The 40,759-nt window shown below is 63.8% G+C and carries 35 protein-coding genes and 2 tRNA genes (1 of these 37 running past the window's edge); 15 read left to right on the top strand and 22 right to left on the bottom strand.

All coding sequences use genetic code 11. From position 1 onward, the window contains the following. From ACTNAU_RS07050 to ACTNAU_RS07065, 4 genes are all read right to left on the bottom strand, one after another. On the bottom strand, nucleotides 1-1,457 hold the 5' portion of the coding sequence (locus ACTNAU_RS07050; RefSeq protein ID WP_441097982.1) for a YgiQ family radical SAM protein. The gene continues 490 nt to the left of window position 1, outside the view; only the first 1,457 of its 1,947 coding nucleotides appear in the window; the start codon lies at nucleotides 1,455-1,457; the stop codon falls past the left edge of the window. An 82-nt stretch (nucleotides 1,458-1,539) separates the two neighbouring features. Further along, nucleotides 1,540-4,005 carry a DNA translocase FtsK gene (locus tag ACTNAU_RS07055; RefSeq protein WP_441097983.1) on the bottom strand — a complete coding sequence of 822 codons (2,466 nt, stop codon included), beginning with the start codon at nucleotides 4,003-4,005 and terminating at the stop codon, nucleotides 1,540-1,542. A 179-nt stretch (nucleotides 4,006-4,184) separates the two neighbouring features. Next, nucleotides 4,185-4,382: a YlzJ-like family protein gene (locus ACTNAU_RS07060; protein ID WP_256135605.1), complete on the bottom strand. Its 198-nt coding sequence runs from the start codon at nucleotides 4,380-4,382 to the stop codon at nucleotides 4,185-4,187. Continuing rightward, the gene (locus tag ACTNAU_RS07065) at nucleotides 4,379-5,227 is read right to left on the bottom strand and encodes a ClpP family protease (RefSeq protein ID WP_441097984.1); all 849 of its coding nucleotides are present in this window, start codon (nucleotides 5,225-5,227) and stop codon (nucleotides 4,379-4,381) included. The genes ACTNAU_RS07060 and ACTNAU_RS07065 overlap by 4 nt, the downstream gene beginning before the upstream one ends. A gap of 269 nt (nucleotides 5,228-5,496) precedes the next feature. On the opposite strand from ACTNAU_RS07065, the gene ACTNAU_RS07070 reads away from it, so the two are divergent. The 3 genes from ACTNAU_RS07070 to ACTNAU_RS07080 are packed head-to-tail and all read left to right on the top strand — an operon-like array spanning nucleotide 5,497 to nucleotide 9,278. Then, nucleotides 5,497-7,446 (top strand): aconitate hydratase, encoded by a 1,950-nt coding sequence (locus tag ACTNAU_RS07070; protein ID WP_441097985.1) that lies wholly within the window; start codon nucleotides 5,497-5,499, stop codon nucleotides 7,444-7,446. After that, nucleotides 7,443-8,606 carry an isocitrate/isopropylmalate family dehydrogenase gene (locus ACTNAU_RS07075; protein WP_185915224.1) on the top strand — a complete coding sequence of 388 codons (1,164 nt, stop codon included), beginning with the start codon at nucleotides 7,443-7,445 and terminating at the stop codon, nucleotides 8,604-8,606. Before ACTNAU_RS07070 ends, ACTNAU_RS07075 begins: the two co-directional genes overlap by 4 nt. 15 nt (nucleotides 8,607-8,621) lie before the next feature. After that, nucleotides 8,622-9,278: a redox-sensing transcriptional repressor Rex gene (locus ACTNAU_RS07080; RefSeq protein ID WP_185915225.1), complete on the top strand. Its 657-nt coding sequence runs from the start codon at nucleotides 8,622-8,624 to the stop codon at nucleotides 9,276-9,278. 74 nt (nucleotides 9,279-9,352) lie between these two features. On the opposite strand, the gene deoD is transcribed toward ACTNAU_RS07080, so the two are convergent. Next, nucleotides 9,353-10,063 (bottom strand): purine-nucleoside phosphorylase, encoded by a 711-nt coding sequence (gene deoD / locus ACTNAU_RS07085; protein WP_216401192.1) that lies wholly within the window; start codon nucleotides 10,061-10,063, stop codon nucleotides 9,353-9,355. 272 nt (nucleotides 10,064-10,335) lie between these two features. Between deoD and pap the strand changes: the two genes are divergently transcribed. Next, nucleotides 10,336-11,829 carry a polyphosphate:AMP phosphotransferase gene (gene pap, locus ACTNAU_RS07090; RefSeq protein WP_441097986.1) on the top strand — a complete coding sequence of 498 codons (1,494 nt, stop codon included), beginning with the start codon at nucleotides 10,336-10,338 and terminating at the stop codon, nucleotides 11,827-11,829. A 59-nt stretch (nucleotides 11,830-11,888) separates the two neighbouring features. Here pap and ACTNAU_RS07095 read toward each other — a convergent pair whose 3' ends face one another. Next, on the bottom strand, nucleotides 11,889-12,437 hold the full coding sequence (locus tag ACTNAU_RS07095; RefSeq protein ID WP_185915229.1) for a flavodoxin family protein: 549 nt from the start codon (nucleotides 12,435-12,437) through the stop codon (nucleotides 11,889-11,891). A gap of 157 nt (nucleotides 12,438-12,594) precedes the next feature. Here ACTNAU_RS07095 and ACTNAU_RS07100 point away from each other — a divergent pair, with 157 nt between their 5' ends. Next, nucleotides 12,595-14,043 (top strand): M20 family metallopeptidase, encoded by a 1,449-nt coding sequence (locus ACTNAU_RS07100; RefSeq protein ID WP_441097987.1) that lies wholly within the window; start codon nucleotides 12,595-12,597, stop codon nucleotides 14,041-14,043. Nucleotides 14,044-14,112: 69 nt separating this feature from the next. Here the strand turns inward: ACTNAU_RS07100 and ACTNAU_RS07105 are convergent, their stop codons facing one another. The 4 genes from ACTNAU_RS07105 to ACTNAU_RS07120 all read right to left on the bottom strand — a co-directional run bounded on the left by ACTNAU_RS07105 (nucleotide 14,113) and on the right by ACTNAU_RS07120 (nucleotide 17,312). Continuing rightward, nucleotides 14,113-14,778, bottom strand: a complete 666-nt coding sequence (locus ACTNAU_RS07105; RefSeq protein ID WP_185915231.1) for an ATP-binding cassette domain-containing protein — start codon at nucleotides 14,776-14,778, stop codon at nucleotides 14,113-14,115. Next, on the bottom strand, nucleotides 14,779-15,462 hold the full coding sequence (locus ACTNAU_RS07110; RefSeq protein ID WP_441097988.1) for an ABC transporter permease: 684 nt from the start codon (nucleotides 15,460-15,462) through the stop codon (nucleotides 14,779-14,781). Between the two features lie 85 nt (nucleotides 15,463-15,547). Then, the gene (locus ACTNAU_RS07115) at nucleotides 15,548-16,561 is read right to left on the bottom strand and encodes an ABC transporter substrate-binding protein (protein WP_256135596.1); all 1,014 of its coding nucleotides are present in this window, start codon (nucleotides 16,559-16,561) and stop codon (nucleotides 15,548-15,550) included. Nucleotides 16,562-16,673: 112 nt separating this feature from the next. Then, a complete protein-coding gene (locus ACTNAU_RS07120) occupies nucleotides 16,674-17,312 on the bottom strand; it encodes a Crp/Fnr family transcriptional regulator (RefSeq protein WP_441097989.1) in 639 nt (212 codons plus the stop codon). A 192-nt stretch (nucleotides 17,313-17,504) separates the two neighbouring features. Between ACTNAU_RS07120 and ACTNAU_RS07125 the strand changes: the two genes are divergently transcribed. The 5 genes from ACTNAU_RS07125 (at nucleotide 17,505) to ACTNAU_RS07145 (ending at nucleotide 22,822) form a co-directional block, all read left to right on the top strand. Further along, nucleotides 17,505-18,659, top strand: a complete 1,155-nt coding sequence (locus tag ACTNAU_RS07125; protein ID WP_441097990.1) for a CapA family protein — start codon at nucleotides 17,505-17,507, stop codon at nucleotides 18,657-18,659. A gap of 17 nt (nucleotides 18,660-18,676) precedes the next feature. Further along, nucleotides 18,677-19,300: a trimeric intracellular cation channel family protein gene (locus ACTNAU_RS07130; protein WP_441097991.1), complete on the top strand. Its 624-nt coding sequence runs from the start codon at nucleotides 18,677-18,679 to the stop codon at nucleotides 19,298-19,300. A gap of 6 nt (nucleotides 19,301-19,306) precedes the next feature. Further along, nucleotides 19,307-20,212, top strand: a complete 906-nt coding sequence (locus ACTNAU_RS07135) for a DMT family transporter (protein ID WP_441097992.1) — start codon at nucleotides 19,307-19,309, stop codon at nucleotides 20,210-20,212. A gap of 427 nt (nucleotides 20,213-20,639) precedes the next feature. Then, nucleotides 20,640-21,959 (top strand): magnesium transporter, encoded by a 1,320-nt coding sequence (gene mgtE, locus ACTNAU_RS07140; protein WP_243164316.1) that lies wholly within the window; start codon nucleotides 20,640-20,642, stop codon nucleotides 21,957-21,959. A 155-nt stretch (nucleotides 21,960-22,114) separates the two neighbouring features. Beyond that, nucleotides 22,115-22,822, top strand: a complete 708-nt coding sequence (locus ACTNAU_RS07145; protein WP_185915239.1) for a putative ABC transporter permease — start codon at nucleotides 22,115-22,117, stop codon at nucleotides 22,820-22,822. Between the two features lie 70 nt (nucleotides 22,823-22,892). On the opposite strand, the gene ACTNAU_RS07150 is transcribed toward ACTNAU_RS07145, so the two are convergent. From ACTNAU_RS07150 to aroF, 6 genes are all read right to left on the bottom strand, one after another. Continuing rightward, on the bottom strand, nucleotides 22,893-23,216 hold the full coding sequence (locus tag ACTNAU_RS07150) for a hypothetical protein (RefSeq protein ID WP_185915240.1): 324 nt from the start codon (nucleotides 23,214-23,216) through the stop codon (nucleotides 22,893-22,895). Nucleotides 23,217-23,439: 223 nt separating this feature from the next. Next, nucleotides 23,440-24,105: a DUF6320 domain-containing protein gene (locus tag ACTNAU_RS07155; protein WP_185915241.1), complete on the bottom strand. Its 666-nt coding sequence runs from the start codon at nucleotides 24,103-24,105 to the stop codon at nucleotides 23,440-23,442. Beyond that, on the bottom strand, nucleotides 24,102-25,379 hold the full coding sequence (locus ACTNAU_RS07160) for a hypothetical protein (protein ID WP_185915242.1): 1,278 nt from the start codon (nucleotides 25,377-25,379) through the stop codon (nucleotides 24,102-24,104). The genes ACTNAU_RS07155 and ACTNAU_RS07160 overlap by 4 nt, the downstream gene beginning before the upstream one ends. Next, nucleotides 25,379-26,311, bottom strand: coding sequence for an alpha/beta hydrolase (locus tag ACTNAU_RS07165; RefSeq protein ID WP_185915243.1), 933 nt, complete (start codon nucleotides 26,309-26,311; stop codon nucleotides 25,379-25,381). Before ACTNAU_RS07165 ends, ACTNAU_RS07160 begins: the two co-directional genes overlap by 1 nt. Before the next feature lie 372 nt (nucleotides 26,312-26,683). After that, complete coding sequence (locus ACTNAU_RS07170; RefSeq protein ID WP_441097993.1) at nucleotides 26,684-27,694, bottom strand: prephenate dehydratase; 1,011 nt, start codon at nucleotides 27,692-27,694, stop codon at nucleotides 26,684-26,686. Then, nucleotides 27,691-28,707 carry a 3-deoxy-7-phosphoheptulonate synthase gene (gene aroF, locus ACTNAU_RS07175; RefSeq protein WP_441097994.1) on the bottom strand — a complete coding sequence of 339 codons (1,017 nt, stop codon included), beginning with the start codon at nucleotides 28,705-28,707 and terminating at the stop codon, nucleotides 27,691-27,693. Before aroF ends, ACTNAU_RS07170 begins: the two co-directional genes overlap by 4 nt. On the opposite strand from aroF, the gene ACTNAU_RS07180 reads away from it, so the two are divergent. Continuing rightward, nucleotides 28,697-28,936 (top strand): hypothetical protein, encoded by a 240-nt coding sequence (locus ACTNAU_RS07180; protein WP_441097995.1) that lies wholly within the window; start codon nucleotides 28,697-28,699, stop codon nucleotides 28,934-28,936. The genes aroF and ACTNAU_RS07180 overlap by 11 nt on opposite strands. A 104-nt stretch (nucleotides 28,937-29,040) precedes the next feature. Here the strand turns inward: ACTNAU_RS07180 and ACTNAU_RS07185 are convergent, their stop codons facing one another. The 6 genes from ACTNAU_RS07185 to ACTNAU_RS07210 form a co-directional block, all read right to left on the bottom strand. Further along, complete coding sequence (locus ACTNAU_RS07185) at nucleotides 29,041-31,080, bottom strand: hypothetical protein (RefSeq protein ID WP_441097996.1); 2,040 nt, start codon at nucleotides 31,078-31,080, stop codon at nucleotides 29,041-29,043. A gap of 16 nt (nucleotides 31,081-31,096) precedes the next feature. Beyond that, nucleotides 31,097-33,211 (bottom strand): efflux RND transporter permease subunit, encoded by a 2,115-nt coding sequence (locus tag ACTNAU_RS07190; protein WP_185915247.1) that lies wholly within the window; start codon nucleotides 33,209-33,211, stop codon nucleotides 31,097-31,099. A gap of 23 nt (nucleotides 33,212-33,234) precedes the next feature. Next, complete coding sequence (locus ACTNAU_RS07195) at nucleotides 33,235-33,843, bottom strand: TetR/AcrR family transcriptional regulator (RefSeq protein ID WP_185915248.1); 609 nt, start codon at nucleotides 33,841-33,843, stop codon at nucleotides 33,235-33,237. A gap of 614 nt (nucleotides 33,844-34,457) precedes the next feature. Further along, a tRNA-Val gene (locus ACTNAU_RS07200) sits at nucleotides 34,458-34,534 on the bottom strand. Nucleotides 34,535-34,581: 47 nt separating this feature from the next. Continuing rightward, nucleotides 34,582-34,657 (bottom strand) — tRNA-Ala (locus tag ACTNAU_RS07205). A gap of 125 nt (nucleotides 34,658-34,782) precedes the next feature. After that, nucleotides 34,783-35,220 (bottom strand): Lrp/AsnC family transcriptional regulator, encoded by a 438-nt coding sequence (locus tag ACTNAU_RS07210; protein WP_185915249.1) that lies wholly within the window; start codon nucleotides 35,218-35,220, stop codon nucleotides 34,783-34,785. 341 nt (nucleotides 35,221-35,561) lie between these two features. Here ACTNAU_RS07210 and ACTNAU_RS07215 point away from each other — a divergent pair, with 341 nt between their 5' ends. From ACTNAU_RS07215 to ACTNAU_RS07230, 4 genes are all read left to right on the top strand, one after another. Then, complete coding sequence (locus ACTNAU_RS07215) at nucleotides 35,562-36,950, top strand: aspartate ammonia-lyase (RefSeq protein ID WP_216401178.1); 1,389 nt, start codon at nucleotides 35,562-35,564, stop codon at nucleotides 36,948-36,950. A 100-nt stretch (nucleotides 36,951-37,050) separates the two neighbouring features. Beyond that, the gene (locus tag ACTNAU_RS07220; protein ID WP_185915251.1) at nucleotides 37,051-38,217 is read left to right on the top strand and encodes an NAD(P)-dependent malic enzyme; all 1,167 of its coding nucleotides are present in this window, start codon (nucleotides 37,051-37,053) and stop codon (nucleotides 38,215-38,217) included. A 1,137-nt stretch (nucleotides 38,218-39,354) separates the two neighbouring features. After that, a complete protein-coding gene (locus tag ACTNAU_RS07225; protein WP_441097997.1) occupies nucleotides 39,355-39,768 on the top strand; it encodes a hypothetical protein in 414 nt (137 codons plus the stop codon). Nucleotides 39,769-39,856: 88 nt separating this feature from the next. Beyond that, entirely contained in the window at nucleotides 39,857-40,729 is an 873-nt protein-coding gene (locus tag ACTNAU_RS07230) for an MBL fold metallo-hydrolase (protein ID WP_441097998.1), read from the top strand. Nucleotides 40,730-40,759 lie beyond the last annotated feature (30 nt).

Below are 40,759 nucleotides of genomic sequence, written 5' to 3' on the forward strand. Positions count from 1 at the left end.
AGGTACTGTTTCTTGCCGATCTGCTTGGTCTTTTGGTAGAAGGCCCGCTGGAACTTGCGGTAGCTGGCAATGCCCGGCTTGCCCATGGCCCGCAGCACCCGGTCGCTGCAGTTTTCGGGGGCCACCTTCAGCTGGCCGGAGACGTGGTATTTCACCAGGTGGTCAAAAAAGGTCTGGTCCCTGTCCAGGTTCAGGTAGTCAAAGCGGATGCCCGAGCGGACAAACACCTTTTTGATGCCGGGGATCCGGCGCATCCGCTCCAGGATGTCGTCGTACTCCCGGTGGTCGACCTTGAGTTTGGGGCAGGGGGTGGGGGCCAGGCACTTGCGGCCGTTTTTGCACATCCCCCGCTCCAGCTGCCCGTCGCAGGAGGGGCCGCGGAAGTTGGCGGTGGGCCCCCCCACATCGTGGATATACCCCTTGAAGCGGGGGTTGTGGGTCATCCGCTCCGCCTCCTCCAGCACCGACTCGGCCGAGCGGCTGGTGACGTGCCGCCCCTGGTGGACGGCGATGGCGCAGAAGTTGCAGCCGCCGAAGCAGCCCCGGTTGTGGATGATGGAGAACTCCACCTCCGCAATGGCGGGCACCCCGCCCAGCGCCTCGTAGCTGGGGTGGTAGGTGCGCTGGTAGGGCAGCGAATAGACCCGGTCCAGCTCCTCCCTCGCCAGAGGGCGGGAGGGTGGCGTCGCCACCAGCACCCGGTCTCCGTGCTTTTGCACCAGCAGGTGGCCAGTGGCGCAGTCGCACTCGTTGTACTGAATGGCCTGGGCCTTGGCATAGCTGCGCTTGTTCTCCCGCACCTTTTCAAAGCTGGCGCACTCCACATAGCCGTCGGGCAGCTCGCTGCGCTCGGCAAAGTAACAGGTGCCCCGCACGTCCCGGATGGCCGCCACCGGCTCCCCCGCCGCCAGGCGATCGGCCACCTCGACGATCTGGTGTTCCCCCATGCCGTAGAGGAGCAGATCGGCCTTTGCGTCCTGAAGGATGCTGGGGCGAACGGCGTTGTCCCAGTAGTCGTAGTGGGCGAAGCGGCGCATGGACGCCTCCACCCCGCCGATGAGGATGGGCGCCTCGGGATAGAGGCGGCGGACGATGTTGGAGTAGACGATGGTGGCCCGGTCGGGGCGCTTGCCCATCACCCCGCCGGCGGTGTAAAAGTCGGTGGCGCGGCGCTTTTTGGCCACGGTGTAGTGGTTGACCATCGAGTCCACGTTCCCCGCCGAGATGAGAAAGCCCAGGCGGGGCCGGCCGAACTGGGTGAAGGGGGCATCTTCCTTCACATCCGGCTGGGAGAGGATCGCCACCTTGTAGCCGGCGCTCTCCAGCACCCGGGTGATGATGGCGCAGCCGAAACTGGGGTGGTCGATATAGCTGTCGCCGCAGATGTAGACAAAGTCGGGCTGGGTCCAGCCCCGCTCCTCCATCTCGGCGCGGCTGATGGGCAGAAAATCGTTCATGGGTGTCCTTTCCGGCGGGCGGTGCCGCACAGCAGAAGGCGGGCAGAGGGGTACCCCCTGCCTGCCGTACTGTCCTTTTTCTCTAGTGCTCGAGGGCGTCCTGGTTGGCGCACATCTCCAGCCACTGCTGGCGGCTGATGAGCACCTTGCGGGGCTTGGAGCCCTCGAAGGGGCCGATGATCCCCCGCTCCTCCATCTCGTCCACGATGCGGGCGGCCCGGGCATAGCCCAGCTTCAGTTTGCGCTGCAGCATGGAGGTGGAGATCTGGCCGGCGTCCACCGCCACCTCGATGGCGTCGGGGAGCATGTCGTCCCCCTCTTCCCCGCTGCCGCCATTCGAGCCCTTGCCCTTTTCGGCGGCGGCCTGCTTGTCGATCTCCTCGATGATCTGCTCGTCATAGGTCTTGGGGGTGTCGGGCTTGATGGCCTCGACCACCCGCTCGATCTCCTCGTCGGTGACAAAGCAGCCCTGGATGCGGGTGGGCTTGGAGGCCCCCACCGGGAAGTAGAGCATGTCCCCCCTGCCCAGCAGCTTTTCGGCCCCCGCCCCGTCGAGGATGGTGCGGGAGTCCACCTGGCTGGAGACGGCAAAGGCGATACGGCTGGGGATGTTGGCCTTGATGACGCCGGTGATCACGTCCACCGAGGGGCGCTGGGTGGCGATGATCAGGTGCATCCCCGCGGCGCGGGCCATCTGCGCCAGGCGGCAGATGCTGTCCTCCACCTCGCCGGGGGCGGCCATCATCAGGTCGGCCAGCTCGTCGATGATGATGACGATGCGGTAGAGGGGCTTCTCCCCCCGGCTCTCGCAGAGCTTGTTGTAGCCGCCCAGGTCGCGGACGTTGTTGGCCGCAAAGAGCTTGTAGCGGTTGAGCATCTCGGTCACCGCCCACCCCAGGGCGCCGGCGGCCTTGTGGGGGTCGGTGACCACCGGGACCAGCAGGTGGGGGATGCCGTTGTAGACCCCCAGCTCCACCACCTTGGGGTCGACCATCAGCAGCCGCACCTCCTCGGGGGAGGACTTGTAGAGCAAACTCAGGATGATGGAGTTGATGCAGACGGACTTGCCCGAACCGGTGGCGCCGGCAATCAACACGTGGGGCATCTTGCCGATGTCGGCCACCTTGACGTTGCCGGCGATGTCCTTGCCCAGGGCCACCGAGAGGGCGCTGCCCGCATCCCGGAAGGCCGGGGAGTCCAGCATCTCCCGGATGCCCACCACACTGGTGTTCTTGTTGGGCACCTCAATGCCCACCGCCGCCTTGTTGGGGATGGGCGCCTCGATGCGGACGCCGGAGGCCGCCAGGTTGAGGGCGATGTCGTCGGCCAAGTTGGTGATCTTGCTGATCTTGACCCCGGCGTTGGGCTGCAATTCGTACCGGGTCACCGCCGGGCCCCGGCTGATGTTGATGATTTTTGTCTGCACCCCAAAGCTCTTGAGGGTGTCCACCAACCGCTCCCCGTTTTGCTTGAGTTCGCGGGAGATGTCCCGGTTGTTTTCAGCGGGGGGCGGATTGAGCAGCCCCACCGAGGGGTAGTTGTAGGCGGGGGCCTCCTCCTCTTCCTCCTCGGGGGCGGCGAAGGGCTCTCCCTCCTCCCCCTCCCCTTCGGAAGCGGGCGCTTTTTCCTCCCCGCCGGGGACGACGGCCGAGGCGGGCTTGATGTCGGGGGCGGTAAAGGTGAAGATCTCGGCGGGGTCCAGCTCCTCCTTTTGGGGGGCGGGGGCGCCGCCGTTTACGATTTTTTGCACCAGGGCGTCCAGGGCGTCCTCGTCCTCCTGGCGGCGGGCGGGGTCGGGCAGGGGCAGGGCCTCCTCCGGCTCCTGCGGGGGAAGGGCGGGGGCCGCCTTCTCCTTTTTGCGCCGGGGGGCGGGGCGCTCCTCGTCGGGCCCCAGGGGAATGTCGATGGGGCGGGGGCCGCCGATGTCCACATCGATGTTGGCCGCGCCCCGCTGCATCCGCTCGGCCACCATCTCCTTGGCCTGGCGGACCGGCTTCTGCACGCTCTGGTGCAGGTCCAACAGGGTCTTGCCGCTGATGAACATCAAAATGACAAAGGCGGCGATCCCCATGGTGAGAACGGCGCCGGTCTTGCCGAACAGGGACAGCAGCGGCCAGCCCAGCAGGCAGAAGGCGAGGCCGCCGCCCCGCTTGGCCGCCCCCATGGCGTAGAGGTTGAGAAATTTGTCAAAGAAGTTGTTGCCCAGCAGTTCGGGGGCAAAGAGGAGCTGGATGGCCCCGCAGAGAAAGGCCAGAAAGAGGGCCCCCAGCAGCATGGGTTTGACGATCGAGCGCTTTTTGAGCGCCGAGGAGCCGGATATGTAGACCACCAAAGGCCCCACCAGGTAGGCCGCCAATCCAAAGAGGCCAAAGAGGAACTTGTGCAGGGCGTTCCAGACATTCAGCCCGCTCACCAGGGCCAAAAAGGTCAGCAGCAGCCCCACCGCAAAGGCGATGACCGCCGCCATCTGCTGGCGAAAGAGTTTGTTTTTCTGGGCGGCGCCCGACTTGGGGGCCGCCCGCTTTCCGGTTGTGCGCTTCGTTGCCATGAAAACTCCTCAAATCAAGCCCCTGCCCTGCGCTGGCGCAGAGGGGGCAAATCGTTTGCTATTCGGGCCCCGCACAAAAAAGCGGGGGCCTGTCCCACCCAAAGGGGGCCGGCGGCCCTTCAAAAAGCCGTTTTTATGTAGGCCGCTCCCGGCAGGCGGGGGCGGCGGAAAAGGCCGGATCAGCGGTCCGGCGCCAGGGGGGCGCCGGGCTGAAATCCGGGATCCAAAAAGGCGTTGGGGTCGGTGGAGATCAGCCGCTCCACCCGGCCGCCCGACACCTGGCAGAGCTGGCCGCCCGACCGGCAGTACTCCGGCGGCGGGGCGGCGGCTAAAGTCTCCATTATCATACCACAAGGGACCGGGGTGTGTAAAATCATTTGTTCGCCTTCTTCCCTGTTTTTGCGGGGGCGCTCTCCTCTTTTTTCCCCTTTTTGCGGGTGGCCGACTCTTTTTTGCGCTCCTCCCCGCCCTCGGGCGCGTCTTTGCGGCGGGATTCGATCTCCCGGTAGAGGTAGTTCATGGCCTCTTTGAGGCCGCCCAGCTCGTCGATGAGCCCTTCCTGGGTGGCCCGCTCCCCGTCCAGGACCGTCCCCACGTCCATCACCAGTTCGCCGGTGGTCATCATCAACTCCTTGAACCGCTCCTTGCCGATGCGGGAGTTGCCGGCCACAAAATTCAGGATGCGGTCCTGCATCTGCTCGAAGTAGGAAAAGGTCTGGGGCACCCCCAGCACCAGCCCATTCATCCGCACTGGGTGGATGGTCATGGTGGCGCTGGGGGCGATGAAGGAGCGCCCGGCGGCCACCGCCAGCGGCACCCCGATGGAGTGGCCGCCGCCCAGCACCAGGGAGGCGGTGGGCTTTTCCATCCCGGCAATCAATTCGGCGATGGCGAGGCCCGCCTCCACATCGCCCCCCACGGTGTTGAGGATGACGATGAGCCCATCGATGTCGTCGCGTTCCTCAATGGCCACCAGCTGGGGGATGACGTGTTCGTATTTGGTGGTCTTGTTCTGGGGTGGCAGGATGAAGTGCCCCTCGATCTGGCCGATGATGGTCAGGCAGTGGATGGTGTAGCTGCCCTTTTGCACCGTCACCGAACCCATGTTCAGGATCTGCACCTGTTCCTGTTGTGCCTGGGCGGCGTCCTGGGTCTCCTGCGCCTCCTCTGCCGGCTCCTCCCCACTCACCAAAGATTGCTGTTTTTTGTTTTTCTCGCTCAAAAATGCCTCCGCCTTTCTGACTTTATGCAATTTTTTCACCCGCCAGCTGGGCGGTCCTATCCGTAAAGTCGGTATTCTCACTTGTTTTTATCTATTTTCTCCCGCTTTGCTGGGGATATGTGTTTTTCGATATTTTTGCAGGATTTCATTTTCATAAATTCATTTTGTAATCGTTAACCAATTGACAATACAGGGGGTAAGGGATTATACTTGTACATGATTTCTTATTTATAGAGTACATAGGGGAACAGACAGAAAGGACGATGCTTGTGGGACAGAATCTCGCGGAAAAGATCATCTCCGCCCATCTGCTGTCAGGCGACATGGCGCCCGGCAGCGAGATCGGCCTGAAAATCGACCAGACCCTCACCCAAGACGCCACCGGGACCATGGCCTATTTGGAATTCGAGGCCATCGGCATCCCCCGGGTCAAGACCGAAAAATCGGTCGCCTACATCGACCACAACACCCTGCAGTCGGGCTTTGAAAACGCCGACGACCACAAATACACCCAGACCGTGGCCAAAAAGATCGGGGTGGACTTCTCCCGCCCCGGCAACGGCATCTGCCACCAGGTGCACCTGGAGCGCTACGGCGTGCCGGGCAAGACCCTCATCGGCTCGGACAGCCACACCCCCACCGGCGGCGGCATCGGCATGCTGGCCATCGGCGCCGGCGGGCTGGACGTGGCGGTGGCCATGGGCGGCGGGGCCTACTACATCCCCATGCCCCGGGTCATCAAGGTGGAACTCACCGGGGCCCTGCGGTCCTGCGTCTCCGCCAAGGACATCATCCTCGCCGTTTTGCGGGAGCTGTCGGTCAAGGGCGGCGTCGGCGCGGTAATCGAGTACGCCGGCGAGGGGGTCGCCACCCTCAGCGTGCCCGAGCGGGCCACCATCACCAACATGGGCGCCGAGCTGGGGGCCACCACCTCCATCTTCCCCTCCGACGAGATCACCCGCCAGTTTTTGGCCGCCCAGGGCCGCGAGGGGGATTTCACCCCCCTCGCCCCCGACGCCGACGCCCGCTACGACCGGGTGCTCACCATCGACCTGGGGGCGCTGGAGCCCCTGGCCGCCTGCCCCCACAGCCCCGACAACGTCAAGCCGGTCGGGGCGCTGGGCGGCATCCCGGTAGACCAGGTCTGCATCGGCTCCTGCACCAACTCCTCCCTCTACGACATGCTCAAGGTAGCCCGCATCCTCAAGGGGAAGACGGTGCACCCCAACGTCAGCCTCACCATCTCCCCGGGGTCCAAGCAGGTCTTCACCATGCTGGCGGAAAACGGCGCCCTGGCCGACATGATCGCCGCCGGCGCCCGGGTGCTGGAATGCGCCTGCGGCCCCTGCATCGGGATGGGCCAATCCCCCAAGTCGGGCGGGGTCTCCCTGCGCACCTTCAACCGCAACTTTGAGGGGCGCAGCGGCACCGCCGACGCCCAGGTCTACCTGGTCAGCCCCGAGACGGCCGCCTGGTCGGCCCTACAGGGGGTCATCAGCGACCCTACCGAAATCGGCGACCTGGGGGGGATCGAGATGCCCGCCCGCTTTTTGGTCAACGACAACCTGTTGGTCGCCCCCGCCGCCCCCGAAGAGGCCGGCGCGGTGGAGGTGGTGCGCGGCCCCAACATCAAGCCCTACCCCAAGACCGAACCCCTCTGCGACCACCTGAAAAAAGAGGTGGTGCTGAAGGTGGGGGACAACATCACCACCGACCACATCATGCCCGCCGGGGCCAAGGTCCTCCCCTACCGCTCCAACGTCCCCAAAATCAGCGAGTTCTGCTTCACCGCCTGCGACCCCGACTTCCCCGCCCGCTGCAAGGAAAAACAGGGCGGCATCATCGTCGGCGGCCAGAACTACGGCCAGGGTTCCTCCCGCGAGCACGCCGCCCTCGCCCCCCTCTACCTGGGCGTCAAGGCGGTCATCGCCCAGAGCTTTGCCCGCATCCACAAGGCAAACCTGGTCAACGCCGGCATCCTCCCCCTGGAGTTTGCCGACGCGGCGGACTACGAGGCCCTCTCCCTCGGCGACGAGCTGGAGATCGTCGGGCTGATCGACGCCCTGAAAGAGGGCGGCCGACTCACCGTCAAAAACAACACCCGCGGCACCCAGTTTGCGGTGCGGGCGGAGCTGTCCGAGCGGCAGGTGGAGATGCTCCTCTGCGGCGGGCTGCTGGACTACACCAAAAAAATGAGCGAAAGGCAGGCAATGAGATGATGGAAGAAAAAATGGTCTCCGCAACCGAACAGTTTGCCAAGGTCTTACAGGGCCAGTTGGAGCGCATCCAGCGGATGAAGGAGCAGGGCGACTTTGTCGATTACAGCGGTCTCGACCAGATCGTGATCGGCGTCTGCGGCGGCGACGGCATTGGTCCCCGCATCACCCACGAGGCCCAGCGGGTCATCTCCTACCTGCTGCAAGACCAGGTGAAGGCCGGCCGGGTGGTCTTTAAAGAGATCGACGGGCTGACCATCGAGAACCGGGTGGCCCAGAACAAGGCCATCCCCGACGACGTGCTGGCCGAACTCAAGGCCTGCCACGTCATCCTCAAGGGGCCCACCACCACCCCCCGCAAGGGCGACCCCTGGCCCAACATCGAAAGCGCCAACGTGGCCATGCGCAAAGAGCTCGACCTCTTTGCCAACGTCCGCCCGGTGAAGGTGCCCGAACAGGGCATCGACTGGACCTTCTTCCGCGAAAACACCGAGGGCGCCTACACCCTGGGCTCGCTGGGGGTCAATGTGGACGAGGACCTGGCGGTGGACTTCACCGTCACCACCACCCAGGGCACCGAGCGCATCGCCCGGCTGGCCTACGACTACGCCCGCAAAAACGGCAAGGGCCGGGTCTCCATCGTCACCAAGGCAAATGTCATCAAGACCACCGACGGCAAGTTTTTGGAGATCTGCCAGAAGGTGGCCCAGGAGTACCCTGAGATCGCCACCGACGACTGGTACATCGACATCATGACCGCCAAGCTGGTGGACGAAAAGCGCCGCCGCGACTTCCGGGTCTTCGTCCTCCCCAACCTCTACGGCGACATCATCACCGACGAGGCGGCCGAGTTCCAGGGCGGCGTCGGCACCGCCGGCAGCGCCAACCTGGGCAAGCGCTACGCCATGTTCGAGGCCATTCACGGCTCCGCCCCCCGGATGGTGAAGGAGGGGCGGGACATCTACGCCGACCCCTGTTCCATGCTGCGGGCCGCCGTCCTGCTGCTCTCCCACATCGGCTACCAGGCCGAGGCGGACAAGTTGGAGCGGGCGCTGGACATCTGCATGTTTGAAGAGAAGAAGATGCACTGCACCGGCCGCGATACCGGCTGCACCTGCGAAGAATTCGGCAACTACGTGATGGACACCATCCAGTCGCTGTAAAAACGGGGTGTTTTTGTGAAAAAGAACGGCGTTTCCCTGTCTGTCATCCGGCGGCTCCCCCGCTACTACCGCTTCCTGGGGGACCTGCTGCAAAACGGGGTGGGGCGCATCTCCTCCAAGGAGCTGTCCCAGAAGATGAACCTCACCGCCTCGCAGATCCGCCAGGACCTCAACTGTTTTGGGGGCTTCGGCCAGCAGGGCTACGGCTACAACATCGAACAGCTCCACCGGGAAATCGGGCGGATCATCGGCGTGGACACCATGCACGACACCATCCTCATCGGCGCGGGCAACCTGGGCAGCGCCATCGCCGCCCATATGAACTTTGAGAAGCGGGGCTTTCGCCTGGCGGGGATCTTCGACTCCGACCCCCAGAAGACCGGCGAGATCATCGCCGGCCTGCCGGTGCGCTCCACCGGCGAGCTGGAGACCTTCTGCCGGGAAAACCACCCCACCATCGCCATCCTCTGTATCCCCAAGACGGCGGCCCCCAAGGTGGCCCCCCAACTGGTGGATCTGGGCATCACCGGGTTTTGGAACTTCAGCCACTACGACCTGCGGGTCGACCACAGCGACGTGGTGGTGGAAAACGTCCACCTGGGGGACAGCCTGCTGACCCTCTGCTACCAGGTGACCCACAACAGGCCGGAGGAGGACGAGGGGGAAAAGTAAGCCCCTTCCCTCCCCCGCCGGCAGGGCGCAAAAAAACAGGTGCGAACGGATCCGCACCTGTTTTTTCTTTGCCGTCAGTCGATGGCGGTGTCCAGCGCCAGCAAAATCATGTCCTTGAGGTTTTTCTCCTTGTCCTCTGCCGAAACGCCCTTGGCCCCCGGCTTGAAGGAGGTCTCGACGATGGACATGACGGTGAGGGCCTTGGCCCCGTAGCGGGCGGCCACGGTGTAAAGGCCCGCCCCCTCCATCTCCGAGGCGATGACCCCGTAGTCGGCCCAGACCTTCTTGTACTCCTCCTTGTTGTCGATGTAGAGGTGGTCGTTGCAGATGGTGTTGCCCACGTAGACCGGCAGTCCCCTCTCCCGGGCGATGTGGTAGCACTTGTCCAGCAGCTCAAAGTCGGCGCAGGGGGCGTAGTGGCCGGGGAAGATGTGGTCGTTGAGGGCGGAGGTGGTGCTGGTCGCCTGGGAGAGGACCAGATCCAGGGCCTTCAGCTTCTCGGAATAGGCGCCGGCGGTCCCCAGGCGGATCATCTTTTTGCAGCCGTAGTCCCGGGCCAGCTCGGTCGCGTAGATGAGGATGGAGGGGATCCCCATGCCGGTGCCCATGACCGACACCCGCTGCCCCTTGTAGGTGCCGGTATAGCCGTACATCCCCCGGATCTCGTTGAAGCAGACGGCGTCCTCCAAATAGGTCTCGGCAATGTGCTTGGCCCGCATCGGGTCCCCGGGGAGGAGGATGTTGGGGGCGATCTCCCCCGCCTTTGCGGCAATGTGCATGCTCATGTCAACAGACAACCCCTTTCGGCTGCGCCTCACGGCGCTTTTTTCCATGATACCGTTCTTTTTTGCCGGTGGCAATCCGCCTTGCCGTGATTTGGCGTTCCCGTGCATTTTCGCCGGGAAATTTGTGTATATTCCCCTCCTCCCTCTGCCGTCGCGGCAGAAAAGGGGCCACCCTCTCCTTTCCCCTTGTATCTAAGAGGCAAAAATGCTAAAATATAGCAAATATACAAAAAAATATTATTCGCTTTTTCAAACGACCAGGAGGTGCCGTCATGCTGGAAAAGGTCAACCTAAAAAAGATCATGATGAAGGAGGAGTACAAGGCCATTGCGGGGCAGCTCAAGCCCCGCCTCTCCGCCTTGCAACAGCAGATGAAGGAGGCCAAGGTGCCGGTCATCATCCTCTTTGAGGGGTGGAGCGCCGCCGGCAAGGGCAGCAAGATTTCCGACGTCATCCTCAACCTGGACCCCCGGGGCTTCAAGGTCTACTCCACCGTCGACCCGGACGAGACCGAGGCCCGCCACCCCTTCCTCTGGCGGTTCTGGCAGAAAATCCCCATCGCCGGGGAGTTCTCCATCTTCGACCGCAGCTGGTACCAAGAGGTGTCCACTGCCCAGCTGGAAAACGCCCTCCCCAAAAAAGAGCTGACCCGCCGCATCGAGGAGATCAACCACTTCGAGCGCACCCTCACCGACAACGGCTACCTGATCATCAAGTTTTTCCTGCACATCAGCCAGAAGGAGCAGAAAAAGCGGCTCTCCGCCCTGGAGGAGAGCAAGGCCACCCGCTGGCGTGTCACCAAGACCGACTGGAAGAGGAACCGCCGCTACGACGACCTCTACCAGATCTACGACCAGATGTTGGAGCAGACCGACACCCCCTGCGCCCCCTGGCATGTGATCGCCAGCGAGGACCGCAACGTGGCCATGGCGGACATCTACCAGACCCTGGTCAAGGAGATCGGTCGGGCCATCGCCCAGCGGCCGGAGCGGGACGCGCAGGCCGCCGCCTACCAGGGCGGCATCCCCGCCAGCCGCTTTCAATTGGTGGAGACCCCAAAACTCTGCGACATCGACCTCAACCGCACCCTGGAGCCCACCACCTATAAAGAAGAATTGAAGAAGTGCCAAGCCAAGCTGAAAAAGCTGCACGGGCTCCTCTACAAGGAGCAGATCCCGGTCATCGTCGCCTACGAGGGGTGGGACGCGGCCGGCAAGGGGGGCAACATCAAGCGGGTGGCCGCCGCCCTCGACCCCCGCGGGTACGAGGTGGTCCCCATCGCCGCCCCCTCCAAGGAGGAGCTGGGCCGCCACTTCCTCTGGCGGTTCTGGACCCGGCTGCCCAAGCGGGGGCACATCACCATCTTTGACCGCACCTGGTACGGGCGGGTGATGGTGGAGCGGGTCGAGGGCTTCTGCACCCCCGCCGACTGGGCCCGGGCCTACGACGAGATCAACGAGTTTGAAAAGGAGCTCACCGACTGGGGCGCCGTCATCGTCAAGTTCTGGCTGCAAATCGACAAGGACGAGCAGCTGCGCCGGTTCGAGGACCGGCAGAACACCCCCGAAAAGCGCTGGAAGATCACCGACGAGGACTGGCGCAACCGGGAGAAGTGGGACCAGCACGAAGCGGCGGTCAACGACATGTTGCAGTTCACCTCCACCGATTTTGCCCCCTGGACGGTGGTGGAGTCAAACGACAAGAAGTTCGCCCGCATCAAGGCCCTGCAGACCCTCATCGCCGCCATTGAAAACCGGCTGAAATAGCGCAAAAAAGCGCGCCGTCCCCGGCAGAACAGCCGGTGCGGCGCGCGCTCTTTTTTCTCTTACCGCTCCCCCAGGGGGCGTCGGCCCATCTCCTCCGCCTGCGACAGGTAGGGGGTGCCCGCCAAATCCTCAGGGGTGTACATCCCCCGGGCGAGCAGCATGCCGCAGTCCTCCCAGTGCAGGTAGCCAAGCACCGCCTGGTAGTGCAGCACCAGCGCCTCCATCACCCCGGGCTCGTCGTCCCCGCTGGCGGCCAACAGCAGTGCCTTTTTGGGGCTCTGCCGCAAGGCGGCGTTGACGGCGTAAAACCGGTCGACGACCGCCTTCAGCTGGGCGCTCATCCCAAAGTAGTAGAGGGGGGTCACAAAGACGACCAGGTCGGCCTCCAGAAGGGCGGGCAGGATCTCCTCCATCCCATCCCCGTGGACACAGCGACCCCCGTTTTTGCGGCAGTGGTCGCAGCCCAGACAGGGGGCGATCTTCATAAAAGCGGTGTCAAAGCGGGTCAGCTGGTGGCCCGCCTCGGCAGCGCCCCGGTCAAAGGCAGACGCCAGGGCGGCGGTGGTCCCCTTCCTGTGGGGACTGCCGGTCAAAAGCAAAATCTTCACAGACAATACACCTCCTGTATCCTATCTTACTCCCGCCGGGGGGCCTTGGCAAGTTCGCCATATCTCCCCGGCCATTTTTGGCGGCCTCTCCTCCCCCCGGGGCCCGCCGTTGGTGCTATAATGGAGGTGATCGAAAGAGAGAAGGAGGAACACCACCATGGACAAATCCGCACTCTGTTCCCATATCGACGGGATGGCCCAGCGCCTGGCCGCCTGGAGCGACGCCGTCTGGGACTGCCCCGAAACCGCCTTTCAGGAGCGCCGGTCCGCCGAGGTCCTCTGCCGGGCGCTGGAGGAGGAGGGGTTCGCCGTCGAGCGAGGGGTCGCCGGCATCGAGACCGCCTTTCTCGGCCGCTGGGGCGAAGGAAAGCCGGTCATCGGCTTTCTGGGGGAATTCGACGCCCTCTCCGGCCTCAGCCAGCAGCCCGACACCTTTGCAAAGGCCCCCCTGTGCGAGGGCGCGCCCGGGCACGGCTGCGGCCACAACCTGCTGGGGGTCGGCTCCCTGGCCGCCGCCTCGGCCGTCAAGGCCTACCTGGCCGAAAACCACCTCCCCGGCACCGTCGTCTACTACGGCTGCCCGGGGGAGGAGGGCGGCTCCGGCAAGGCCTTCATGGCCCGGGACGGGGTCTTTGACGAGTTGGACTGCGCCCTGACCTGGCACCCCGGCGACACCAACGCCGCCAACAGCGCAAGCTCCCTGGCAAATTACCAGATCTGCTACCGCTACTACGGGGTCAGCGCCCACGCCGCCGCCTGCCCCCACCTGGGCCGCAGCGCCCTGGACGCGGTGGAACTGATGAACATCGGGGTGCAGTTTTTGCGCGAGCACATCATCCCCGAGGCCCGCATCCACTACGCCATCACCAACACCGGCGGCTACTCCCCCAACGTGGTGCAGCCCTACTCCGAGGTGCTCTACCTCATCCGCGCCCCCAAGACCGGGCAGGTGCAGGAGATCTACGAGCGGGTGGGCGACATCGCCAAGGGGGCGGCCCTGATGACCGGCACCCGGCTGGAGACCCAGTTCATCAAGGCCTGTTCCAACCTGGTCCCCAACACCCTGCTCACCGAAAAGCTGGACGACAACCTGCGGGAGATCCCCCTCCCCTCCTACACCGAGGAGGAGCGCGCCTATGCCGCCGCCGTGCAGAAGAGCTTTGAGAGCACGTCCGACACCCTGATGGCCATGGCCCAGGCGGCGGGCGCCAAGGGGATCGCCTTTGCCAAGGAGCACGGCGGCCGCCCCATCAACGACTTTGTGGTCCCCAACTTCCACGTCGAGGCGGCCATGCCCGGCTCCACCGACGTGGGGGACGTGAGCTGGGTCTGCCCCACCGCCCAGATCTCGGCAGTCACCATGGCCGCGGGCACGCCGGGCCACTCCTGGCAGCTGGTCGCCCAGGGCAAGAGCTCGATCGCCCACAAGGGGACCCTCTACGCCGGCAAGGTGCTGGCCGGAACGGCCGTCGACCTCATACACCACCCCGAGTGGATCGAGGCGGCCAAGGAGGAGCTGCGCGACCGGCTGGACGGCGGGCACTACATCCCCCCTATCCCCGCCGGGGTCAAGCCCTCTGTCATCGACCCCAGCGCCAAGCGCTAAAACCGAGTTTCACAACAAAAGAACCCGGGCCAGATGGCCCGGGTTCTTTTTTCTTTGGGGGTGCAGGGCTCACTCGGCCAGCATCAGCCGGCGCAGCTCCTCGGCCGAGCGGCCCCGGCTCTGGGGGTCGATGCGCAGGGTCCGGCGCAGCCGCAGTGGGCTCCCCCCCACCAGGATGGCGGTGTCGCAGAGGGCGGCCGCCTCGCCGGGGTCGTGGGTGACCAGCAGGGTCAGTCGGCCGCCGCTGAGGGCCTGCAGGGTCTTTTCGCACTGGCGCTTGCAGGCCATGTCCACCCCCTTGAAGGGTTCGTCCAGCAGGAGGATGTCACTTTCGGAGAGGAGGGCCCGCGCCAGGGCGACCCGGCGGGCCATCCCCCCGCTGAGGGAGCCGGGCAGGCTGTCCAGTTCCCCCGGCATGCAGAGGCGGCGAAGAAGGGCCTCCACCTCCTCCCGGCCCACCGGGCGGCGGGCGGCCAGGGCGATGTTTTGGTAGACGGTGTACCAGGGCAGCAGCCGGTTTTCCTGAAAGACGGCGCTGATGCGGTCAGAAAAGAGGGCGATCTCCCCCCCGTCGGGCTGCAAAAACCCCTGTATCAGGTTGAGGAGGGTGGTCTTGCCGCAGCCCGAGGGGCCGATGACGCCATAGATGCCCTTGTTCTGCAAATCCAGCGAGAAGTCCCGCAGGACCTCCTTCTCCCCCAGCCGCAGGGAGACCTTTTGAAAGGATACCAACATCTATCTGCCCTCCCTCTTCCGCCAGTGCGAACCCAACCGCTCCACCAGCCAGGAAAGCAGCCGCTCCATCCCCACGCTCAGGAGGATGACCACCGCCGTCCAGGCAAAGAGCTTGGGGGTCTCCAGGTAGATTTTGGCGTCGTAGAGCTGCCGGCCGATGGTGCCGCTGACCATCCCCAGCACCTCCGCCGCCACTCCCGCCTTCCAGGCCATCCCCAGGCCGGTCTTGCAGGCGGCCAGAAAATAGGGCATGGCGGATGGCAGGTAGATGTGCCGCCAGAGGCCCACCTGGCCAAAGCCAAAGGTCCGCCCCATCTCCAGCAGCTTGCCGTCGGTCTCCACCAGCCCCTGGTAGACGTTGCCCGCCACCAGGGGGAGGACCATCAGAAAGGAGATGAAGAGGGAGAGGTGGCTGCTCTTGAGCCACACCAGCGCCAGGATGATGAAGGAGGCCACCGGCGTGGCCTTGACGATCCCCAGGGGGACGGCGAAAAAGGCCCGCAGAAAGGTGGATTTCAGCGAGAGGCAGGCCACCAGACAGCCGGCAGCCACCGCCGAGAAAAAGCCCCCCAGGATGCTCGCCAGCGAGCGCAGCACCGTCTGGTAAAAGGCGGGGTCCCCCGCCAGGGAGAGCAGTTCCCGCAGCGTCTCCCCGGGGGAGGCCACCAGCAGCGGCTTGTTCACGGCGCGGGCGGCCAAAAACCAGAGCAAGGCCCACGCCAGTACGGCGCCGACCTTGCTCGCGATGGCCCTTCTCTTTTGGTGTGGGCTAGTTGCCCGCTTTCTCGTAGTAGAGCGCGTCATCAGGAAGTTTTCCCCCTATGGATTTGGCGTCGGCTTTCAAGAGGATTTCGAAGAAACTCTTGACCGACTCCTTCATGGCGGCGCCGTCCAGGTAGACGATGTTGCAGTTGGGGATGGCCTTCTGGGCGACGTCGGCTTTCATGATGTCGTACTTTTCGGTCAGAGCGGCGGTCTCCGCCAGGTTGGTGGCGGTGTACTCGGTCGAGGCCTTGTACTCCTCCAGGAACTTCTCGACCGCCGCGGGGTTTTTCTCCAAAAATTCGGTGCGGACGATGATGCCGCCCATGGGCAGCTCCTTGTCGCCGGTGGTCTTCTTCCACTGCTCGGTGATGTCCAGGGCCACCCGCACGTCGGCGTTTTTCGAGGTGACGGTGGTGACAAAGGGCTCGGGCAGCAGGGCGATGTCGGCCTCGCCGGAGGCGATGAGGGCGGCCAGCTCGGAGTGGTCGGCCTTGTACTCGACCTTCACGTCCTCACCGACGGTCATCCCCGCCTGCTCCAGCAGGTAGTTGAGGACGTACTCGGTGGTGGAGCCCTGGCCGGAGGCGTAGATGGTCTTGCCCTTCAAGTCGGCCACGGAGTGGATGCTGTCGCCCTTTTCCAGCAGGTAGAGGACCCCCAGGGTGTTGACCGCCAGCAGCTTGACCCCGCCGTTTGTCTTCTGGTAGAGGGTGGCCGCCAGGTTGGTGGGGACGGCGGCGATGTCCACCTCGCCCGAGGAGATCTTGCCGACGATCTCGGTGGGGGCGCTGGCCAGACTGAAGGTGTACTTGTTCGCCGCCTCTCCGGCGTCGCTTTGCTCCATCAGCCGCACCATGCCAATGCCGGTGGGCCCTTTCAGCCCGGCCACGTTGATGTCCACCGACTGGTAGGTCTCCTTCGGCTCGCTGGTGCCGGCCTCTCCCTTTTCTTTGCCGCAGCCGGCGAACATGCTCAGGGTGAGCAGGGACGCCAGCGCGAGTGCCAACAGTTTTTTCATACTCGCACCTCTTCACACAAATATTTTTCTTTGCCCGGGGGCAAATGCTCTATTTTGCCGGTCGTCCCGCCCGGGGCGGGGGGCCGGTAAAAATCACCGTTCGCCGCGGCGCTCACAGCACCTCTTCGGCGTGGAGGACGGTCACCGTCTTCCCCTCCTTGCGGATGAGGCCGCGGGCCTGCAGCGCCTCAAAGGCGCGGTAGAGGGAGGCGCGCCCCACCCCCAGCAGCCTTCCCAGCTCGCTGGAGTTGACCTTCTGCGGGCACCCCGCAGCCGCCTGCTGCTTAAAATAGGCATAGACCTTCCCCTCTACGCTCTGGCAGGAATAGAGGGCGACTTTCTGGTTGAGAAAGACGATGCGGTCGGAGAGAAAAGCCAGGTAGTTTTGCAGCGTCTGGGGGCAGCGGGAGAAAAGGGCGGTCAGGTCCGCCCGGCTGAAGGTGTAGAGCAGGCTCTCTTTCTGGGCGCGCACGGTGGAGACGTACTCCTCCGCCCCGCTCCAGAGCCCCGCCACCCCAAAGCAGCGGCCGGGCTCCAACACCGTCAGCAGGACGTGGTCGTTGCGGGCCTCCAGTCGGCCCTGCAGCACCACCCCCAGCATGGGGGTGAACTGCTGGGGCGAGAGGACGACCTCCCCCCGCTCACACCGCCTGATGGAGCCGCAGCCGGAGAGGGCGGCCATCGCCTCCCCCTCCGGCACGCCGGCAAAGAGAAAGCAGCCCGGCAAGACCGCGCGGATGCTCTCCTCCATTGGCTCCCCTCCTGCTCTCTACAAATTGTCTCATTTGAAACAGTTTTGATTGTACCCTTCTGGGTGAAAAAAGTCAAGCCGCAAATGGCGGGCATTGTTGAATTTTGGCGCAAAAAGACCTATACTGGGGAGGAAATACCGGAGGGCGGCCGCGCGGGCAAAAACCGCCCTCCCCTTTTTGGGAGGAGCACTATGAAACACGGCAAGATTTGGGCGGCGGTCTTGGCCTGCGCCCTTTTGCTCACCGGCTGCGCCGGGGGCGGCGGCACCAGCGCCAACGCCCCCTCCACCCCGATGGAGGAGGCCTTTGCCGGCCGGGACATGACCCTCTCGGTGCGGCTGATGGCGGTGGGGGACAACCTGATCCACGACGTCATCTACCAGCAGGCGGCCGCCCGGGGCAGCGGCGGCTATCACGACTTCGGGCCGGTCTACCGGCAGATCGCCCCCATCGTGGCCAAGGCGGACATCGCCGTCATCAACCAGGAGGTGCCGGTGGCCAGCGACCTCTACCCCCTCTCCAGCTACCCGGCCTTCAACTCCCCCAAAGAGCTGGCCGGGCAGGTGGAGGGGCTGGGTTTCAACGTGGTCAGCTACGCCAACAACCACATGTACGACAAGGGCAGCGCCGGGCTGGCCGAGTCGAAAAGGGTCTTTGACGCCCTGCCCTCGGTGACGGTGGCGGGCATCTACGAGCGGGGGTCCTACGACGACATCCCCATCCGGGAGGAAAACGGCATCCGCTTCGCCTTTTTGAGCTATATGGAGATGACCAATGTGGGCTCCAGCGGCGACACCTGCGGCATCTACCTCAAGGACGAGGAGACCATCCGCCGCCAGATGGAGCTGGCCCGCCAGCAGGCGGACTTCATCGTGGTCAACGTCCACTGGGGGGCCGAGGGGTCGGACACCCCCAATGCCTACCAGAAAGAGGAGGCCCAGAAGCTGGCCGACTGGGGGGCCGACCTGATCCTGGGCCACCACCCCCACGTCCTGCAGCCCATTGCCGAGCTGACGGCCGCCGACGGGCGGCAGGTGCCGGTGATCTACTCCCTGGGCAACTTCGTCTCGGCACAAAAGGGCAACTACAACATGGCCGGCGGCTTTTTGGACTGCACCGTGGTCCTGGACATGAAGACCGGCGAGACCCGGGTGGAGGGGCTCTCCTTCATCCCCACGGTGACCCAGTTCGGCAGCCGCTTTTCCAACCTGCACATCGTCCCCTTCGCCGACTGGAGCGAGAGCCAGGCTGCCGCCCACGGGCTGGCCGGGAATGGCTTTAGCTACCAATTCGTCAAGCGACAGCTGGAAAACACCTTCGGCAATTACTTGAAGACGGGCGCTTAAGCGCCGGGGAGGCTGCCATGGGGATCATCGACTACCTGGACTACATCGGCGTTGTGGCCTTTGCCGTCTCCGGCGCCGTCACCGCCATCAAAAAGCGGATGGACTACTTCGGCATCCTGGTGCTGGCCATGGTCACGGCCATCGGCGGCGGGGTCATCCGGGACATCATCATCAAAGACGGGCTGCCCACCTTCTTTCTGCGCTACGAGTACACCCTGCTCATCTGCGCCACCACCGCCCTGGTCATCCTCACCAAAGGGCAGTTGAAGTGGGCCTTTGCCCTGGACATCTTCGATGCCTTGGGGCTGGCCACCTTCACCGTCGAGGCCGGGCTGACCGCCCTGAACATGGGGCTCAACTTCATCACCTTCAGCTTTGTCTCCCTCATCACCGCCGTGGGGGGCGGGGTGGTCCGCGACGTCTTTTCCCGGGAAATCCCCCGCATCCTCCGCCAGGACGTCTACGCGGTGGCCTCCATCGCCGGCAGCACCTTCTTCTGGTTTTTGCGGCAGTGGATCCCCCTGGAGATGGCCGCCTACATAAGCATCGGCTTCATCTTTGTGCTGCGGTTGATTTCCATCCGCTTTCAGATGCGCATCCCCACCGTGCAGCGGGAGCGCAGAACACCGGTATCGAGGTGATTTTCTATGATCGGTTGGCTGCGGCGGACAGAGGCCACCGGCGAGCTGGTTTTGCTGGCCATTCTCTGGGGGTACGGCTATGTGGCCGGCGCCCAGGCGCTGGAGGGCGGCCTCACCCCCTTTTTGGTGGTGTTCGCCCGCTTCCTCATCGCCTCGGTGGCCATGGCGCTGCTGGCCTGGCGGCAGCTGCTGCAGATCACCGCCCTCCAACTGCGGCTGGGGGTGATCTCGGGGCTGCTCCTCTTTGTCGGCTTTGTGCTGCAGACCTTTGGCATGGCCCACACCACCCCCTCCAACAACGCCTTTCTCACCAGCACCAATGTGGCGTTCGTCCCCTTTTTCGTCTGGCTGGCAGAGCGGCATCCCCCCAAAAAGCAGGCGCTGCTGGGGGCGGCTGCCTGCATGGTGGGGGTCTGGGTCCTCACCGGGGGCGGCGCCCTCCACCTGGGGGCGGGGGATCTCTTCTCCCTGGCGGGCGCGGTGGTCTTTGCCGTGCAGATCGCCTACATCGGCCACATCTCCACCCGCATCGAAGTAAAGGTCTTTAACTTTATACAGATGCTCACCGTCACCCTGGTGTCGGGGCTCTCCTTCCTCCTCTTCGAGGCGGGCTCCCTCCCCCCCATCCAGCCCAAGCTGGCGCTGGTGGGGGTCCTCTACCTGGGGGTGTTCAGCACCTGCGTCTGCTACCTGTTGCAGCTGCACGCCCAGCAGCGGGCAAGCGCCTCCAAGGCGGCCCTCATCATGTCCACCGAGGCGCTCTTTGGCACCATTTTTTCGGTGCTGCGGGGGTATGACCGGTTCAGCTGGAACTTGGTGGGGGGCGGGCTGATCATCCTCCTCTCGGTGCTGGTGGTGGAGCTGGATTTCAGGGCCCTCTTCCGGCGAAAAGACAGGGTAAAAAAGGGGTAAAGCCGCCCGCTTTTCCTTGACTTTTGGGCCGATCCGTTTTACAATGAAAACGCAAATGAAGCGAATTGGGAGGTGAAAACAAGATGGACGCTGGCGGTAGTCGAAGTTGCACAGTTAAGCGATGCGGCGCGCGTTTTTCTGCTCTCAAGCGGTATCTGTTTTCACCCCTGCAAAACAGATAGCCTTTCTTTTGCTGTGGAAAATTGCCCTCTCTTAAAAGTGCATACCGAAACGAAAGCCATGGACATACTCAATCCAGTGGCTTTTTTTGCTGCCCTGGCGGCAAAAAGCCCCGGCGCAAAAGCCGGACTGGCGCCGCCGCAAACCGCCTTTGGCGCGGCGCCGTCTCCCCCGTTTTTCCCACTCGATCGAAAAGGAGGGTATGCAAGTGAAAGACTTTTACAAGACCTTAGAAGACCTGGGCCGCATGGTGGAGGAGAGACAGTTCTCCCAGGCCCGCACCCTGCTGCTGGACGAAAACCCGGTGGACATCGCCGAGCTGTTTGAGGAGATGCCCGAGAACACCCTGGTGCTCCTCTTCCGGCTGATGCCCAAAGAGACCGCTTCAGAGGTGTTCTCCCACCTGGATTCCGATGTGCAGCAGCGCATCGTCGAGGGCGTCACCGACAAAGAGCTCGCCACCATCCTGGACGAGTTGTTTTTTGATGACACCGTCGACTTCATCGAGGAGATGCCCGCCAACCTCGTCAAGCGGGTCCTCAAAAACACCGACCCCGCCACCCGCCGCCTCATCAATCAGGTCCTCAAATACCCCGAGGACTCGGCCGGCAGCCTGATGACCCTGGAGTTTATGGAGCTGAAAAAGGACGAGACGGTGGCCCAGGCCATCGTGGACATCCGCCGCAACAGCCTGGAAAAAGAGACCATCGAGACCTGCTTTGTCACCAGCGCCACCCGGGTGCTCGAGGGGACCGTCACCCTGCAAAACATCCTCACCTCCCGCGACGACACCGCCATCCAGGAAATCGTGGACAAGGACATCTTCTCGGTGAGCACCACCGAGGACCAGTCGGTGGTGGCCGACCTCTTCAAAAAGTACGAACTGCTCTCCATGCCGGTGGTGGACTCGGAAAACCGCCTGGTGGGGGTCATCACCATCGACGACGTGCTGGACGTCATCGAGGAGGAAAACTCCGAGGACATCTACATCATGGGCGCCGTCACCCCGTCGGAGGACAGCTATCTCAAATCCAGCGTCTTTGAGCTGGCCAAACACCGCATCCTCTGGCTGCTGGTGCTGATGATCTCCGCCTCCATCACCGGCTTCATCATCCGCCGCTTTGACGAGGTCCTCTCCTCCATGGTGCTGCTGGCCGCCTACATCCCCATGTTGATGGACACCGGCGGCAACGCCGGCTCCCAGTCGGCCACCATGATCATCCGCGGCCTCGCCCTGGGGGAGATCAAGACCCGGGACGCCTTCAAGATCATCCGCAAGGAGTTCGCCATCAGCCTGCTGGTGGGTTCGGTGCTGGCGGTGGTCAACCTGGGCAAACTGCTGTTTTTGGACCGGGTCTCCCTGATGGTGGCCGTCACCATCTGCATCAGCCTCTTCTGCACGGTGATCGTCGCCAAGATCTGCGGCGGCCTGCTGCCCATCCTGGCCGAAAAGTGCAAGGTCGACCCCGCCATCATGGCAAGCCCCCTCATCACCACCATTGTGGACGCCGTCTCCCTGACCATCTACTTTGTGCTGGCCACCGCCATCCTCCACATCGGCGGGTAGAGCGCCAAAAAAAGACAACTTCACCCAAAAAAAGGCCATCTCCTTCAAGAGATGGTCTTTTTTCTGTCAAACTTCTTACATTTTCTCCGAAGATTGGACTTTTGCGACTCTTTTCGCTATACTTTTTAATATACTAAAGAGAGAGGGTGGAGAAGTTGCAGAGCATTTCTGCGGCGGCAAAGGCCGCCAGTCGCGCCGAGCGGCGTTCGGGCAGATCGCCTATCAACGACCGCCCCGGCGTCTATACCCTGTTTTGGATCTTCGTTGTGGCCAGCGTCCTCGGCTATATTCTGGAGATGTTGTTTTGGTATTTTCACAACGGCTACTTCGAGAGCCGCAAGGGGCTTGTCTACGGCCCTTTCTCCCAGGTGTACGGCTTTGGGGCGGTCCTCCTCACCCTGCTGCTCTACCGGCTGCGGGACAAAAATCCGCTGGTCATCTTCGGCGTCAGCGCCTTTGCCGGCGCGGCCTTTGAATACCTGTGCAGCCTGCTGCAAGAGCTGGCCCTGGGCACCGTCTCCTGGCAGTACAGCCACGCCAAGTACAACATCGGCGGCCGCACCACTTTAAAGTACGCCTTCTTCTGGGGGGTGCTGGGTCTGGTCTTCATCCGCTTTTGCTACCCCCTCCTCTGCGGCGCCATTGAGCGGTTCCCCCGGAGATACGGCAACTGGGTCGCCGGGGCGCTGGCCGTCTTCCTCTGCTTTGACATCCTCCTCTCGGTGGCAGCCATCAAGCGCGGGACCGACCGCTCCGAGGGGCTCCCGCCCCAGACCAGTTTCGGCCAGTTTTTGGACCGCCGCTTTGACGACGCGCGGATGCGGGAGATCTACCCCAACATGAAGGTCGTGCCGAACAAATAGCATCCGCCCCTCCTCCACTGCTTGACAACAGGTAAAAACCTCCCCCCGAAGTGTTCGGGGGGAGGTTTTTTTACTTGCTCTTCTCTTCAAATTCGTGGATGACCCGGTAAAAGGTATTGGCGCTCATATTGCAGAGCTTTTGCGCGTGCTGCGCCGTGATCTCCTTGCTCTTGTAGCGCCGGTAGATGTTGGGGAAGTCTCTCGGGAGAGGCAATCTCGGTCTGCCGAGGGTCGTTCCCTTCTGGCGAGCGCGCTCAATGCCCTTTGCCTGAAGCTCAAGACGGCGCTGCTTTTCTCTCTTGGCCGCTTCGTCCAACAGGGCCATGATTTTGTCGGTCTTTTCTTCATCCTCCACAATTTCCAAAATTGCCTGGCGGTCAATTTCTGGGAACATGGGAGACCCCCCCCTTCAATTGGTTTTTCTGTATTTTGTGCAGCTTTCATTGCAAGTATTGGAGATACCTTGCGCTTTTTCCTATTTAATCATAGCATTTGGCCGTAAAAAAGTACAGCATTATTCTGGAAAAAGGCTGTCATTACAAGTGCAGTTCTTTTCGTTTTATGTGCTTTTTAGCCAGCTGTCCCTCCCCTGCCCGATCGGGAGGCCAAAAGGCGAACTACAGGTGCATCCGCCGCCGCCACTCCCGCTTCATGTTTTCCCCCTGGAAAATCAGGACCGCCGCCAGGGAGACCAGGCTGCATCCCACGCAGATGAGGGACGGGTAGAGCACCTGCACCCAACCCAGCAGGATGGAGATGACCGGCAGGATGCCGAAGAGGACGCTGATGAGCAGGTAGAAGAGAAAGTCCCCCACCACCAGCCGAAAGACCTTGGCGGTGACGGCGAGGGCCGCCATGGCCGCCACGCAGATGCTGGGGACCACGTAGTCCACCGACCAGCCGTGCCAGCCGGTAAAGAGATCCCACAGCAGGCAAAAGAGGATGGTGACCGCCACCTGCCAGAGGATGTTTTTGGGGATGTTGTTGCGCTTTCGCACGGCGATGAAGAGGAACACCCAGAGACAGCCGATCCCCCCCAGCACAAAGAGGGACCAGACCCCGCTCTGTGGCAGCAGGAGGTTGATCACCGCCGAGACGATGCCCAGCACCGCCGAGGCGAAGATCAGCAGTTTGAAGAAGAACTGAAAGCGGTTGTAGACGGTGGGGATGACCGGGAACACCTCTTCATAGGGCTCTCCCTCGTCCCGCAGGACGCTCTGGCAGAGGGGGCAGCGGGAGCGCTGCCCGGTGACGGAGACCTTGCACTGTTCGCAGTATTTCACGGGCGCACCTCCTCTTCTGGGCGGTTGGTGGTGATTTCGACGGGGATCCCCATCCCCGTGAGGAAGCGGAAAAAGTCCTTTTGCACATCGGTGTTGCGAAAGGCGGAGGAGAAGCTGAGGGTCAGGTCCTCCCCGAAAGAGCAGAGGCACAGTTGCAGGATATTGGTGCTCACAAAGACGTCGAAGAGGCGGATATACCGCTCACACCCCGCGGGCATGCTCACCTTGCCGATGTTGGAAATCGAAATGGTGTGGTCGTGCTCGGCGATGGCGCCGGCGATGCGCAGGATGATGTTTTTCAGCCCCAGGGGGACCACCCGCACCAGGGCGTTGTGCTCGATGGCCGAGTAGCCGTTCATCCGCTTGGCCAGGTTTTCGCGGGTCAGCAGCTGCTCAAACTGGCGCCGGACCGAGGCCATCACGCTCTCTAAATCCCCCGGGTCCCGGCCGAAGTGGTAGCCCACATTGATGGTGCAGAAGAAGTTGCGCGCCGTCTCCGAGGGGAAGTAGTTGCGCAGGTTGACCGGCACCGCCGCCACCACCGGGTGGCGCTTGCGCCGCAGCACGGCGTTTTTGTCCACCGCGCAGAGAAAGAGAGCGGTGAGGAGAACGGTCATGGTCACCCCCCGCTCCCGGGCGGCGGCCAACACCGCCTTCACCGGCAGCACCCCCTCGATGATCTGCATCCGCCCCTCGGGCAGGCGCACCCCCCGCAGCTTGTAGACCGGCTCGCTGCGCACCTTGTTTTTGGAGGAGGTGGTGTAGTACTTCTGAAAGCTGTCCTCCGCCAACTCGGAAAAAGAGGCCCCGTGCAGCGGGGTGGGCGGGGCGTCAAACCCCTCGGGGTGGCGCAGATAGAGGTAACGGCAGACCAGGGCGCGCAGGAATTGCAGGGCGCCGGTCCCGTCGGTGAGGGCGTGATAGACCTCCAGATTGATCCGCCGGCCGTAGTAGCTCACCTCAAAGAGGAGGCCGGGGTTGTTGGCGTCGTAGAGGTTGCTGCAGGGCAGCTCGCTCTCCAGCTGCACCAGGGGGCGCTGGCTGCTCTCTTTGAGGTAGTGCCAGAAAAAGCCCTGCCGCAGGGTGGAGCGAAAGATGGGGAAATCCTCAATGGTCTCGTCCAGCGCCCGCTGCAAGAGCGCCGGGTCCACCCCTTCGCGCAGCTCACAGGCAAAGCGAAAGACCTTGGTGTCCCGCTTGCTGCTGATAGAGGGAAATATCTTGGCCGCATTGTCCAGCGGCTCCCACGCGGCGTCGCGCTGTCTTGCCGTCATCAGGCCGGACCTTCTTTCAAAAAGCGATCGATGAGGCGGTGGCACTCGGCCACCTGCTCAAAGCTGGCGGGAAGGGAGAAAAAGCCGTGCAGCCCGTCGGTGGCGCGGTGCGCCTCCACCCGCACCCCCGCCTTGGCCAGGCGGCGGCCGTACTCCTCCCCCTCGTCGCGCAGGGGGTCGTACTGGGCGGTGATGAGCAGGGTCTCGGGCTGGCCGCTCAGATCCTCTGCCAGCAGGGGGGCGAAGTAGGGGTTTTGCAGGTCCTCCTCGCTGCCCTGGTAGAGCTCCATGTACTCCTGCACCCGCTTGGAGGTGAGCAGGTAGTCGCTGCCGTTCTCCCGGACGGAGGGAAAGGGCGAGTTCTCGGTGTGGTCGTTGTAGGTGGCCGGGTAGATGAGGATCTGCCGGGTGGGCATGAACTCCCCCCTGTCCTTTGCCATCAGGGAGACGGCCGCCGCCAGGTTGCCCCCGGCGCTGTCGCCGATGAGGGCGATGTCCTCCGCCCCCTCGGCAAAGACCCACTCGGGGTGCAAAAACACCTCCCTGGCCGCGGCGTAGCAGTCCTCCAGCGCGGCGGGGAACCGGTGCTCGGGGGCCAGCCGGTAGTCCACCGACATCACCAGGCGGTGGGTCTTGCGCGCCAAGTCGGTGCAGACCCGGTCGTAGCTGTCGATGTTGCCGGTGACCCAGCCGCCGCCGTGGAAAAAGAGGAGCGCCCCCTCGCTTCCGGGCAGTTCCGGGGTGTAGATGCGGGCGGGGATCTGGTGGTCCCCCACCTGGATCAGGTGGTCAAAGGTGGTGTAGAGGGGTTTTAGCAGGTGCAGGTTGGTCACATCCACCAGCCGCCGCTGCAGCTTGTAGTGCTTTTTGATGCTGATATCGGGGTAGGACAGGGCCTTGAGGGCCGCCCGCACCACGGGGTTGATGGCCATACAAATTCCCTCCTCTTTCTCTCGTGATAGCCCCCTCCACAGGGTCCTGTGCAAGGGCGGTCTGGCCGGGTGCGCGGCCCGGCAGCGAGGGACAGGGCCCGGCGGCCCTCTCCCCCTGCCCGTCCCCTGTCGCGGCGGCCGGCCGACAGCCGCGCAGGGCGGCAAACGGCACCTTCATCCGTCGGGGCGCCGCCCCCTTTTCCCGCGCAGTCAAAGGGGGGAACGGCCCCGCCGCAACAGGAGCTCTGCCGCTATTATACCACGCCGGCCGGCAGATTCCCATGCCCCCGCCCAAACTTCCCCCTTTTGACAAAAAAGCCGCCCCAGCCACAGAGAGCTGGAGCGGCCCCGCAAAACAGCGGAAAAGCCGATCTATCGGTCGGGATAATTGCCCAAAAAGGCGAGCCGCTCGACCTGCCCCTCCAGGGAGGAGAGAAGGGCCAGGGTCTTTTCCCCGCGGACGCTGCCCTCAAAGTCCAGGTAGAAGACAAATTCAAAGCGCCGGCCGGGGATGGGGCGGGACTCGATCTTGCAGAGGTTGAGCCCCGCGGCCGCAAACCGGGCGAGGAAGGAGAAGAGCGACCCCTTCCGGTGGGGGAGGACGGCCAGGATGCTGACCCGGTCCGCCTGGGGCAGGATCACCGGCTCCTTGGCCACGGCGATGAAGCGGGTGCGGTTGCCGCTGGCGTCCTCGATCCCCTGCTCCAAAACCTGCAGGTCATAGAGCTGGGCGCAGAGGGCGGAGGCGATGGCCGCCTTGGCGCAGTCCCCCTCCCCCTTCACGTACTTTGCGGCGGCCGCCGTGTTGGAAAAGGGGCTGCTCTCCCAGCCGGGGTGGGCCGCCAGGTAGTGCCGGCACTGGCCCAGCGCCTGGGGGTGGGAGTAGACCTGCCGCACCCCGTCGAGCGCTGCGCCCCGGGGCGCCAGCAGACAGTGCTCGATGGGGAGGGAGGTGGCGTCGACGATGAAAAATCGGTGTTCCCCCAAAAGGGTGTAGACGTCCAGCACCGAGCCGGCGGTGGAGTTCTCGATGGGCAGGACCCCCACGTCCACCCGGCCCTCTTCCACCGCCTCAAAGACATCGGCAAATTCGGGGTAGAAGGAGACCTGGCCGCCGGGGTAGAGGGTCCGGCAGGCCTGGTGGGTAAAGGCCCCCTCCACCCCGGGGCAGGCCACCCGGGGCGCGCTCCCCCACTGGGGGGCCTGGGGGGCGGCGGCAATCAGCCGCGCCAGCTCTCCCGCACCGGCCCCTCCCGGCCCGCAGCAGCCCAGCAGGGCGGTGTAGAGCTCTGCCGCCATCTCCCGGGCGGCGGCTGCGGAACTGCCGGTCTCTTCGGCCACCGCCCGGGCCAGGGCCTCGAGGGCCCCCTCGGCCGGCCTCACAGGGTCTTGCCGCAGAAGTCCACCGTGCGGCCGATCTCCCCCATCACCCCGTCAAACTGGTCGGGGGTGAGGGACTGCGCCCCGTCCGAGAGGGCGTGGCTGGGGTCGTTGTGCACCTCGATGATCAGGCCGTCGGCCCCGGCCACAATGGCGGCCTTGGAGAGGGGCTCCACCAGCCAGGTGATGCCGGTGGCATGGCTGGGGTCCACCACCACCGGCAGGTGGGAGACCCGCTTGAGGATGGGGACCGCCGAGATGTCGAGGGTGTTTCTGGTGTAGCTCTCAAAGGTGCGGATGCCCCGCTCGCAGAGGATGACGTTGTGGTTGCCCCCGGCCATGATGTACTCGGCGCTCATCAGCAGTTCCTCAATGGTGTTGGCCAGCCCCCGCTTGAGGAGGATGGGCTTGTCGCAGTGGCCCAGCTCCTTGAGCAGCTCGAAGTTCTGCATGTTGCGGGCCCCCACCTGGATCACGTCCACATCGGCAAAGAGGTCCAGGTGCGCCAGGCTCATGATCTCGGTGACGATGGGCAGCCCGGTGACCTGTCGGGCGCGGCGCAGCAAGTCCAGCCCCTCGGCCTTGAGCCCCTGGAAGGAGTAGGGCGAGGTGCGGGGCTTGAAGGCGCCCCCCCGCAGAGCGGTGGCCCCGGCGGCCTTGACCCGCCTTGCCACCTCGATGATCTGCTCCTCGCTCTCCACCGAGCAGGGGCCGGCAATCACCGAGAACTGGATGCCGCCAATGGTCCTGTCCCCGGCCACTGTGATCACCGTGTCGTCGGGGTGGAACTTGCGGTTGGCGTTTTTGTAGGGCTCCTGCACCCGCTTGACCGTCTCCACCACGTCTTTGGAGCTGACCAAATCGATGTCGATGGCGGAGGTGTCCCCCACCAGCCCCAAAATGGTGGTCTGCGCGCCGTACACCGCGCTCACCTGCACCTCTGCCTGCTGCTGGATCCAGTTGGTGAACTCCTCGATCTGGGTCTTGGTGACCCCCTGTTTCAAGATGACGACCATATCTCTTCCTCCCTATTTCTGCAAACAAAAACGCCCCTGGCAGGTTGCCAGAGGCGTTCACTGTTTAAAATTGCCCGAAAAGCCGGGACCTCTAAACGGTTCGCATCGCCTGACACACTGCCCGATCCACGCCAAAAAAGCCCGAGCTAAAAAAGAAGCCCAAGCTGCTAAAGCGGAAAAAGCGGTGTTCCCAATGCGCCATTTTGCCGTCCATCCTTTCGGTCTGTAGGTTTATGATACCCGCATCCTCCCGCTTTGTCAACCAAAACCTTCCGCTTTTTTGGGTGCAAAAAAGGGCAGGCCCCATTTCGGCCCGCCCTTTTTCTGCGATAACTATTTGACAAAGATGCCCTTGATGCGCTCCCAAAGGCCCTTTTTCTGGGTGTTCTCGGTGGCGAGGACCACCGGTTTTGCCTCCTCCTTCTCCTTGATCTCGCTGGTCTTGAGAAGGAATTTGGTGTTCACCTCGCTGCCCTCGGGGCTGCCGGAATAGCTGGTAAAGGCCTCCGACTGCTCGACGAGCAGGTCCTTGACCTCCAGCAGTTCGTCCAGGTCGCCGGTCAGGTCGCCCAGCTCACTGCACATAGGATCGATGCCGGTGGTCTTGTAGGCCTCCATCCCCTCGTTGAGCTCCCCCGTCTTGTCCCGCAGGGTATCCGCCGCCTCGGCCAACTGGGAGGAGGCGGCGCGGGCGTCCTCGGCCCCCCGCTGCAACTTGGAGGCCCCCTCGTTCAAGTCGTCGGCGCCCTGTTGCAGCCGGCCAACTCCGTCTTTGGCATCTTTTGCGCCCGCGGCGACCCCCTCCTGAAGGGCGGCCGCGCCGTCGCTGACGTCCTTGGCCCCGTCCCGCAGCTTCTTGCCGTACTCGGCCAGAGCCTTCTGGGTGGCGGCCAGCTCGGTCTTGGCGTCGCCAAACTCCTTGCCGACGGTGGCGAACACCCCGTCCACCGTCTTGCCCAGGGACTGGGCGGCGGTGCTGATGGACTGCAGGGTCTTGCCGTGGCTCTCCAGGTCGGTCTTCAACTGGTTAAACTGCTGCCACATCAGGGCCGCCGCCTCTTTTTCGGCCTGGGTGGCGGCAGGGTCGGCGTTCACCGCCGCCACGTAGGCGCCGATGGACTGGCCCAGGGCGGTCATGTCGCCCCCCAGGGTGACCTTCACCTCGGTGCCGGCCTGGGTCATCCCGTCGATCAGGGCCTGCTTGTCGGCGGCCACCTGGGTCTTGACCCCGTCGAGCTGGGTGCCCACCCCGTCGAGTTTTTCGGCCAGTTCGCCCACCTTGCCCTCGACCTGGGTGGTGTAGCCGTTCACCCCGGTCAACAGCTCCTGGCTGCCGGCGGCCAACTGAGCGGAGCCCTCGCGCAGCTGTCCCATCCCCAGGCCCAGCTTGCCGCCCAGCTCCTGCACCCCGCTCACCAGCAGGCCGGTGCCGTCCTTCAGCTCCCCGGCGCCGCTGCCCAATTCGGCGATCCCCTGGTCGAACTGCCCCATCTTGTCGGCGAAGAGACCGGTGGCGTCGGCCAGCTGGGAGGTGCCGTCAAAGAGCTGGTCGGTGGCGCTTTTCAGCGAGTCCAGCGCCTCGCTCACCTCGCCGGCGGAACTGGCCTCTTTCAGTTTTTCCAGGGGCAGCTCCCCGGTGGCCCCCAGCATGATGGAGCCCAGCTCAAAGTCGGTGGCGTCGGCCTGGATGGTGAACTGCTCCTGCATGGAAAAGCCCACCGTGTCCTCCACCAGGGAGGCGCTGTGCCCCAAACTCTCCTTTAAACCCGGGCTGGCCACAAAGGCGACGATCTGGTTTTGCCCCTCGGAGAGGACGCTCCCCCCCTCGCAGGTGACGTTCGAGAAGTGGTCGGTGGGCAGGTCGGCGACCCCGGCGACGATGAAGGGGGTGTAGATGGTCCGGCTCTCCCCGCCCACGGTGGCCTGGCGGGAGAGGTTGTTTTGCAGGGCGATGGTGATCTCCACCCGGCCGCTCTTCCCGGCCAGCTCCTGCGGGGAGATCTCCTCCCCGTCCAGCTTGTAGCTGATGGCGGCCGTGACCGGCGGGGTCTTATCGCTGGTGCCGGTGTAGTAGGCGTCGTTCCCGTCCATATCCCAGGTGAGGACACCGCCGTCGAGCTGGGGGGCGGCCGCATTCTTGACGTTGCGGATGTTCTGCAGGGCGACCTCCTCCCGCACCGAGCGGATGCCCCCGTCGCTGTGGACCCAACTGCTCACCGTCTGGCTGGTGACGGTGCCGTCGGGGTTCAAAAAGACGTAGACCGTCTCGTCCTTGGTGGTGCCGTCGGCGGCAAAGGCGGGGACCGCGGGCAGCAGGAGCGCTGCCGAAAGGGCGATACAAGCGGATTTTTTCAGCACATGAGACGTTTTCATACCGTGATTCCTCCCACTACAATTCCTGGTATTCGGGCTCTTTTTTGCGCCCTTTCAGCAGCTTGGCGGCCTTTCTCCAGCCGATGGTCGTCTTGGCGATCAGCGGCTCGCAGAGGATGAGGAGGGCCGGCAGCACGAAGATGATGGAGAGCATGCTGATGATGGCGCCGCGGGCCATCAGCCCGCAGAGGCTCTTGATGAGGTCCATCTTGGAGATGATGGCGACGCCGATGTTGGCGGCAAAGAAGCTCAGGCCGCTGGTGATGATCGAGGGCGAACACTTCTGCACCGTGACGCGGATGGCGTCCATCTTCTCCCGCCCCGCCTGCAACTCCTCGCGAAAGCGGGTGGTGGTGAGGATGGCGTAGTCCACCGTGGCCCCCAGCTGGATGGTGCCGATGACGATCCCCGCCACAAAGGGGAGGGTGGTCCCGGTGAAGAAGGGGATGCCCATGTTGATGGAGATGGCAAACTCGATGGCCAGCACCAGCAGGAAGGGGATGCTCGCCGAGCGGAAGCAGACGGCGATGATGATGAAGATGGCCGCAATGGAGGCGATGTTGACATTTCTAAAGTCCACCGCCGCCACCTCGATGAGGTCTTTGGTCATGGCCCCCTCCCCCGCCACCACGGCGGTGGGGTCGTAGGCCTTGACGATCTCGTTGATTTGGTCGATCTGGCGGTTTTCCTCGTCGCTGGCGGCCTTGTAGACCGAGTTGACCATCATCAGCTTTTTGCCCCCGGCGTCGATCTGGTCGCGCAGCTCGTCGGGGACGATGTCGTCGGGGATCCGCCCGCCCACGTACTTGTCGTAGGAGATGACCAGGTCCACCCCGTCGAGCCCCTCGATGCGGTCGCTGATCTCCTTGAGGCGGTAGCTGTCCAGCTTGTCGTCCACCAGCACAAAGTGGGTGGTGGTCATATTGAAGTCGTTTTTGAGCTTGTTGGTGCCCACGATGGAGGGCAGGTCCTGGGGCAGGGTCTCGTCCAGGGCGTAGTACTGGTCGGTGTTGGCCTGGGCAATGGCAAAGGGGACAAAGAGGGCCACAAAGGCCACCAAAATGCCCTTGTAGTGCTTGCAGATAAAGGAGGGCACCCGCTCCAACTCGTGGATGAGCACCGGGTGGGTGTGCCTGTCGATCGCCCTGTCGAAAAAGAGGATGAGGGCGGGCAGGATGGTGACGGTGCAGATGACCCCCAGCAGCACCCCCTTGGCCATGACGATGCCGATGTCCCGCCCCAGCGTCAGGCGCATGGTGCACAGCGCCAGAAAGCCGGCGATGGTGGTGATGGAGCTGCCCGCGATGGAGGTGAGGGTGGCGCTGATGGCCTTGACCATGGCCTCCTCCTTGTCGGGGCAGCGCTGCTTCTCCTCCTCAAAGCGGTGGAGGAGGAAGATGGAGAAATCCATGGTCACCCCCAGCTGCAGCACCGCCGCCAGGGCCTTGGTGATGTAGGAGATCTGCCCCAAAAAGATGTTGGTGCCGAAATTGTAGAGGATGGGGAAGAGGATGCCCAGCAGGAAGATGAAGGGCACCACGGTGGATTCCAGCCCCAGCCAGAGGACCGCCATGCACAAAAGCACCGCCACCAGAACGTAGAGGGGGGTCTCCTGGTCGGCCAGGGCCTTGGTGTCCTGCACAATGGCGGCCATGCCGCCCAAAAAGCACTGCTCCCCGGTCACCGACTTGATCTGCTCAATGGCCTTCAGGGTCCCCTCCGCGGCCATGGGCTCGTCGAAGCTGATGATCATCATGGTGCCGCTGTCGCTGTAAAAGACGCTCCTCACATCCTCCGGCAGCATCTCCCGGGGCACCCCGTTGTCGAAGATGTCGTCGGCCCAGAGGACCTGGCGCACCCCCGGGACCGCAGCCACCTTCTCCTTGAGCTGCGACACCTGGTAGTCCTCCATCCCGTCCACCACCAGCATGGCGGTGGAGGCCATGTGAAAGTCGTCTTCCAGCATGTTCTGGCCGATCATCGAGTCCAGGTCGGCCGGAAGGTAGGTGAGTATGTCGTAGTTGACAAAGGTCTTGACAAAGCCGATGGCCGACGGAATGAGCAGGGCCACGGCCAGGATCAAAATGGCAATTCGCTTTTTGACGACAAAGCGAGCCGCTTTCTCCTTCATACTTTCATCCCCAATTGCAAAGTTTAGTTTCGGATCATCTTTCGGACCGTCTCAAAGAGCATGGGCTTGAGTTCGTCGATCGGCCCCAGCTGACCCAGGACAAGGGAGGAGTAGCAGACGGCCCCCACCAGTTCAACCACCATGAAGATGAGCTGAAAGGCGGCCTTGCGGTCGTACCCGCGGCCCTCCAACTGCTCCAGATAGTAGCTCAAGAGCTCGGCGAACTCCTGGTCGACGCCCTCGCTGCTCCCCTTCGCCACCTGGTCGCCCACCATGCTCCAGGAGAGGTTTTTGTTGATGACCTTCAGGTCGTTGGGCCGCTCTTTGAACAGCTCGATGACGTAGTCGATGAGGACGATCACCCGCTCCACCCAGTCGTCGAGCTGTTTGAACCGGCTCTCCTGCATGGCCTCTTTAAAGATCCGGCTGCTGCACTTGAAGATCACCTGGTTGAGCAGGGCCTCTTTGTCGGGGAAATAGAGGTAAAACGTCCCCTTGGCGACCCCCGCCCGGCGGGCGATCTGGTCGATGGAGGTCTCGCTGAATCCCTGCTCGCTGAACAGGTCGTAGGCCGCCTGCTCCAACCTCTCTTTTTTCTGCTTTTTCTTGTCCTGGATCTTGTCTACCAGCACTTCTTTCGCCTCTCTTTCTGCCGCTGAATCAAAAATGACGATTGGTCACTTTTCTTACAGTTGCTATTGTATGCACGAAATGACCAAAAGTCAACCTCATAAACTGACGATTGGTCATTTTCGTGATTTTATCAAATATGCCATATTTTCTCGCGCCTGTTTTGTGCAGATTTCTCTGCCAAAATGCCGGTTTTCAGCCCAAAAATGTGACTGCAGGGCGGCGGAGCCCAGGGCGCTCCTCCCCTGAACGGGCGGAGGACCGCCCTGCCAAAACGCGCAAAAGCGCCGTATGGCGGCAATTTGGCAGTTGGAGGAGCCATAGCCCGCTCGCAGCGAAAAGCGACGGTGGCTCTAGCCCATCATCGGAAAGCGCCGCCCCCTCTCGCCCACAGGAATGGCAGCTCCCGCCCATCAGGGAGTGCCGCTCCCCCGGCCCCACTGCACTACAGCGAAGCGATGGCCTCTCCCTGTCTTCAGAGAGCGCTGTTTCCCCCCTCTTCCCCCATCCGGCGCGACAAAAAAGCGTTTCACAAAAACGCCCGCGCACCAAAGGCGCGAGGGCGAAACAAAAATGGGCAGAAAAAAACAGTCCGTCGAAACGGACTGTACAAAAATGGTGGAGACGGAGGGACTCGAACCCACGACCTTTCGGATGTGAACCGAACACTCTAACCAGCTGAGCTACGCCTCCATATTTTTTTGTAAAGGAATCAAGCGGCAAATTGCGGCTGATCCAGGTGGTGGAGACAGTGGGAATCGAACCCATGACCTATACGTTGCGAACGTATCGCTCTACCAACTGAGCTATGCCCCCAAATGGATTTGAAAGGCGGCAAAGCACGGGAAGCAACCCGGCAGCACCGCGACTGCAAGAGATATTATATCACAATGGGATAAAAATGCAACCCCTTTTTTTCCTTTTGCGCAAAAAATCCTCCCCTACAAGAGGGGCTCTACCTCCCGCGGCTCCACCACGGTGGAGAGGACGATCTGGGTCTGGGTCTTCCCGTAGCGCTGCAGCGACTCGACAAAGGAATCCACCTGGCCGGTGGTGGCAAAACAGGCCTTGAGGAGCATCGAGTAGGTGCCCGCCACATGGTAGCACTCGGTCACGTTGGAACAGCCCTTGACGAATTGGGCAAAGGCGGGCTGATGCTTGGGGAGGATGGCGATGTTGATGAGGGCGGTGATGGCGTAGCCCAACCGCTGGGGGTCCACCAGCGCCCGATAGCCGGTGATGACCCCCCGCTGCTCCATCCGCTCGATGCGGGCCGACACCGCCGGCGGGGAGAGGAAGACCGCCGCCGCGATCTTTTTGAGGGGGGTGCGGGCGTCTCTCTCCAAAATCTCCAAAATCTGTCTGTCAATGGTGTCCACCGATCGTGCCTCCCCCACTTGCCCCCTCCCGGCAACTGCGGAAGGGGGCTTTTTCCCTTTTATTATACCGGCCTCCCCCGCCCTTTGGCAAGTGAAAAAAACGGCGGCTGACAACTCCTTCACAAAGGTGAAGAAAAGAAGGTCGAAGCCCCCTTTGCCTTTTCTTTTTTTCGCCGCGCCCCCCATTTTGATGGCTTTGTTTTCCATTGCCCGCAAACCCTTTACCCCCGCCCGACCCCGCCGTATACTGAAGGCGAAGTGAGGGGTCAACGCCCCGCAGCAGCAAGGTCGAAGCGGACCGCCAAACGCCGCCCGCCGCCCTTTATAAGGAGGAAGCCCTTATGAATACCCGCACCGAATCCGATTCCATCGGCACCCTGCAGGTGCCCGCCGACGCCTACTACGGCGTGCAGTCCCTGCGGGCCAGGCAGAATTTCCCCATCACCGGCCAGCGGATGCACACCCGCTTTATCCACAGCCTGGCGCAGATCAAAAAGGCTGCCGCCCTGACCAACTGCGCCGCCGGCAAGCTGGACCAGCGCCGCTGTGACGCCATCTGCAGCGCCTGTGACGACGTGTTGGCCGACCGGCTGATGGACAGCTTCATCGTCGACCCCATCCAGGGCGGCGCCGGCACCTCCGCCAACATGAACGCCAACGAGGTCATCGCCAACCGGGCCATCGAACTGCTGGGCGGGACCAAGGGCGACTACTCGGTGGTCCACCCCAACGACCACGTCAACATGGCCCAGTCCACCAACGACGTCTACCCCACTGCCGGCAAGATGACCGCCCTCGCCCTGCTGCCCGAGGTGCTGGGCGAGCTCGACCGGCTGGCCGCCACCCTACGGGGCAAGGCCAGGGAGTACGACGACGTGGTGAAGATGGGCCGCACCCAGCTGCAGGACGCGGTGCCCATCCGCCTGGGCCAGTCCTTCGGGGCCTACGCCAGCGCGGTGGAGCGGGCGGCCGCCCGGCTGCGCCGGGCCGAGTCGGAGCTGGAGACCATCAACATGGCCGCCACCGCCATCGGCACCGCCGTCAACACCACCCGCTACTACCGCGAGCACATCGTCCCCACCCTGGCAGAGGTCAGCGGCCTGCGCCTGACCCAGGCGGAGGACCTGATCGACGGCACCCAGAACATCGACTGCTTCGTGGCCGTCTCGGGCGCCCTCAAGGCCTGCGCCGTCACCCTCTCGAAGATGGCAAACGACCTGCGGCTCCTCTCCAGCGGGCCCTGCACCGGGCTGGGGGAGATCTCCCTCCCCGCCAAGCAAAACGGCTCCTCCATCATGCCGGGAAAGGTCAACCCGGTCATCCCCGAGGTGGTGACCCAGGTGGCCTTCCTCATCGCCGGGGGGGACGGCACCATCACCATGGCCGCTGAGGCCGGCCAGCTGGAACTCAACGCCTTTGAGCCGGTGGTCTTCTTCACCCTCTTTTTGGAGCTGGATTCCCTGCGGGAAGCTGTGCGCACCTTCACCGACAACTGCGTCAGCGGCATCACCGCCAACCGCGAGCGCTGCCGCCAGCTGGTGGAGGAGAGCGTGGGCATCGTCACCGCCCTCTGCCCCGCCATCGGCTACCAGCGGGCCGCCAGCCTCGCCAAAGAGGCCCTCAAAGTCCACCAGCCGGTGCGCAAACTGGCGGAGGAAGAGCACCTGCTGGACGAAAAGTCCCTGGAGGAGCTGCTCGACCCCCTCTCCATGACCACCCCCGGGGACTGATGGGAAAAGAGGGTGCATCCCGCGCGCGAGTGCGGTATACTTGAAGAAGAGAAAACAAGGCCGCCCCCTTTCGGGGCGCATACAGAGGAGGAGACAAGCGGTGAATTACTTTGAAGAGTCGCTGAAGGCCCACGAGAGATATAAGGGCAAACTGTCGGTGGTGTCCAAGATGAAGATCGAGAACAAGGACGATTTGAGCATCGCCTATACCCCCGGCGTCGCCCAGCCCTGTATCGAGATCCACAAGGACCCGGAAAACGTCTACCGTTACACCAGCAAGGGCAACTTCGTGGCCGTGGTCACCGACGGCTCGGCCGTTCTGGGGCTGGGCAACATCGGCGCGGCCGCCGCCATCCCGGTGATGGAGGGAAAGTGCGCCCTCTTTAAGGAGTTTGCCGACGTCGACGCCATCCCCATCTGCATCGACAGCCAGGACGACGACGTGATCGTGGAGACGGTCCGCCACATCGCCCCCACCCTGGGCGGCATCAATCTGGAGGACATTGCCGCCCCCCGCTGCTTTGCCATCGAAAAGCGGCTGCAGGAGGAGCTGGACATCCCCGTCTTCCACGACGACCAGCACGGCACCGCCATCGTCGTCTGCTCGGCCCTCATCAACGCCCTCAAGGTGGTGGGAAAAGAGCTGGGTGAAGTCAAGGTGGTGGTCAACGGCGCGGGCGCTGCCGGCACCGCCATCTCCCGGATGCTGATGGACATCGGCATCCGCCATCTGACCGTCTGCGACCGCTTCGGCATCCTCAACCGGCAGGAGCCGGAGAAACTCAACCCCAGCATGCTGGCGCTGGCCCAGCTGACCAATGAGGAGTGCCTGAGCGGCACCCTGGCCGACGCCCTGAAGGGGGCCGACGTCTTTGTGGGGGTCTCCGCCCCCGGCATCGTCAGCCGGGAGATGGTGGCCTCCATGGCCAAAGACGCCATCGTCTTCCCCATGGCCAACCCCAACCCCGAAATCACCCCCGACGAGGCCAAGGCCGGCGGGGCGCGAATTGTGGGCACCGGCCGCAGCGACTACCCCAACCAGATTAACAATGTGCTGGCCTTCCCCGGCCTCTTCCGGGGGGCGCTGGACGCCCGCGCTGCCCGCATCACCGAGGGGATGAAGGTGGCCGCCGCCTTCGCCATCGCCTCCCTGATCCCCGAGGATGAGCGGGGAGAGGAGAACATCATCCCCAGCCCCTTCTGCAAGGAGGTGGCCCCCGCCGTCGCCAAAGCCGTGCGGGAGGCATGGGAAAAAGAAAACCGCTGATTTTCCCTCTTTTTAAAAGAACCCCCTCCCTTTTATGCCCGGGCCGCCAGCCCGGGCATTTTTCTGTCCCGCCGGCGGGCCACCTTTCCTTTTGTCGGCACATAGGATACCGCGACCACATCTGTGAAAGCGAGGTTTTATCTTATGTGCAACCGCAATTGTTCATCTCCCTGTCCCAGCTGTCCGCCGCCCCGGCCGACTTGCTGCTGCCCTGGACCCACTGGGCCGCAGGGGCCGCGGGGTTGCCCTGGACCCGCCGGGCCCAGGGGTCCACAGGGCGCAACCGGTCCTATCGGGCCACAGGGGCCCATGGGGTGGCCCGGCGATACCGGACCCATGGGCCTGCCGGGCAAAACTGGCGCCACCGGGCCGATGGGGCCGTGGGGTTGTCCCGGACCCACCGGCCCACAGGGGCCGAGAGGGTGCCCCGGGTCCACCGGCCCGCAGGGACCGAGAGGATGCCCCGGACCCACCGGGCCGCAGGGACCACAGGGACATCCCGGGCCCACCGGTCCACAGGGGCCACAGGGACATCCCGGGCCCACCGGCCCACAGGGACCGAGAGGATGCCCCGGGCCCACCGGCCCACAGGGACCGAGAGGATGCCCCGGGCCCACCGGCCCACAGGGACCGAGAGGATGTCCCGGGCCCACCGGCCCGCAGGGGCCACAGGGACACCCCGGACCCACCGGCCCGCAGGGGCCACAGGGACATCCCGGACCCACCGGGCCGCAGGGACCACAGGGACATCCCGGGCCCACTGGCCCACAGGGGCCGCGGGGCTGTGCTGGACCCACCGGGCCGAGGGGCCCACAGGGCGCTACCGGTGCCACCGGCCCCGTTGGGCCACAGGGACCCATGGGGTGGCCCGGCGACACCGGGCCGATGGGTCTGCCGGGCAAAACCGGCGCTACCGGGCCACAGGGGCCCATGGGAATACGGGGTGCTACCGGGCCGCAGGGTGCAACTGGGCCGCAAGGGCCGATGGGGTTGCCCGGCGACGATGGGCCGAGGGGCGCCACCGGCGCTACCGGGCCACAGGGGCCTATGGGAATACGGGGTGCAACCGGCCCCACCGGGCCAAGAGGTGCTACCGGCGCCACCGGGCCGCAGGGAGAACCGGGTGCCACCGGCCCTGTGCCCGACCGCTCTTATGCCTTCTTCTACCAAAACGGCACCCTTCATGTCAGCGGCCTGTACGGTGGGCTGCCCATTGAAGGGGAAGGCCCCCGCACAGAGGATATTTTCTCCGATTACGGGATCTTCCACATCCTTCGCCCCGGCGTCTACTGGCTCAATTTCAACCTCAACCTCCCGCGCGCCTCTGCGCTGCGCACCCGCTTTACCCTGCAGCTCAACGGGACCGACCTGCCCGGCACCTTCCTGCGCATTGAAAAGGAGGCCGGCGAGCCGGGCTTCTACGCCATGCAGGCGCTCATCCGCCTGGAGAGCGCTTCCAGCTTCCGCCTCTCCTCCTCCAACACCTTCACCGTCTCCTCCGCCGATCCCGACGACACCCTCGCCACCCTGATCATCCACCAGGTGGAATGACCCCCTGCCACCGGGCGCTCTTTCGTGTTATAATGGCAGCGGGCTTTTCCAATCGACCCAAACGGGTCAAACAGAAAGGATGTCTGCCATGCTGCGCCAGCTCACCCCTCACGTCTTTGTGATGAAACACAACCACGACACCGACCGCCCTGCCCTGGGTCTCATTGCCGGGAAAACCGCCTCTCTGGTGGTGGACGGCGGCAACTCCCCCGCCCACGCCCGCACCTTTTTACAGGGCATTTCGGCCCTTGGCGTGGCGGCCCCGCGCTATCTGGCCCTCACCCACTGGCACTGGGACCACGTCTTCGGCGCGCCGGAGATGGGCCTCACCACCCTGGCCAACCGGCGCACCCAGCCCCACCTTCTGCAAATGGCCGGCTACACCTGGGACGACGACGCCCTGGCGCGCCGCGTCGCCCAGGGCGAGGAGATCGCCTTCTGCGCCGAGAACATCAAAAGGGAATTTGGCGCGCAGCGCGCCATCGCCGTGCAGGGGGCCGACATCCTGTTTGACCAGACCCTGACGGTGGAGCTGGGCGGCCTCACCTGCCAACTGATCCACCTGGGCGGGGAACACAGCGAGGACAGCACCGTTGTCTACTGCCCCCAGGAGGGGGTCCTCTTTCTCGGGGACGGCCTCTGCCAGGAGATGTTTCACGGGGAGTGGAGCTACGACCTGGCCGACTACCGCGCCCGGATCGACAAAATCAAGGACCTGCCCTGCCGCTTTTACGTCAACTCCCACTGGGACGTGCAGGACGCCGACGAATTCACCGCCTATTACCGGCGGCTCATCGCCCTCGGCGAGCTGGCGGGCGAAAGCACCGACCCAGCCGACGCCCTCGGCCGCTATCGCCGCGCCCACGGATGCGACCCGGACGAGGAGACGGAGGGGGACCTCCTCTCCTTTGTCCACGGCAACCGCAAGCGGCAGGCGGCCAAAAAAGGCAGTCAGCAATAAAGAGAAGGGGGGGGCCCCGGGGGGGGGGCG

Origin of the sequence: Bittarella sp. HCP28S3_D9 (assembly GCF_052065655.1) — a bacterium.
Lineage (GTDB): Bacteria > Bacillota > Clostridia > Oscillospirales > Ruminococcaceae > Bittarella > Bittarella massiliensis.

Bases quoted from the DNA above. Each gene is read 5' to 3' on its own strand.
- ACTNAU_RS07150 (WP_185915240.1), bottom strand. From the start codon at position 23,216: ATGTTCCCAGAAATTGACCGCCAGGCAATTTTGGAAATTGTGGAGGAT.
- ACTNAU_RS07075 (WP_185915224.1), top strand. From the start codon at position 7,443: ATGATGGAAGAAAAAATGGTCTCCGCAACCGAACAGTTTGCCAAGGTC.
- deoD (WP_216401192.1), bottom strand. From the start codon at position 10,063: ATGAGCATGCACATTGCCGCAAAGGCGGGGGAGATCGCCCCCAACATC.
- ACTNAU_RS07135 (WP_441097992.1), top strand. From the start codon at position 19,307: ATGATCGGTTGGCTGCGGCGGACAGAGGCCACCGGCGAGCTGGTTTTG.
- ACTNAU_RS07215 (WP_216401178.1), top strand. From the start codon at position 35,562: ATGAATACCCGCACCGAATCCGATTCCATCGGCACCCTGCAGGTGCCC.
- ACTNAU_RS07060 (WP_256135605.1), bottom strand. From the start codon at position 4,382: ATGATTTTACACACCCCGGTCCCTTGTGGTATGATAATGGAGACTTTA.
- ACTNAU_RS07180 (WP_441097995.1), top strand. From the start codon at position 28,697: ATGACGACCATATCTCTTCCTCCCTATTTCTGCAAACAAAAACGCCCC.
- mgtE (WP_243164316.1), top strand. From the start codon at position 20,640: ATGGTGGAGGAGAGACAGTTCTCCCAGGCCCGCACCCTGCTGCTGGAC.
- ACTNAU_RS07100 (WP_441097987.1), top strand. From the start codon at position 12,595: ATGGACAAATCCGCACTCTGTTCCCATATCGACGGGATGGCCCAGCGC.
- ACTNAU_RS07105 (WP_185915231.1), bottom strand. From the start codon at position 14,778: ATGTTGGTATCCTTTCAAAAGGTCTCCCTGCGGCTGGGGGAGAAGGAG.
- pap (WP_441097986.1), top strand. From the start codon at position 10,336: ATGCTGGAAAAGGTCAACCTAAAAAAGATCATGATGAAGGAGGAGTAC.
- ACTNAU_RS07165 (WP_185915243.1), bottom strand. From the start codon at position 26,311: ATGGCCATCAACCCCGTGGTGCGGGCGGCCCTCAAGGCCCTGTCCTAC.
- ACTNAU_RS07185 (WP_441097996.1), bottom strand. From the start codon at position 31,080: ATGAAAACGTCTCATGTGCTGAAAAAATCCGCTTGTATCGCCCTTTCG.
- ACTNAU_RS07190 (WP_185915247.1), bottom strand. From the start codon at position 33,211: ATGAAGGAGAAAGCGGCTCGCTTTGTCGTCAAAAAGCGAATTGCCATT.
- aroF (WP_441097994.1), bottom strand. From the start codon at position 28,707: ATGGTCGTCATCTTGAAACAGGGGGTCACCAAGACCCAGATCGAGGAG.
- ACTNAU_RS07055 (WP_441097983.1), bottom strand. From the start codon at position 4,005: ATGGCAACGAAGCGCACAACCGGAAAGCGGGCGGCCCCCAAGTCGGGC.
- ACTNAU_RS07160 (WP_185915242.1), bottom strand. From the start codon at position 25,379: ATGACGGCAAGACAGCGCGACGCCGCGTGGGAGCCGCTGGACAATGCG.
- ACTNAU_RS07120 (WP_441097989.1), bottom strand. From the start codon at position 17,312: ATGGAGGAGAGCATCCGCGCGGTCTTGCCGGGCTGCTTTCTCTTTGCC.
- ACTNAU_RS07125 (WP_441097990.1), top strand. From the start codon at position 17,505: ATGAAACACGGCAAGATTTGGGCGGCGGTCTTGGCCTGCGCCCTTTTG.
- ACTNAU_RS07230 (WP_441097998.1), top strand. From the start codon at position 39,857: ATGCTGCGCCAGCTCACCCCTCACGTCTTTGTGATGAAACACAACCAC.
- ACTNAU_RS07115 (WP_256135596.1), bottom strand. From the start codon at position 16,561: ATGAAAAAACTGTTGGCACTCGCGCTGGCGTCCCTGCTCACCCTGAGC.
- ACTNAU_RS07130 (WP_441097991.1), top strand. From the start codon at position 18,677: ATGGGGATCATCGACTACCTGGACTACATCGGCGTTGTGGCCTTTGCC.